Origin of the sequence: Actibacterium atlanticum (genome assembly GCF_000671395.1) — a bacterium.
GTDB classification, from domain to species: Bacteria; Pseudomonadota; Alphaproteobacteria; order Rhodobacterales; family Rhodobacteraceae; genus Actibacterium_D; species Actibacterium_D atlanticum.
In genome coordinates, this window is record NZ_AQQY01000011.1 from 1 (window position 1) to 54,379 (window position 54,379).

Annotated in this window: 63 protein-coding genes (1 of these 63 cut by a window edge); 21 read left to right on the top strand and 42 right to left on the bottom strand. The window is 57.9% G+C overall.

Going from position 1 to position 54,379, the window contains the following annotated elements:
• Nucleotides 1-104: 104 nt before the first annotated feature.
• From ATO10_RS13780 to ATO10_RS13845, 15 genes are all read right to left on the bottom strand, one after another.
• Nucleotides 105-1,181 carry a TrbL/VirB6 family protein gene (locus ATO10_RS13780; RefSeq protein WP_035252574.1) on the bottom strand — a complete coding sequence of 359 codons (1,077 nt, stop codon included), beginning with the start codon at nucleotides 1,179-1,181 and terminating at the stop codon, nucleotides 105-107.
• 12 nt (nucleotides 1,182-1,193) lie between these two features.
• A complete protein-coding gene (locus ATO10_RS13785) occupies nucleotides 1,194-1,526 on the bottom strand; it encodes a hypothetical protein (protein WP_223229249.1) in 333 nt (110 codons plus the stop codon).
• A gap of 77 nt (nucleotides 1,527-1,603) precedes the next feature.
• Nucleotides 1,604-1,798, bottom strand: coding sequence for a DUF4177 domain-containing protein (locus tag ATO10_RS13790; protein WP_035252579.1), 195 nt, complete (start codon nucleotides 1,796-1,798; stop codon nucleotides 1,604-1,606).
• Nucleotides 1,795-2,781, bottom strand: a complete 987-nt coding sequence (locus ATO10_RS13795) for an ATPase, T2SS/T4P/T4SS family (protein WP_035252582.1) — start codon at nucleotides 2,779-2,781, stop codon at nucleotides 1,795-1,797. The genes ATO10_RS13790 and ATO10_RS13795 overlap by 4 nt, the downstream gene beginning before the upstream one ends.
• A gap of 4 nt (nucleotides 2,782-2,785) precedes the next feature.
• Complete coding sequence (locus ATO10_RS13800; RefSeq protein WP_035252585.1) at nucleotides 2,786-4,165, bottom strand: TraB/TrbI/VirB10 family type IV secretion system protein; 1,380 nt, start codon at nucleotides 4,163-4,165, stop codon at nucleotides 2,786-2,788.
• Nucleotides 4,162-4,857: a TrbG/VirB9 family P-type conjugative transfer protein gene (locus ATO10_RS13805; RefSeq protein ID WP_035252587.1), complete on the bottom strand. Its 696-nt coding sequence runs from the start codon at nucleotides 4,855-4,857 to the stop codon at nucleotides 4,162-4,164. The genes ATO10_RS13800 and ATO10_RS13805 overlap by 4 nt, the downstream gene beginning before the upstream one ends.
• Before the next feature lies 1 nt (nucleotide 4,858).
• Nucleotides 4,859-5,512: a VirB8 family type IV secretion system protein gene (locus ATO10_RS13810; RefSeq protein ID WP_035252590.1), complete on the bottom strand. Its 654-nt coding sequence runs from the start codon at nucleotides 5,510-5,512 to the stop codon at nucleotides 4,859-4,861.
• A 16-nt stretch (nucleotides 5,513-5,528) separates the two neighbouring features.
• Nucleotides 5,529-6,338 (bottom strand): type IV secretion system protein, encoded by an 810-nt coding sequence (locus ATO10_RS13815; RefSeq protein ID WP_035252593.1) that lies wholly within the window; start codon nucleotides 6,336-6,338, stop codon nucleotides 5,529-5,531.
• On the bottom strand, nucleotides 6,335-7,426 hold the full coding sequence (locus ATO10_RS13820; protein WP_035252737.1) for a lytic transglycosylase domain-containing protein: 1,092 nt from the start codon (nucleotides 7,424-7,426) through the stop codon (nucleotides 6,335-6,337). The genes ATO10_RS13815 and ATO10_RS13820 overlap by 4 nt, the downstream gene beginning before the upstream one ends.
• A gap of 55 nt (nucleotides 7,427-7,481) precedes the next feature.
• Nucleotides 7,482-7,649, bottom strand: a complete 168-nt coding sequence (locus tag ATO10_RS16545) for a hypothetical protein (RefSeq protein WP_165589904.1) — start codon at nucleotides 7,647-7,649, stop codon at nucleotides 7,482-7,484.
• The gene (locus tag ATO10_RS13825) at nucleotides 7,646-10,021 is read right to left on the bottom strand and encodes a VirB4 family type IV secretion/conjugal transfer ATPase (protein ID WP_035252596.1); all 2,376 of its coding nucleotides are present in this window, start codon (nucleotides 10,019-10,021) and stop codon (nucleotides 7,646-7,648) included. Before ATO10_RS13825 ends, ATO10_RS16545 begins: the two co-directional genes overlap by 4 nt.
• The gene (locus tag ATO10_RS13830) at nucleotides 10,011-10,289 is read right to left on the bottom strand and encodes a VirB3 family type IV secretion system protein (RefSeq protein WP_035252740.1); all 279 of its coding nucleotides are present in this window, start codon (nucleotides 10,287-10,289) and stop codon (nucleotides 10,011-10,013) included. The genes ATO10_RS13825 and ATO10_RS13830 overlap by 11 nt, the downstream gene beginning before the upstream one ends.
• Entirely contained in the window at nucleotides 10,282-10,575 is a 294-nt protein-coding gene (locus tag ATO10_RS13835; protein WP_035252599.1) for a TrbC/VirB2 family protein, read from the bottom strand. The genes ATO10_RS13830 and ATO10_RS13835 overlap by 8 nt, the downstream gene beginning before the upstream one ends.
• Nucleotides 10,572-11,186, bottom strand: coding sequence for a lytic transglycosylase domain-containing protein (locus tag ATO10_RS13840; RefSeq protein ID WP_035252601.1), 615 nt, complete (start codon nucleotides 11,184-11,186; stop codon nucleotides 10,572-10,574). Before ATO10_RS13840 ends, ATO10_RS13835 begins: the two co-directional genes overlap by 4 nt.
• A 43-nt stretch (nucleotides 11,187-11,229) precedes the next feature.
• Nucleotides 11,230-11,583: a hypothetical protein gene (locus ATO10_RS13845; RefSeq protein ID WP_035252602.1), complete on the bottom strand. Its 354-nt coding sequence runs from the start codon at nucleotides 11,581-11,583 to the stop codon at nucleotides 11,230-11,232.
• 203 nt (nucleotides 11,584-11,786) lie between these two features.
• Between ATO10_RS13845 and ATO10_RS13850 the strand changes: the two genes are divergently transcribed.
• The 3 genes from ATO10_RS13850 to ATO10_RS13860 all read left to right on the top strand — a co-directional run bounded on the left by ATO10_RS13850 (nucleotide 11,787) and on the right by ATO10_RS13860 (nucleotide 12,821).
• Entirely contained in the window at nucleotides 11,787-12,047 is a 261-nt protein-coding gene (locus tag ATO10_RS13850) for a hypothetical protein (protein ID WP_035252604.1), read from the top strand.
• Between the two features lie 124 nt (nucleotides 12,048-12,171).
• Nucleotides 12,172-12,429, top strand: a complete 258-nt coding sequence (locus tag ATO10_RS13855; protein WP_035252608.1) for a helix-turn-helix domain-containing protein — start codon at nucleotides 12,172-12,174, stop codon at nucleotides 12,427-12,429.
• Nucleotides 12,430-12,596: 167 nt separating this feature from the next.
• Nucleotides 12,597-12,821 carry a hypothetical protein gene (locus tag ATO10_RS13860; protein WP_035252610.1) on the top strand — a complete coding sequence of 75 codons (225 nt, stop codon included), beginning with the start codon at nucleotides 12,597-12,599 and terminating at the stop codon, nucleotides 12,819-12,821.
• 137 nt (nucleotides 12,822-12,958) lie between these two features.
• Here ATO10_RS13860 and ATO10_RS13865 read toward each other — a convergent pair whose 3' ends face one another.
• From ATO10_RS13865 to ATO10_RS13875, 3 genes are read right to left on the bottom strand one after another with little or no spacing between them, the layout of a single operon-like run.
• Nucleotides 12,959-13,510, bottom strand: a complete 552-nt coding sequence (locus ATO10_RS13865; RefSeq protein ID WP_035252612.1) for a methyltransferase family protein — start codon at nucleotides 13,508-13,510, stop codon at nucleotides 12,959-12,961.
• On the bottom strand, nucleotides 13,507-14,142 hold the full coding sequence (locus ATO10_RS13870) for a cation efflux transmembrane domain-containing protein (RefSeq protein ID WP_035252613.1): 636 nt from the start codon (nucleotides 14,140-14,142) through the stop codon (nucleotides 13,507-13,509). Before ATO10_RS13870 ends, ATO10_RS13865 begins: the two co-directional genes overlap by 4 nt.
• Complete coding sequence (locus ATO10_RS13875; protein WP_051598155.1) at nucleotides 14,142-14,912, bottom strand: transglutaminase-like domain-containing protein; 771 nt, start codon at nucleotides 14,910-14,912, stop codon at nucleotides 14,142-14,144. The genes ATO10_RS13870 and ATO10_RS13875 overlap by 1 nt, the downstream gene beginning before the upstream one ends.
• A 70-nt stretch (nucleotides 14,913-14,982) precedes the next feature.
• Between ATO10_RS13875 and ATO10_RS13880 the strand changes: the two genes are divergently transcribed.
• A complete protein-coding gene (locus tag ATO10_RS13880) occupies nucleotides 14,983-15,399 on the top strand; it encodes a MerR family transcriptional regulator (RefSeq protein ID WP_035252616.1) in 417 nt (138 codons plus the stop codon).
• A gap of 139 nt (nucleotides 15,400-15,538) precedes the next feature.
• On the opposite strand, the gene ATO10_RS16730 is transcribed toward ATO10_RS13880, so the two are convergent.
• From ATO10_RS16730 to ATO10_RS13900, 3 genes are all read right to left on the bottom strand, one after another.
• Entirely contained in the window at nucleotides 15,539-16,285 is a 747-nt protein-coding gene (locus ATO10_RS16730; protein WP_155886775.1) for a hypothetical protein, read from the bottom strand.
• Nucleotides 16,286-16,440: 155 nt separating this feature from the next.
• Entirely contained in the window at nucleotides 16,441-16,836 is a 396-nt protein-coding gene (cueR, locus tag ATO10_RS13895; protein ID WP_035252745.1) for a Cu(I)-responsive transcriptional regulator, read from the bottom strand.
• A gap of 7 nt (nucleotides 16,837-16,843) precedes the next feature.
• On the bottom strand, nucleotides 16,844-19,363 hold the full coding sequence (locus ATO10_RS13900; protein WP_035252623.1) for a heavy metal translocating P-type ATPase: 2,520 nt from the start codon (nucleotides 19,361-19,363) through the stop codon (nucleotides 16,844-16,846).
• A gap of 149 nt (nucleotides 19,364-19,512) precedes the next feature.
• On the opposite strand from ATO10_RS13900, the gene ATO10_RS13905 reads away from it, so the two are divergent.
• A complete protein-coding gene (locus ATO10_RS13905) occupies nucleotides 19,513-19,713 on the top strand; it encodes a heavy-metal-associated domain-containing protein (RefSeq protein ID WP_035252626.1) in 201 nt (66 codons plus the stop codon).
• A 1-nt stretch (nucleotide 19,714) separates the two neighbouring features.
• On the opposite strand, the gene ATO10_RS13910 is transcribed toward ATO10_RS13905, so the two are convergent.
• Entirely contained in the window at nucleotides 19,715-20,245 is a 531-nt protein-coding gene (locus ATO10_RS13910; RefSeq protein WP_051598156.1) for a hypothetical protein, read from the bottom strand.
• Between the two features lie 129 nt (nucleotides 20,246-20,374).
• Between ATO10_RS13910 and ATO10_RS13915 the strand changes: the two genes are divergently transcribed.
• Nucleotides 20,375-20,926: a Crp/Fnr family transcriptional regulator gene (locus ATO10_RS13915; protein ID WP_051598157.1), complete on the top strand. Its 552-nt coding sequence runs from the start codon at nucleotides 20,375-20,377 to the stop codon at nucleotides 20,924-20,926.
• Here the strand turns inward: ATO10_RS13915 and ATO10_RS13920 are convergent.
• From ATO10_RS13920 to ATO10_RS13970, 11 genes are all read right to left on the bottom strand, one after another.
• Nucleotides 20,904-21,425: a DUF411 domain-containing protein gene (locus ATO10_RS13920; RefSeq protein WP_238323506.1), complete on the bottom strand. Its 522-nt coding sequence runs from the start codon at nucleotides 21,423-21,425 to the stop codon at nucleotides 20,904-20,906. The two genes, ATO10_RS13915 and ATO10_RS13920, sit on opposite strands and share 23 nt — an antisense overlap.
• Nucleotides 21,426-21,475: 50 nt before the next feature.
• Nucleotides 21,476-22,012 carry a c-type cytochrome gene (locus ATO10_RS13925; RefSeq protein ID WP_238323507.1) on the bottom strand — a complete coding sequence of 179 codons (537 nt, stop codon included), beginning with the start codon at nucleotides 22,010-22,012 and terminating at the stop codon, nucleotides 21,476-21,478.
• On the bottom strand, nucleotides 22,009-23,208 hold the full coding sequence (locus tag ATO10_RS13930; RefSeq protein ID WP_238323508.1) for a multicopper oxidase family protein: 1,200 nt from the start codon (nucleotides 23,206-23,208) through the stop codon (nucleotides 22,009-22,011). The genes ATO10_RS13925 and ATO10_RS13930 overlap by 4 nt, the downstream gene beginning before the upstream one ends.
• A 101-nt stretch (nucleotides 23,209-23,309) precedes the next feature.
• Entirely contained in the window at nucleotides 23,310-23,921 is a 612-nt protein-coding gene (locus ATO10_RS13935) for a DUF3047 domain-containing protein (protein WP_051598167.1), read from the bottom strand.
• Between the two features lie 44 nt (nucleotides 23,922-23,965).
• Nucleotides 23,966-24,697 carry a DsbA family protein gene (locus ATO10_RS13940; RefSeq protein WP_035252632.1) on the bottom strand — a complete coding sequence of 244 codons (732 nt, stop codon included), beginning with the start codon at nucleotides 24,695-24,697 and terminating at the stop codon, nucleotides 23,966-23,968.
• A gap of 27 nt (nucleotides 24,698-24,724) precedes the next feature.
• Nucleotides 24,725-26,122: a multicopper oxidase family protein gene (locus tag ATO10_RS13945; protein WP_035252635.1), complete on the bottom strand. Its 1,398-nt coding sequence runs from the start codon at nucleotides 26,120-26,122 to the stop codon at nucleotides 24,725-24,727.
• A 56-nt stretch (nucleotides 26,123-26,178) separates the two neighbouring features.
• Entirely contained in the window at nucleotides 26,179-27,078 is a 900-nt protein-coding gene (locus ATO10_RS13950) for a c-type cytochrome (protein ID WP_035252637.1), read from the bottom strand.
• Nucleotides 27,079-27,651: a c-type cytochrome gene (locus ATO10_RS13955; RefSeq protein ID WP_035252639.1), complete on the bottom strand. Its 573-nt coding sequence runs from the start codon at nucleotides 27,649-27,651 to the stop codon at nucleotides 27,079-27,081.
• Nucleotides 27,652-27,693: 42 nt separating this feature from the next.
• Nucleotides 27,694-28,047 (bottom strand): hypothetical protein, encoded by a 354-nt coding sequence (locus ATO10_RS13960; protein ID WP_035252641.1) that lies wholly within the window; start codon nucleotides 28,045-28,047, stop codon nucleotides 27,694-27,696.
• Complete coding sequence (locus ATO10_RS13965; protein WP_035252644.1) at nucleotides 28,047-28,505, bottom strand: c-type cytochrome; 459 nt, start codon at nucleotides 28,503-28,505, stop codon at nucleotides 28,047-28,049. Before ATO10_RS13965 ends, ATO10_RS13960 begins: the two co-directional genes overlap by 1 nt.
• Nucleotides 28,506-28,536: 31 nt before the next feature.
• A complete protein-coding gene (locus tag ATO10_RS13970) occupies nucleotides 28,537-29,118 on the bottom strand; it encodes a L,D-transpeptidase (protein ID WP_035252758.1) in 582 nt (193 codons plus the stop codon).
• Nucleotides 29,119-29,284: 166 nt separating this feature from the next.
• Between ATO10_RS13970 and ATO10_RS13975 the strand changes: the two genes are divergently transcribed.
• The 3 genes from ATO10_RS13975 (at nucleotide 29,285) to ATO10_RS16275 (ending at nucleotide 32,841) form a co-directional block, all read left to right on the top strand.
• Nucleotides 29,285-29,602 carry a DUF2933 domain-containing protein gene (locus tag ATO10_RS13975; RefSeq protein WP_081806539.1) on the top strand — a complete coding sequence of 106 codons (318 nt, stop codon included), beginning with the start codon at nucleotides 29,285-29,287 and terminating at the stop codon, nucleotides 29,600-29,602.
• A 285-nt stretch (nucleotides 29,603-29,887) separates the two neighbouring features.
• Nucleotides 29,888-32,029 carry a protein-disulfide reductase DsbD family protein gene (locus ATO10_RS13980; RefSeq protein WP_051598158.1) on the top strand — a complete coding sequence of 714 codons (2,142 nt, stop codon included), beginning with the start codon at nucleotides 29,888-29,890 and terminating at the stop codon, nucleotides 32,027-32,029.
• A 146-nt stretch (nucleotides 32,030-32,175) separates the two neighbouring features.
• Nucleotides 32,176-32,841: a L,D-transpeptidase gene (locus tag ATO10_RS16275; RefSeq protein WP_081806533.1), complete on the top strand. Its 666-nt coding sequence runs from the start codon at nucleotides 32,176-32,178 to the stop codon at nucleotides 32,839-32,841.
• A gap of 426 nt (nucleotides 32,842-33,267) precedes the next feature.
• Here ATO10_RS16275 and ccmI read toward each other — a convergent pair whose 3' ends face one another.
• From ccmI to ATO10_RS14015, 7 genes are all read right to left on the bottom strand, one after another.
• Nucleotides 33,268-34,443, bottom strand: a complete 1,176-nt coding sequence (gene ccmI, locus ATO10_RS13985; RefSeq protein ID WP_035252647.1) for a c-type cytochrome biogenesis protein CcmI — start codon at nucleotides 34,441-34,443, stop codon at nucleotides 33,268-33,270.
• Nucleotides 34,440-34,913, bottom strand: a complete 474-nt coding sequence (locus ATO10_RS13990; protein ID WP_035252650.1) for a cytochrome c-type biogenesis protein — start codon at nucleotides 34,911-34,913, stop codon at nucleotides 34,440-34,442. Before ATO10_RS13990 ends, ccmI begins: the two co-directional genes overlap by 4 nt.
• On the bottom strand, nucleotides 34,913-35,476 hold the full coding sequence (locus ATO10_RS13995; RefSeq protein ID WP_035252652.1) for a DsbE family thiol:disulfide interchange protein: 564 nt from the start codon (nucleotides 35,474-35,476) through the stop codon (nucleotides 34,913-34,915). Before ATO10_RS13995 ends, ATO10_RS13990 begins: the two co-directional genes overlap by 1 nt.
• Before the next feature lie 3 nt (nucleotides 35,477-35,479).
• Nucleotides 35,480-37,480, bottom strand: coding sequence for a heme lyase CcmF/NrfE family subunit (locus ATO10_RS14000; protein WP_035252655.1), 2,001 nt, complete (start codon nucleotides 37,478-37,480; stop codon nucleotides 35,480-35,482).
• Nucleotides 37,481-37,550: 70 nt separating this feature from the next.
• On the bottom strand, nucleotides 37,551-37,871 hold the full coding sequence (locus ATO10_RS16285) for an SHOCT domain-containing protein (RefSeq protein ID WP_081806535.1): 321 nt from the start codon (nucleotides 37,869-37,871) through the stop codon (nucleotides 37,551-37,553).
• A gap of 19 nt (nucleotides 37,872-37,890) precedes the next feature.
• The gene (locus tag ATO10_RS14010) at nucleotides 37,891-39,276 is read right to left on the bottom strand and encodes an ATP-binding protein (RefSeq protein WP_035252657.1); all 1,386 of its coding nucleotides are present in this window, start codon (nucleotides 39,274-39,276) and stop codon (nucleotides 37,891-37,893) included.
• Complete coding sequence (locus tag ATO10_RS14015) at nucleotides 39,273-39,995, bottom strand: response regulator (protein ID WP_035252659.1); 723 nt, start codon at nucleotides 39,993-39,995, stop codon at nucleotides 39,273-39,275. The genes ATO10_RS14010 and ATO10_RS14015 overlap by 4 nt, the downstream gene beginning before the upstream one ends.
• Here ATO10_RS14015 and ATO10_RS16645 point away from each other — a divergent pair.
• The 10 genes from ATO10_RS16645 (at nucleotide 39,957) to repC (ending at nucleotide 51,787) form a co-directional block, all read left to right on the top strand.
• Nucleotides 39,957-40,826 carry an EF-hand domain-containing protein gene (locus tag ATO10_RS16645; protein ID WP_238323509.1) on the top strand — a complete coding sequence of 290 codons (870 nt, stop codon included), beginning with the start codon at nucleotides 39,957-39,959 and terminating at the stop codon, nucleotides 40,824-40,826. The genes ATO10_RS14015 and ATO10_RS16645 overlap by 39 nt on opposite strands.
• A gap of 104 nt (nucleotides 40,827-40,930) precedes the next feature.
• Complete coding sequence (locus ATO10_RS14025) at nucleotides 40,931-41,317, top strand: DUF302 domain-containing protein (RefSeq protein WP_035252660.1); 387 nt, start codon at nucleotides 40,931-40,933, stop codon at nucleotides 41,315-41,317.
• A gap of 13 nt (nucleotides 41,318-41,330) precedes the next feature.
• On the top strand, nucleotides 41,331-41,801 hold the full coding sequence (locus ATO10_RS14030; protein WP_035252662.1) for a rhodanese-like domain-containing protein: 471 nt from the start codon (nucleotides 41,331-41,333) through the stop codon (nucleotides 41,799-41,801).
• A 17-nt stretch (nucleotides 41,802-41,818) separates the two neighbouring features.
• On the top strand, nucleotides 41,819-43,270 hold the full coding sequence (locus tag ATO10_RS14035; RefSeq protein ID WP_238323510.1) for a multicopper oxidase domain-containing protein: 1,452 nt from the start codon (nucleotides 41,819-41,821) through the stop codon (nucleotides 43,268-43,270).
• 49 nt (nucleotides 43,271-43,319) lie between these two features.
• Complete coding sequence (locus tag ATO10_RS14040; RefSeq protein WP_051598160.1) at nucleotides 43,320-44,018, top strand: TVP38/TMEM64 family protein; 699 nt, start codon at nucleotides 43,320-43,322, stop codon at nucleotides 44,016-44,018.
• On the top strand, nucleotides 44,015-44,938 hold the full coding sequence (gene lgt, locus ATO10_RS14045; protein WP_051598161.1) for a prolipoprotein diacylglyceryl transferase: 924 nt from the start codon (nucleotides 44,015-44,017) through the stop codon (nucleotides 44,936-44,938). Before ATO10_RS14040 ends, lgt begins: the two co-directional genes overlap by 4 nt.
• Before the next feature lie 51 nt (nucleotides 44,939-44,989).
• Nucleotides 44,990-47,371, top strand: coding sequence for a heavy metal translocating P-type ATPase (locus tag ATO10_RS14050; protein WP_081806536.1), 2,382 nt, complete (start codon nucleotides 44,990-44,992; stop codon nucleotides 47,369-47,371).
• 692 nt (nucleotides 47,372-48,063) lie between these two features.
• Complete coding sequence (gene repA, locus ATO10_RS14055) at nucleotides 48,064-49,245, top strand: plasmid partitioning protein RepA (RefSeq protein WP_051598162.1); 1,182 nt, start codon at nucleotides 48,064-48,066, stop codon at nucleotides 49,243-49,245.
• Nucleotides 49,246-49,247: 2 nt separating this feature from the next.
• Complete coding sequence (gene repB, locus ATO10_RS14060) at nucleotides 49,248-50,219, top strand: plasmid partitioning protein RepB (RefSeq protein ID WP_035252666.1); 972 nt, start codon at nucleotides 49,248-49,250, stop codon at nucleotides 50,217-50,219.
• Between the two features lie 272 nt (nucleotides 50,220-50,491).
• Nucleotides 50,492-51,787 carry a plasmid replication protein RepC gene (repC, locus tag ATO10_RS14065; protein WP_035252774.1) on the top strand — a complete coding sequence of 432 codons (1,296 nt, stop codon included), beginning with the start codon at nucleotides 50,492-50,494 and terminating at the stop codon, nucleotides 51,785-51,787.
• Nucleotides 51,788-51,910: 123 nt separating this feature from the next.
• Here the strand turns inward: repC and ATO10_RS14070 are convergent, their stop codons facing one another.
• Together ATO10_RS14070 and ATO10_RS14075 are read right to left on the bottom strand one after the other, a co-directional pair.
• A complete protein-coding gene (locus tag ATO10_RS14070) occupies nucleotides 51,911-52,423 on the bottom strand; it encodes an RES family NAD+ phosphorylase (protein WP_035252668.1) in 513 nt (170 codons plus the stop codon).
• Nucleotides 52,423-52,773, bottom strand: a complete 351-nt coding sequence (locus ATO10_RS14075) for an MbcA/ParS/Xre antitoxin family protein (protein WP_035252671.1) — start codon at nucleotides 52,771-52,773, stop codon at nucleotides 52,423-52,425. Before ATO10_RS14075 ends, ATO10_RS14070 begins: the two co-directional genes overlap by 1 nt.
• Nucleotides 52,774-53,090: 317 nt before the next feature.
• Between ATO10_RS14075 and ATO10_RS14080 the strand changes: the two genes are divergently transcribed.
• A complete protein-coding gene (locus ATO10_RS14080) occupies nucleotides 53,091-53,561 on the top strand; it encodes a nucleoside phosphorylase-I family protein (protein WP_035252673.1) in 471 nt (156 codons plus the stop codon).
• A 40-nt stretch (nucleotides 53,562-53,601) separates the two neighbouring features.
• On the top strand, nucleotides 53,602-54,379 hold the 5' portion of the coding sequence (locus ATO10_RS14085) for an ArdC family protein (RefSeq protein ID WP_035252675.1). Its footprint extends 155 nt past the window's final position; 778 of the gene's 933 nt are visible here — the first part of the coding sequence; it begins with the start codon at nucleotides 53,602-53,604; its stop codon lies off the right edge, out of view.

The following is a 54,379-nucleotide window of genomic DNA, read 5'->3' on the forward strand; positions in this document are numbered from 1 at the left end:
AAATTGAATCAGTGACTTCGGCCTCGATCAAGGGTGAGTTTTTCAACAGAATAGGCTCCCACCCGACGTTCGCTACGGGATGCCTGAAGGTCGGCTAAGGGCCGTCACCGTCGGCCAAGTCGACCCAGTCTCGCCAGCTGCGCCAGCATTTTTGACCCCGAGTCTGCGGATCCTGTGCCTCCTGCGGAACCCGTCTGCCCCATGCCTTGCCTCACGGGCATCTGCTGCACGCCGAAGAACTGCCGCGCCCTGAGGGCTGCGTATTCTGCGCCACTTGCCCCACCGATCAGGTAGCGATTGTAGGCCTGCTTGCTGCCCATTGCGGCGCGGGCAAAGCTGTAGCCGCCGCCGAGACCACCGGAGAGGGCGGGCATCATGATGTTGCCGGAGATCGCGCGAACGATGAAGGGCGTTGCGATGATGAAGCCCTTGGCCATGAGCACCATCATGAAGAAGGGAATGAGCGCGCCGATGTTTGAGGCTCCCTCCGGGTCGCCAAGCTCGCCGATGAGTGCGGAGGAGACGCCTGTGATCGTCGCGAACACGCCGGCGACGACGATGGGGTAGAGCGCAAAGGAAACCAGCGCCGACAGCCAGCGCGCGAAGTAGTCTTTGGTCACCTCGAAGAGTGTCAGGAATATCATGACCGGCGCGATCCCGATCAGAAGCGCGATCATCAGTCGGGAGGCCACGAGGATGAAGGCGGCGAGCCCGCCGAGGATGGAAAGCAGCAGGACACCGACGATGTCGAGCATGGCGCCGGCCATCCAGTTCAGCTCGGACCCGGCAGCGTTCAGATAGTCCCCCAACTCGGCGATCAACCGGTCGAATTCTTCGGCGAAAGTTCCAGAAGGACCGGGAGTTCCACCACCGACCGAAGCCACGAGCGCCCCCGCAATGCTGTCGATCCCTGCAAGGATAGCGGCGGAAAGCGCGTTGAACTGCACCCAATTGGTCGCAAATATTCCGATCAACCCGATCTTGACTGCGAGCCAAAAGGCCGTGCGCCCGTCCATCGCCTTATACTGGTAGATCATGTTCAGGAAGACGAGGATCACCACCAGAGTTGTTCCCAGCACCAGAAGCGTGCCGACTGTCGCCGCGACCGACCCGAACTGGGTTTCCGCCGCGGTGTCGAGGTAGCCCTGGGAGGTTTCAACGAAGTAGGTGACGACGCTCATCTGGGATCAGCCTCACCAGTTACCTGCGGCTTCGCAGATCGCTTTGGCCGCGAGGCGAACGTCGTTGGCACGACTGTTGTAGGCGTCCGAGGCTTCCAGCATTTCCCATCGTTCGTCGCTGGCGTATCTCTCCCGAAATACCGCTTCTGCAGCGTCCCAGGACGGGAACCGGGTCGCGCAGTCGCAGTTGCCGATCTCAACGACCCGCTCGAGATTCTGGGCGCGATAGATGTCCTGAACCAGAACCCGCTGATAGGCTTGGCGCAGGGGGATCTCATGCATCCAGGCAGGCTCGGTGGGCCGGTCTGCACAGACGTCGAAGCTGCGATCGAGGGTCGGCACCATATTGCGCTCTGCCAAGGCGGGGACAGCCAGTAGGCTCACGGCCAGCGCGATTAGCGCAAGAGTTAGCCGCGCCGAATTCATGCCTTTGCCTCGGCCGCAGTCGTTTCCCGCTTCAAAAATACCGTGTAGCCAACGTTAGCGTATTCCGATGAAGTGAACGACACGACTTCCCATCCCTCTGCGCCTCGGGCATTCAGAACGTTTTTCATCTCAAATTCACCTGTCTTGCGGCTCATCGGGAAGGTCAGGATGTCATATTCAAAGGTCTTCATTGGGAAGCTCCGATCTCGGTTGCGCCGGGGAGGTAGAATTCAGTGATGCCGCGTTTGCCGTCGTGGCGACCGGCCTGGATGATTACGTCGATGGAGTTCTCGATGTACTGGATCATGTCGGCATAGGTCATGGGGATCTCGGTCTTGAGCGCGGCGATGGCCAGACGCTGCACGGCAAGTTGCGGGGTTTCTGCGTGCAGCGTGGTCATTGAGCCGCCATGGCCAGTGTTGATCGCCTCGAGGAAGGTCATGGCCTCCTTGCCGCGCACCTCGCCCAGGATGATCCGGTCGGGGCGCATGCGCAACGTTGCGGTGAGCAGCACATCGGCGGTCTGGAACTCCGCATCGCGATTGGCGATGAGGGTCACGGCATTGGGCTGGGTCGGCAGAAGCTCGGCGGCTTCCTCGATGGTGACGATGCGTTCCTCGGATGGCACGTGCGAGAGGATCTTGCGCGCAGCCACGGTCTTGCCGGTGGAGGTGCCGCCAGAGACGATCATGTTAAGCTTGTTGTCGACGCAAAAGGCCAGCGCATCGTCGATCACGCCCGCGGCCACAACGTCGCGCAGTTCCCGCGTCTTCTCGAGACGCAGTTCTTCGAGCTTGCGTTCTTTGCCATACAGAAAGTCGAGCGCGATGCCATCGAGCGGCAGGCTTGAAAAAAACCGAAGGCTGATCGACATCGCCGAGAGCACGGCAGGCGGGGTGATGACCTGTGCCCGGATCGGGCGGCCCTTGTAGGTGATCGAGACCGAGACGATCGGGCGGTCTTTGCTCATTGTGGTGTTGGCGGAGGAGGCGATCTGGTTGCCGAGGTCCTTCACTTCCGTTGCGGTTAGCTGCCGTTCCAGTTCTCGCATGGAGTGATCGCCCTGGAACTCGCCCCAGCAGCTGCCATCGGGGTTGATGCAGATCTCGATGACATCGTCGCGAGCGGCGGCGTCGATCCTGTCGAGGGAGGTTTCGAGATAGCTCAGCGACATGGACTCAGAATATCTCCAGATCGCGGTCGACCATCACCGTGACGCGGGCCCCTTGGTCGACATAGATGACGGGGCCGATGGAGAGGTAGTCGCCTATGACGCTGTCCGTGGCATCGGCCAGATCATCGCCCACGTCTTCGAGCACGTCCGCGGCGGTCTCATCCTGGACGTTTGCAGCAGCAGCGCTTGGCGCGGCGGAGATCAGCGATATCAACGCCGCTGAGCCGAAACGCTCATCGAAGCGCGTGTCGACAAAGCCGGTCACGCCGGAGCGGCCCAATTCGTCACCCCCGAAAGAGCTGATCTGGATCGTCTGGTTGTCGGGTAGCATGATCCGGTCCCAGGCGATGGTGACCCGGCGCTGCGCGATATCGACCCCCGAACGATAGCGCCCGATGAGACGGGCCCCGCGCGGGATAAGGAGGCGCGCGCCATCGACGCTGTAGACATCCTCGGACACCACGGCACGGGTCTGGCCGGGCAGGGAGCTGTCAAGGGCAGTTTCCATGACGGCCTGAATCATTGTGCCCTGGATGATGGTGTTGGACGGGTTGGCGATGACTTCTGCCTGCGTCACGGACGTGGGCAGTGCGCCGTTCAGCACGAAATCCGTCACGTCCCCGAAGGTGCGTTTGGTCAGTGCCGTCTCATTCGCACCGGATGCACCTCCAAAAGCGATCGTCGGCGAGGTGATGCGGCGCTCCTGGAATGCGCGTTCCTCAGCCGCGCGGCGTTCGAGTTCCGCCAGCCGCCGTGCTTCCTCCTCGCGGCGGAGCCGTTCTTCTTCCCGCGCGCGCAGTTCGTCTTCGGTTGGGCCGATGGGTGCGGGCAGGGGGCGGTTGGCCTCAAGCTGCGCGAGTTCGAGATCCATCCGGAGTTGCTCCAGTTCGCGGTCGCGCGCCGTAAGCTCATCGCGAAACTGCTGTTGCGCGGCTTCCGACGCAGCTTGCAGGGCGGCTATCTGCGCTGTCAGCGCATCAATGGCTTCAGCGGCTGCGGTATCTTCCTCTACTACCGGTTCGGGCGCGCTGCGCAATTCTTCGATCTGGGCCTGAAGGGCGGCGAGTTGCGCTAAAAGCTCGGCGTTCGGTTCCACCGGTTCAGGTGCGACCAGAACGACTTCGGGCTCCGGTGGAGGGAGGGTTTCGATGGCACCGAACCCGTCGCCTTCGTTCTGGAACACGTCTGGCGTGGCCGTAGGCAGAGCTTCTTCTTCCTCGGGTTGGGACAGGAGATAGAGCAATGCACCGCCGGCACCGATCACGAGGACGACGACCAGTGCGAGCAGCGGTGGGCGCCGTGGGGCAGGGGGCGAACCTGCGCCTTTGCCTTGCTCGAGAGCAGCGAGGCGTTTCTCGAGGTCCGCGTTTCCGGTGTCGCTCATGATCCGACCCCCGCCGTTGGTGTGGCCTCGATACAGACCACCTCCTCCCCAATCCGCAGCACCCATTGCCTGTTCACCCCGGAGACCCGGATCACGCCGTCCTCGGTCGCTTGCGTGTTGGCCGTCCGTTCTCGGCCATTGGCGTAGCGAAAGATTGCGGGCACCGGCGCGTTCCGCGGGAACTCGAAATACGTGAAGGTCCCATCATCCCAGACGCGCGTCGGGGTGAACTCGGTGCGCGCACTGGCACCGTAATTGTGGTTAGGGGCTTGGGCCGCGATGGCACGTGTGGGCCGTGCATTGTCTTCGGGGTAGCGGAACTGGACCACGTAGAAGGTCGGGCTGCGGGTCTCCTGGACGTTGAAGTAGTAGCTGCGGCGGTTGGTATAGACGGTCACGTTGGTATGGACACCGCGCGCGACGGGCTTGATCGCGAAGGCTTGCCCGCCCGGAACGCCGTCGATCTCGAAGCCCTCCGTGTCCCCTGCGATGATTGAGCGGATGCTTTCTCCCTCGCCAAACTCGATCGTGGTCACATGGGTGAGCGAGACGTTGAGGCGATAGACCTGACCTTCCTGATAGGTAGCCAAGCGCACGCGGCTGTCATTGGGGCCACCGCGCGGGATGGCTTCCGCGAAGGCAAGGACTGGCAGCAGGGAAAATAGGCCAGCAACTAAGAACTTACTGATCAAACTAGTTCTCCAATCTGTCGGAGCGGATGGAATATTCGAGCACGGTGAAGCCGAAGGGGTTGGTCCAGACCTCATCGATGGAGCGGCTGGTCTCGGGGCGGAACTCGAAGAGCAGCGTGGCGGTGAAGAGGCCGGTCTGGACGCCGTTGATGGATGTCAGGCGCTTGCGCAGGCGGACCGTGGCGCGATTGGTGCCGATCCGGTTGATGCTGAGGATCTCGACGTCGAGCCGGGCATTCGGGCCATAGACCGTCGGCGGGTAACTCTCGTTGGCGCTGTTCCAGATCTGGCGCAACCCACTTTCGGCCGCACCGTCCGAGCGACGCAGCACACTGCGGATGCGCAGATCATTGTCGAGTTGGTTGTAGACCTCGCGGTCAGTTACGTAGCGGAAGACTTCCGCCTCGATGATGGCCTGGTTGGCTGTGACCGAAGTTGCACCTACAGAGGCTTCGGGCAGGGCAAAGCCTGTCTCGGGATCGTAAGGAACAACCACGGGCGGCGGATCGACATCGAGGATTGCGACAGCCGCCGCGCTCAGGCATCCGAGGATGCCGAAGATGAGCCCGATGAGCCCAAGGCGCTGCCAGAGCCGTTCGCGGCGCAGCGCACCATAGACCAGCTCCTCTTCGATGATTTCCTGTTCACTCGCCACGCGTCAAACCCCTGAATCAGTCTGCGCGCAGGTCTGGCAGCGTAAAGTCCATGAAGCGCTGCTCCTCTGCGATGGTGGCGGCATCGATCACGCCGCCGGTGCCGTCACCCACGGTTTGCACCGCTTCAAGCTGCCACATGGCGACGAGCGCGATCGCCAGTTCCGCGGTCACTCGCGTGTTGAGATCGATGCTTTCCTTGAGTTCATCCATGTCATCGATCAGCCCGACGAGCCGGTCGACACGCTCCAGCGCTTGCCCTGCGTCTTCATAGCTGTTCTGGGCCGCCGCCGAGACGAGCGCGCCGGTCGTGGCTTGCGTCGCCACGCGATTGGCCCCGGGATTGCCGCTTGTGGCCATTTCCGAAAGCGTATCGTCGTCAAAGCCGAGATCGGCCAGGACCCGGTCCATCTGGGTTTCGATCTCGCCCGCGCCGGAGCCGGACAGGCCGGAGAAGTCACCCGTCTTGATGGCTTCGATGGTGGCGAGGATGTCCCCGAACTCCTGGTCGAGCAGGCCGTTCAGCTCGTCTTCCATTTCGGTGCGGATGATTTCCGGCAGCTCGGCAAGGCGCGTTAGGGCTTCGTAGGTGCGTTGCAATTCGCCAAGTTGTTCCGTGAGTGTCGCAAGCTGTTCGCGGAGCTGCGTCAGCTGCTCGTTTTGCAGGATCTCGTCTTCGATCATCTGCCGCAGCTGCTGGATGTTTTGTGCGATGTTCTGGGTATCGACGACGGGCACGCCTTGCGCCAGGGCAGGGGACAGGGTGCCGAGATGCAGGCCAATTCCAAGCGTCGTGGCCAAGGCCGTCCTCACGAGTAAATCTCTCATCGGTCTATCTCCCTGATCGTGAATTCCATGAACGCGCCCTCGGCCAAGCGGGCGCTGGCCTGGGCCAGCTCTTCGGCAGAAAGCACGCGGGTGCGCGCGGCCTGTAGCCGGATGCGGGCCGCGACGAGACGCACGAGTTCGGCGCGGGCATAGGTGTTGAGCGCGATGCTTTCCTGCACGTCTTCGGTTTCAGAGATCTGCTCGACGATGTCCGTAATACGCAGCGTGGCCTGCCGGATCGCGGCTGGCGCGTTGTTGCCATAATAGGCCGCGCCATGCCCGGTGATCGAGAGGTTGGCATTGGCCAGTAACGCGGGATCAATCGTGCCGAGCGCTTCGATCCCGCCGATGCGGCTTAGGTAGAGATTGTAGCGTTCGGGGATGACCTGGACATAGTGCTGGGTCTCGGCAAAGGGCGGCACGCCCCCATATTCAAACACGCGGCCGGGTCCGGCGTTGTAGGCCGCGAGCGCGTTGATGATATTGCCGTCGAAGGTGTTGAGCTGGGCCGCGAGATAGCGCGCGCCGCCATGCACCTGCAGGTAGGGGCTGTCATAGTATTCCGGGTTGATGCCGAGGTCACTGGCGGTGCCTGGCATGATCTGGGTAAGGCCAAAGGCGCCGACCGGCGACCGCGCGCCGATGGTGAACCGGCTTTCCTGCCATATAAGCGCTTGCAACAGTGCCCGCCATTGAACCGGCGAGAGGCCCGCGCGGCCAACTCCCGCAAAGCCGCTGGTCTCCTGGGCGACGCGAATGATGAGCTGCTCGATGTTTTCCGAGGCATCCCCGAACATCTGCGCGCCGCCGGGATTGGGATCGATCTCACCCGTGCCATAGACCGCCTCGACGGACCGCGCCGGATCGCCGCTGCCACTTTCCAGCCCGGAGACCATGGCCGGCAGGCCTTGACCGCCAAAACTTGTCTGGGCATCGAGGATGCGTTGCAGGGTTTCCAGCTGCTCCCGTTCGATCTCGGCAATGAGTTCGCGTACAGCAAGCTTGTCCGCTTGAATGGCGAGGTCGGCCTCGCGATCGCCTGTTTCGACGATATCGCGCGCGGTCAGCCCGCTGTCATTGGTCGGCACACCTTGGGACAAGGCGAGACCGGGCAGCAAGCAAAGCGCGAGGATATGGGGCAGCTTAGACCTCAACGTCACCATCCGATGCGCCGAGGGGCGTGAAGGTGCAATCTGGCGCGACGGGGGCCGTCGAGGCCATGAAAGTGAAGCAATTGGCCTGCGGTTCCTGGTACTGGGCGCAGGAGGCCAAAGCGCCGAGCGCGGCCAAGGCGAAAAGAACACGGATCATGAAAGCCTCCAGAAGTCGGGGCGGTCGCGGTAATCGGCGCCGACCAGCGCCTCACCTTTCTCCATGCCGCCGAGGATGGTGAGATTGGGCCCGAGGGCGCTCAGATCGGCATCGACCACGATGGAGCCCTGGTCGTCTCGGATGAGCGCAAGGCGGCTGTCGCTGCCGGTGTTGAGAAGCACGTCGAGTTCCTTCTCATAGAGGTTCAGCATCGCGTAATCGGCCGCATGGGCGCGGATGTTAGGAAGCAGAATCTGCGTCGGTACGGCCTCGACAATCGTCTTGCCGGTCCGGGTGCGCTCGAGCTGACTGGCGTATTGCGTCATCATCACCGCGACGGTGTTTTGCTTCCGCGCGGTCACCAGCCAGTTCGAGAGCCGCTCCGCGAAATAGGCGTTGTCCAGCGCCTTCCAGGCCTCGTCGATCACGATGATCGTTGGGCGGCGATCTTCGATCTCACGCTCGACCCGGCGGAAGAGATAAGAGAGAACGGCCATGCGTTCCTTCTCGGCCTCGCTGTCGAGTATGCCGGTGAGATCGAAGCCCACCACATCGCCTTTGAGCGAGAAGGTGTCTTCCAGAGTCTGTCCGAATATCCAGCCGTAACGGCCCTCTTCGGTCCATTCGAGCAGGCGCTGATGCAGATCGCCACCATCATCGGTGGAGACGAATAGCGATGCGAAATCCCGCCAGTTCCGCAAGCCGGGATTCGTCGCCTGCGCGTTCTGGCGCACGACCTCTTGGATGCGGTTGGTCTGGGCAGGCGTGAGCGGCTTGTCTGCGCGATAGAGCAGGGTGGCGAGCCAGTCCGAGAGCCATGCCGTGCCGCGCGCATCGGTCTCGGTCCAGAGCGGGTTGAGGCCTGTGGGTTGCCCCGCTTTCAGGGACGCATAGCGTCCGCCATTGGCGCGGACCGCCATCTCCATACCGAGACGGTAATCGAAGACGAAGATCCGCGCCCCTGCTCGACGGGCCTGGGTCATGAGGAATGCCGAGAGGACCGACTTGCCAGACCCAGGCCGTCCCATGATCAGCGTATGCCCGCTGGTGGGTTCTTTGTCGGGGCTGCCTTGCTCGTGATATGAAAACCGATAGGCGCTCTGCTCGGGTGTGGGCAGATAGGTGATGATCTTGCCCCAAGGGGTTTTCTGAGCAGGCTTGCCAAGCTGCGTCCGATGAAACGCCGCGAAATCCGCAAAGTTGCGATTGGTGATCGCGCTGGCGCGCACGCGCTTAGGCTGGTTGCCAGGATGCTGGCTGAGGTAGTGGGCCTTGGCCGCAACCCGCTCGCCGATCATCTTCACGCCCTCGGCGGCGGCGGCGTTCACGATTTCGGCGCTGAGTGTCTGTAGCTCGTCGAGCGTGTCGCAGAAGATCGTTGCGATCATGTGGTGTTCACCGAAGCTTTGTCGCTTGGCCTCAAGATCATCGGCGGCGATGTCGAGGGCTTCCATCAGCGAGAGCGCCGCGTCCTGGCTCGCCTGCATCTGGCGCTTTTGCCGCTTGATCCGACCCGCCATGAGGTTCGAATTGATCGGCGTGAAGGAATGCGTGACGATCATGTCGACAGGCAGGTTCAGCATGTCGAACATGGTGCAGGAGGTTGCCTCGGAATATTCCCCGATGGTGAAACTCTTCCCAAAGCGGTGTCCCACGACGCCTTCGGAGAGTTCGAAGTGATCGCCTTGAAACGTCACTCGCGTGTTGGCGACGTTGAAGGACAGGAAACCATAGGTATTGGCCGGATAAAGCGGCAGTTCCTGGCCAGTGTTGAGGGCCCCCAGAAAGCCGATCAACTCGCCGGACTTGGCCGAAAGCACACGCGGATTCAGCTCCGTCAGGCCTGACACGAACACGCTCACGGCCTCGCCCAATCGGCGAAGGCGTTTCTCAGTTGCCTCCTTCAGCCGATCCGGTGCGCTGCGGTTCAGGAACGGCAGGACGCTTTTCGGGGGCGGGCGATGGATGACCGTGAGCGTCAGCGTCTTGTCGCGCAGCCCGCTGGTCTCGAGTTTCTTGCGCCAGAGCCGGTCAACTTCTCCAGCAAAACTGTCCTCGCGCACGGGCTCGAGGTCCGGCGTGATCGCCTTCGAGACCTTGTGGACGTAGTAGCTGAACTCCGGCCCCAGCTGCGCGATGATCCGGGCAAAAAGCGCGGTCACCTTGTCGAGATAGGCATCATCCGTGGTGTAGCTGTTGACCCCGTCGAGCCGAATGCACTGGAAAAGCTCGTTGACCCGCGTCCGCACGGTCCGGTCATCGACCTGGCTGACGTACGGCAGCATATGCGCAAGGCGGGTCTCGCGTGCATACCATTCGGGCGTCATCGTGCGGGGATCGAGCGCAGCATCACAGGCTTCATCACGGAGCATAGCTGTCCCCGCCATGGATGGAGCGGTTCCGCGTTGGTGGGGTTTCCTGCAGTGCCGTCATCATCACGTCGATGAAGCGCGGGTCCCAGTCCGCGGCCTTCCAAAGCACGGGATAGAGCAGGGCGGCCACGCCCAGCACCGCGATGTGCTGGATCCAGACGAACAAGAGCACCGAGCCAAAGAGCCAGACCATCGCATACATGATGGGCAGGCCCAAAAGCTTGGGCGGGCGCACGAGACCCAGAAAGAGGGGCGAGCGCTCAGCCACCGGCAAAGACCGCGGCAACAATGGTGGGGGCGGCAGCAACACCGGCGATCCCGACGAGGACCCAGAGGGCCTGGCGCAGATCGATGATGTTGAAGAACCAGCTCAAGAAAACGCCCAGCACGGCAAGCGTCGCGATCACCACACCGAGCGGGCCGGTCAGCGCATCAACGATGCCCTGCAACAGGCTCTGGATCGGCGAGAGATCGATGCTTTGCGCAAGCGCAGGCTCTGCAACGAGCAGGAAGAGCGCGAGCGACGCAATAAACAGGTTAGATATGTGCTTCATGAATCTGATCCTTCCAATCGGGCCACGACGGCCATGACACGGGCCACGTGGTTTTGGGTTTCTCGGTAAGGGGGAATGCCGCCGTACTGGCGCACAGCGTCTGGCCCGGCGTTGTACGCTGCGAGGGCAAGATGCGGATCGCCGAACGTCTCCAGCATCATCGCAAGATAGCGGGCGGACCCGTCGAGGTTCTGCAGCGGATCACGCGGATCGACGCCGAGATCGCGCGCCGTCGCAGGCATCAACTGCCCCAGACCGATGGCACCGGCGCTCGAGACCGCATTCTGCCGATAGGCGCTCTCGACTTCGATATTGGCACGGTAGAGGGTCAGCCAGTCTCGGACAGAGAGATCCGTGCGGCGCAGCCCGGGATGACCGGCGTAGCGAAGGGCGGTGGCCTCGATGGCCGAGAGAACTTCGGCGCGGGGCAGAGGAGCAGGCTGCGAGAGGGCTGCTATCTGGATTTCATCTGGCCCAAGGTCAGTCATACCGAGGATCGCCAGATCATCAGCAGCGGACCCCTGTCCAATGCCGTCATTGTAATTGCGGGCAAAGCTGTCCTGAGAACGCGACGGTGTCAGAGAGCCATCGCTCTCCATGACCAGTACCATCTGCGCAGTGGTGGGACCCGCGAGATACCAGACAAGGAGAAGGCTACTTGCTACCGCCCTTGTCGGTCGCAGCCAGCTTGTGCGTCGTCCGCTGGCCTTCCTCGAGCGGCACATCGGCATGAGAGAAACCGATGCCGATGAGGAAGGACACCACGCCGGTGATGGTTTTGAACTCGCGGATCTTGATGTCGTTATAAGTCGTCCGGGTACGGGCCGTGACCAGCAGCTTTTCCACGCCCTCGTCAGAGACGACGCGCATGATCCAGACCCCGTAATAGCTGGGGCCCTTCTTGTGTGCCGACTCCTGGCACAGGATTTCAGCGTTATAGCCGCTTTCCACGAGTTCGCGGAAACGTGCTTCCGTAACCACATTTGGTGCTTCGATGTCCCAGTTCATGGCCCGGCTCACGCTTTCTTCAAACACGCAACAACCGGGCATTCCCACTTGAAGCCCAGAGTTACGATAGTATATTATTAACCGCAAGATATAATGCGGAAGATACGGCTGTATCTCGGTTACTCAAACTCTAGGCACGGCCATTGGCGTCTATCAAGGAAAATAGGGGTTTCAGAAACCTGCGGTTGAGCCGATGGGTGGCGATGCAGGCTGTGGCCTTGCTGATGCTCGTTCCGGTCGCAAGCCAGGCCGGATCCTGTCTCGCCCCGGTCCGGCCGTTCGTTCCAAGTGATTCGCAGGCCGCCCGGGACTATGCCGATATCATCCGACGCGACTTTGAGGTCTACATCGCCGACATTCAGGACTACTTTCGCTGCCTCGAGCAGGAGCGTGCGCGTGCTTTTGAGGAAGCCCGCGAAGTCAGTCAGGACTACGGTCGGTTTCTCGAACTGGTGGGGGATTGATGGGCGATTGGGTGTGCATCAGGATTGCACCCGACGGAGACCAGACGCCGATAACACCCTCAAGTATCTACTTTTTAGATAACAGATTTCATCCGCTAGCGACGTCACAAAAGGTATGTGACGCGTGGCGAAAACAATCAGAAGCAAAGGTCAGGAGGCCCTGTGCCAGGCGTTGGTCGACGCCCGGAAAAAGGCAGGACTCAGCCAGAAAGAATTGGCAGTCAAACTCAGGCATCACCAATCGTTTGTGGCCCGTGTCGAAAGCGGAGAGCGCCGAATTGACGTCGTTGAGCTCATCCAATTGTCGCGTGCCGTCGGATTTGACCCCTTTGAGATATTGGCGATTGTCGAAGCCGCCACGGAGCCCGACCACAAGATTTGAAAGCAAAGAAGTTTTGGGACGCATCGCTTCGTGCGTCCTCAAGTGAAGTGAGCTCCTCCAGAAAGAGCAGTTATCCAACATCCCCCAAGCGCGGCATGCGATGCATGCGAGCACCGTAGTTCGTCACGCAGCAAAATCAGCGCTAAAGTGCAGGAAGTCCGTAAACAGTGAATGATGGTAAAGGTGAGGGCGTCGCGATCGCAAATCTGATCGGGGCCGATGGGTACAGCGTTGTCGGCTGGGTATATCGCTGGAGTACAGGCGAACATGCGGTAATGTGGGACGTCTACGGACCCAAGCCGGTGTCTGAAACCCGGCCAGATCTGAGTGCGGAACAGAAGCAAGAAATTGGTTTCGGTGCGCTGACGCGGATCGGAGGAAACAGCCGCTGATTGGTTCCGTCAGGAAGTGCCCATCTCGTTTTCAGTAGTAGATGTGTCTCCAGCATACCGGGTACTGGCCAACTGGCAGCCAATGACTGCGAAGCGTCCACGCCTCCCACATTGTCGTGTGAAGTAAAACGGCGGCTTCAGAAAAAGCGTCGGACTTGGGCGGTGTATTCATCGTACTTCCTTCCATACTGGGAACGAAGCCAAGGCTCCTCGGAAAAGGGGGCAGCTAGAAGAACGATAATTGCCGCAAATCCCACTACTGCTACCAACGGCGCGGCCGTAAGCACAACCCATCCAAGGATCATAGCTACGTCCGCCATGTATTGTGGGTTGCGCGAATGGCGATAGAGCCCGTCTGTCTGCAAGCCATCTGCGGCCCCCCCGGTCTTACGGACTCCAAAGCCTGCCACGGCGCCCCAAACCACGACATTACCGAGTAGGATCAACGGCACCCCAAGCCCGAACCGCAGTAACAGCGGGATATTCAAGTCGCCCCATCCCAGAACGCCAAGCGCGATCAAAACACCAAAGAGCGTGAAAGTCGGTACCCAAACAAAAATAGGCGTCAGAACTGTATATCGAATGGGTGGCCACAATCGTTTCGTGGGCCGAGCGATAGACCAAATGATCGCCGCAAATGTCGCAGCGGCGATCCCTAGGCCAAGAACAGTGAGCAAGATTTCCATCATGATGCTGCGTGTTTATGCATCGCGACTTCGCGGCGTTCCGCCAGGGCTTGGCGAACGATCTGGAAGGAAGACGACAGGAACAGGCCGGCTATGATGGACGCGACGATAAGGTCTGGCCAGCCGGTTGCCGTGCCCCAAACACCCAATGCCGCAAACATCACAGCCACATTTCCGATAGCGTCGTTGCGTGAACAGAGCCAGACCGAGCGGACATTGGCATCACCGTCCTTGTAACGCACCAGCAAAAGCACACTCGCAAGATTCGTAAGCAGCGCGAAGAAGCCGACGATCCCCATGATTTCCGCTTCAGGCACGCCGACATAGAAAACACGGTAGACTGTCGATCCGAAAACCCAGAGGCCCATCAGCAGCAGGCTTACTCCTTTTGCCAAAGCGGCATTGGTGCGCGCCCGGACCGAAGCGCCGATCACCGCAAGCGAGATGCCGTAGGTTAGTGCGTCCCCCAGAAAGTCGAGAGCATCGGCTTGAAGCGCCTGTGACTTCGCATAGTGACCCGCGGTCATCTCAACTGCGAACATCGTCGCGTTCAATGCAATGACAATCCAAAGCCGCCGCTTGTAGTCGTCTGACAACCCGTCAAACTTCGCGTCGTGTCCACAACATCCTGACATCACATGGCCTCTTTCAGATTGATCGGTGCGTGTTTTGGAAGAAGGTTTTCCCCGCCGCCGGGGATGGTTGGCACAAGACCTTGCCGGATCCGCGCCACGCGCCGGTTCATCCAGTGCCGAATAACATGGCGATAGAGTAGCCCGCGCAAACCGGTAAGCTGCCGATGCTCTTTGTAAAAAGCATCCGGGCTATCGAAGACACCGAAGTCGTGGTTGATCCCGGTTTTCTGGATGTAGGTGCTCTGACCAGACCACTCGATGCGTGGGGCCTGAAGACAGTCCGTCCCCGCGCCATAGGCACAAAGCGATGTGCGATCCGGGAAGCTCTTCTGAAGCGCCCCGAGAACGCTTTGGTCAAGGATAAAACCTTCAAGATTGATCCACTTGCCGTCGATCAGGACTTCAACCCAGGAATGGATGATGTTTCTCGGAGCGATCGGGTAGATCAGCTCGGGTACAACGCCGCGCTGCAAACTCTTGTCGATTGTGAAACCATGGAACCGGCAAGGGATGTCCAAGGCACGGAGCAGTGCCATCAGGAGCGTCCCCTTGGTGTTACACTGCCCGTATCCGTCCGCTAGCACGCGGGAGGCAGGCAGCGCATCATCACGGTTGTATCCGAACAGGATATCGTTTCGGACGAATTCATAGGCGGCACCGATGCGTGCGACGGAGTCAGAAGAGGCCCATCCGCGTTCGGCGATCAAGGCCTGAATAGTATCGGATCGAAAATCGAGGATTGGGGTTTCGGCGAGGTATCTCTGGAACATGGTTCACTCTAGTTTTAGCGTCCCAATTCATATACGATCTCTAGTGACTAGAGGTTCAAGAGGTATTTTCATGTTTTCGATTGGCGAGCTTTCTCGACGCACCAACGTCAAGGTTCCAACGATCCGTTACTACGAAGAGTCCGGGCTTTTGGACGCCCCAGAACGGACGGAGGGAAATCAACGCCGGTATGATGCGGCGGGACTGGAGCGTTTGAGCTTTATCAAGCACGCACGTGACCTCGGATTCTCGATTGAGGCGATTGCTGCCCTGACCGAATTACAGGGACACCCGGATCGGTCATGTGCAGAGGCTACCGATATCGCCTCTGCACAGCTTGCGGATGTCCGAGCGAAGATCAAACGTCTCTATGCTCTTGAGAAAGAGCTGGAGCGAATTTCCAAGGGCTGTGATGGCGAAGGAGTGACCGAAAACTGCTATGTGCTCGCTTCTTTGGCCGACCACGACCTTTGCGAGCGCGAGCACTGATGTAAGAAAGCTGACAATTATCCTTCTATGCTAATTGGTAGAGTTGGTGCACCGCTGACCGAGGTGCTTGGCAGGCGAATGGCTGTTCGAAACATCTTTCCGCAAATACCTCAGTTCCCTGGCGCAGCATCGCCATTGGTCAGTAGTTCACCTGCTCAAAGCCGTAGTTGCCCTCATAGTCACGCCAGTCGACGAAGACGGATCGATGATAGATACCGGGGCAATTCTGGCCCCATCGTTCAAGGCCCACATGAGCAGCGGGAAGGGCAGTGATAGAAGACCTCTGCCAGGTGAAGTCGCCTTGGGTCCCGTAGGTGCCGAGGACCACGGCGGCGCTGCGGTTGCAGTCTCCATCGCGCCCGGATTCGTGCTGCCGCGCATACCGGACATCATAGACTCGGATGGACCGGACGAAATTGAACTCAGGTCCGCTGATATCGATGTCTGCGCGGTCTTGAATGAGCCGGAGGGCCGGGTCGGCGGGAAAAAGGTAATCAGAGGCTTCTGGAACACGCCAAGCAACCTCAATCGGTCCAGCGTCATCGCGCGCTGGAAAAGTCTGTCGCGGTCCAGCGCTATTGCCTTGGAAGAACGCTTCGAAGATGCGGTCTGCTCTGTTTGATGCCGGAGAGGTCTCATAGGAAGCGCCCATGGGGCAGCGCCAGATCTGTAGCGGCGGTTCTACCGGCCAAGGTGTAATTCGCCGGATGAATTCAGCGCGGGCGCGGGCGCAAGGGACGGAAGCGGGCCAACCGCCAGAAAGACACAAGAGGATCGCGCAATCGATCGGGTATGTCTGCGCGCGGGCGGGCATCGGCAGCGAAGAACTTGTCACAGTCAAAGTGACTAAGACCGAAGGGAGGAGCTTCTTGAGTAGATGACGCATGCTGAGGACCCTCTGTAACAGAGTACAGCATATATACGATAATATACTATCGCAACACTAAGTATAAATTCGCATAATCTATGTTATGTTAATTTTAGGGCAACTTCTCTAAGTGTCCAAGGCGAACTGACCGATCATACTCCCATCCTTATCTGTTAGGTGTCGCGCTCGGCACTCAACCCTCTCAGGATTGGGCAATCCGGGCGATGATCTCCGGCACATTCTTCGGCTAGGTGTGTCAGTGTCTCATGCATGGCCTGGAGGTCGACGATCTTGGCCTCGATTTCTTCCAAGTGCTTGTTCGTGATCTCCTTCACCTCGGCGCTTGCACGCGAGTCGTCTTCGTACAAGGCGAGAAGCGCGCGACAGTCTCCGATCGTGAATCCAAGAGCACGCGCTCGGCCGAGGAACGTCAGCTTGTGAAAGTCAGATTCCCGAAAAACGCGGTAGTCGTTAGTGTCACGCAGAGGCGTAACCAGGCCGATGTCTTCATAGTAGCGAATGGTCTTAGCACGTAGACCAGTACGTTTGGAGACTTCTCCGATATTCAGATTCATGTCACTCTCCTGCGTATTCAGCCAATGCTGGTTTCAATCCGCTAAGGTCCTGCGCCAGCCCCTTGGATGTCGGCTTGATTACCGGTTTCACCCAACGAAGACGCAATGCGTTTGTCAGGACAAAAACACTGGAAAGCGCCATCGCACCGGCTGCCAGAACAGGCGAAAGCAGCAAGCCGAAAGACGGGTATAGGACGCCTGCAGCGACTGGAATCAGCATCGTATTATACCCGAATGCCCAAAACAGGTTCTGACGAATGTTGCGCATTGTGCGGCTTGAGATGTCGAAGGCGTTGACCACACCGGTCAGATCGCCTGACATCAACACCACGTCTGCGGCTTCAATCGCAACATCCGTCCCGGTGCCGATTGCGATGCCCACATCCGCTGTTGCCAAGGCAGGAGCGTCATTGATGCCATCACCAACAAAGGCCAGCTTCCCGTGGGTTCGCAAGTCTTCCAGCGCCGTGACCTTCCCCTCGGGCAGGACTTCGGCCACGACAATGTCGATGCCAAGGTCCTGTGCGATTGCGTCGGCGGTGCCCTGATTGTCCCCCGTAATCATGGCGACACGCAGCCCAAGGTCGTGCAGGGCTGCAATGGCGGCCGGTGTTGTGGGCTTGACAGGATCAGACACCCCGATGACGGCGGCTACCTTACCGTCGATGGCGGCGTACAGGGGGGTGCGTCCCTTGAGACCCAGGCTGTCGCCGCTTCCTTCAAGCGCACCAAGATCAATCCCTTCGCGGGTCATGAATCGGTCAGCACCAACTAGGATGTGCCTGCCTTCGACCTTGGCTTCGACACCGTATCCGGTGACCGAGGTGAACGCCTCGACCGCAGCGCCTGTCAGCCCTTTGCTCGCCGCTGCACGAGTAATGGCTTCGGCGATCGGGTGCTCGGATTGCGCCTCGACGGCCGCAACAAGACCCAGCACCTCATCTTCATCAAACCCGTCGGCGACGATCAGGTCTGTCAACTCGGGGCGTCCTTCCGTCAGGGTGCCGGTCTTGTCCAGGGCAACCACACGCGCTTCTTGCAACATCTGAAGCGCGTCCCCTTTGCGGAACAGAACTCCCATTTCGGCCGCGCGCCCGGTGCCGACCATGATGGATGTCGGGGTCGCCAAACCCATCGCACAGGGGCAAGCGATGATCAGCACGGCGACGCCCGCAATGAGCGCGAAGCTCAGGGCCGGATCGGGGCCGAACACCAACCAGCTCAGCACTGTCAGTGTGGCAATGGCCATGACGGCGGGTACAAACCAGCTGGTGATCCGGTCGACAAGCCCCTGAATTGGCAGCTTTGCCCCCTGGGCTTGTTCCACCATCTGGATGATTTGCGCCAACATCGTATCAGAACCAATCTTGGTCGCTTGGAAAACCAGTGCGCCAGTGCCGTTCACCGTTGCTCCAACCACGGCTGCCCCAGCGGATTTTTCGACCGGGACAGGTTCGCCGGTGATCATGCTTTCGTCGACAAAAGAGCTCCCACTTGTGACGTCACCGTCTACAGCAATCTTTTCCCCGGGGCGGACGTGGATAAGGTCGCCGACCGCGATCTCTTCGACCGCAAGTTCGACAATCTCACCGTTTCTCTCGACCCGTGCTGTCTTGGCCTGAAGCCCGACAAGTTTGCGGATCGCCTCGCCCGTGCGGCCCTTTGCACGTGCTTCAAGAAAGCGGCCGAGCAAGATAAGAACTACGATCACCGCCGCTGCTTCGTAATATACATTGGCCGTCCCCTCGGGTAGCACGCCCGGAGTGAACGTTGATACCAATGAAAATCCGTAGGCTGCCGAAGTGCCAAGCGCGACCAAGGAATTCATGTCCGGGGCCCCTTTGAAGAGCAATGGGAACCCCTTGGTGTAAAAGCGCAAGCCGGGGCCGAACAAGACAACCGTTGTCAGCACGAATTGGACGAGTCGGCTGTTTTGCAGGCCGATTGTGTCTTCGATCCACATGTGCATGGAGGGAAACACATGGCTTCCCATTTCAATGATAAAAACCGGAAAAGCCAGAAGTGCAGCAACCAGTGTAAGCCGAGCCAAACGCGTGATTTCGGCTGCTTTGCGGTCCTGCTTGTCAGGGTCTGCATCCGCCTTCACTTTTGCAGGATATCCAAGATCCGTGGAAATTCGCGCCAAGTCCGTCGGACTGACCGCTCCGATCGCATAGTGCACAATCGCCGTTTCGGTTGCGAGATTCACTTGCGCGTCGATCACACCGTGACTGGCCTTCAGTTTGCGCTCGACCCGGCCAACACAGCTGGCACAGGTCATGCTTTCGACGTCCAGTGTGACCTCTCCTGTGGCCGCCGGATAACCCGCCTTGCGCAACGTATCAATCAAGCTGGCTAAATCCGCAGGTGCCGTAAAACTGACCCGGGCGGTTTCATTGGCCAGATTGACGGCAACCTCCGACACACCGGGAACTGCGACCAAGGTCTTTTCGACACGTCCAACGCAGGACGCGCAGGTCATGCCCTCAACTGACAGGACAACCGAGTTTTCTTCCGACATGACATTCTCCACGATTCGGGTGTTCCCGCTTTGAGTTGGGGGTTCCAGTGTGGGTAAGGTCAAGCGTCGAATATCACGTTTTTATGATGCTTGACCTTACCCCATGGGAACCCCCACGTAGCACAGTGAAGCAACAAGCGGAGTGTAATATGAGCAAGTTTAACGTACCGGACATGAGCTGCGGTCATTGCGTGGCCGCCATCGAAAAGGCAGTGGCTACTGTGGATGCAGATGCAGTTCTTTCCTTTGATCTCGAGGCGCGGACAGTCGATGTGTCCAGCCGTTTGAGCGAACCTGAACTGGCCGAACTTCTGGACAAGGAGGGCTATCCCAATACGCTTGCTGGCTGACTCAATGCACCATTTGGCCGCTAGCCATGCCAAGATGGTGCTTCTGGTGATGTCCCCCTACGGCCATCAAACCAATAAAGCCCAAGGCACGAATGGCCCTTGGATTTTCGGGTGAGGTCACGGTCCAAGTGACCTCATCTCCTCCAATATCGACCTGACTGAACCATCCTGTTTCACCTGCCAGGACAGGTGCATGGGCGGGTACCATCCGCTGAACAGCGCCACCACCTGGTCCGGTTGTCTTGATCTTGAACCTTGCGCCATTCGGAATGTCCCAAGACGTCACTTCGGCGAGTTTGACCAGATCGTCCATATCGAGCAGATGCTGGTGCAACGCGCCGATATCCACTTGGTTCCAATCAGTATCGGGGTCGGCTCGCAAAATGGTCACGATTTCGGCGATAGCGGCAAATGCCCCCTGCCCCGGCTCGAGCGGAGCAATCAGGGTCTTCTCTTCTGCGGTATGGGTGTGGCTGTGCTGAGCTGATGCGGTAGAAGCAACGAGAAAAGCTAAAATGGCCAAGCGGATCATGTCGGGTTCCTGTCTTTCGTTATTTCCCCCAGTCTGGTCTTTCCATCCCTACAGGCATATGATTTCAATCATATGCAAGCCCCAGCTCCTCTTCCCACGCCGTTTGATCGCCTCCCAAAGCGGGATTTGATGCCGCGATACCTCTGTTCTGGGGACACCCTATTTCGTCAAGGTGATCCGGTTCGAGCAATGTTTTTCCTGGAATACGGTGCGGTCAATCTGATCCGGCATACGGACGCCGGGCAAAAAGTCTCAATGTTTCGAGCTGTCTCGGGCGACACGATGGCTGAGCCGGCACTCTTCTCGGAAACCTATCATTGCGACGCGGTTGCCGAAGACAGCAGTTCTGTGCTGTGTCTGGACAAGGGTTTGGTGCTTGATGTCATGGCGCAAGACCCAAGCTTTGCGACCTCGTTGGTTCAACGTCTCGCCATGCAAGTCCAGACCTATCGTCGCCGGTTGGAGCTATTGGCCATCCGTTCCGCTGAGGATCGTGTCATAGCAGGTTTGGCGGATGGAAGGCTGACAGGATCGGTCATGAATTTCGCAGCCGACCTGGGGCTGAGCCACGAGGCGGTATACCGAGCTCTTTCGAAACTGGTGCGTGACGGGCGGATCGTGCGGCCCGCCCGCGGTATCTACGAAATGAGTGAACCGGTTAGTGTGCCTCGTAGTGAGTGAACACTTCGGTCGTTCCGTCCTTCAAGATTAGAAAAACGGAATAGGTATCCCTTTCGCTGTCCGGTCCCATACCCGGTGAACCCCAAGGCATGCCCGGAACCGAAAGGCCGATCGCTTCCGGTTGCTCACTCAACAAACGTCGAACGTCATGCGGCGGCACATGGCCTTCAATCACGTATCCGCCCACCTGTGCCGTGTGACACGACGCCATGTCCTCGCTGATTCCACGCTGTTCTTTTAGGCGCACCAGTGCTTCATAGGGGGCTTCATGAACTTCCATCTGAAAACCGTCTGCTGACATGATGTTGATCCAGGCACCGCAGCATCCACAGTCAGGATCCTTGACCACTTGAACCAATGGCTGCGAGCTGGCGAAAGCGGGCAAGGCCGCGCTAAATCCAGCAACACCAAGACCGCACAAGAGCGCACGGCGATCGACGGAGACAGTCGTCATTTCATTTCCTTCCCGGTACGGGTTATTCGATTTGAGCTTGGTCATTACCCTATCAGAACTGAGGCCAAGCGACCTGATAAACATCAAGCCGAGTGTCACGAGCCGCCCTTCATCTGTTCTCCTTCAGTGCGGACAGCTTGTGTTTCGCGCATTCGCTCCGGCCAAGTGGATTTGATAAAAGCCAGAATATCCCAGATTTCCTGGTCACTGAGTTGATCACCAAATCCAGGCATGCCACTGGCGAACCCTTCCACGCCTGACGCCGCAAGCGCTGCCTGCCCGCCCAATTTTGTGTAGTTGAATAGCAAGGCATCCCCATGATGCCAAGTATGGCCGGTCCTGTCGTGTGGAGGTGCAGGAAGGGTGCCGTCCTCCTTCTGGCTGCGCCAGTTTGGCTCTCCTTCAAGATTGGCTCCGTGACACGAGGCACAATTTTCCGCGTACAATACGGCACCAGCTTCTGTGTCTGAGGATACCGGTTGTTTCGGCGGCCCGGCGTTTGCTTGGATTGTGCTGAGTACCGTCGCGACGCCAGCAGTGCTTATGAGGACCACCACAGCAGATAGGATCAGTTTGGATCGAGACATGAAATACTCCTCACCGTGTTTGTTCAAAGCAGGTTCTACAGTCATGTTACCTCAACCCAGGTCGCCATGCCGTCCGCACTGTGGCTGAGCATGTGACAATGCAAAAGCCACCGACCTGGATTATCGAAAACGCAGGCGATCTTTCGATCTTCACCTGCTTTAACCAGTAATGTGTCGCGCCAAGGACCAAAGGGGCCCGATCCCAGTACCTCGCGAAAGTGATGCCCATGCAGATGGATACCATGATCGAATGCGGTTGGGTTCGACAGTGTGATCTCAGCGGTGTCCCCCCAGCGAAACTGTCCCAACGGTTCCATGGGTAGCCCGGAGACGCCGTTGAAAGACCAGGTCCCGAAACCGCCGTGGTCCGGGTCGCCTTCCCCCCCGCGCATCACCAATTTCAGCGATTGGCCTGGGCGGATAGGTGTAGGCAACCCATGAGCTGGTAGAGGTTGGATCAACTCGGACCCTGGTGTCGGGTTCGTACCCTTCATGGATATGCGCCCAATTTGCCTAAGAGAGTCACCGTCACTCGTTGAAATTGAAACATCAGAGATCACGGTCCCTATGATGTCCACACGCTGCCCGGGTGCGATCGTCATAGGTTCCAGCGCTGTTGGTTGAGCAAGTGGCATACCATCCAGTGCAACCACAGATCCGTTGATCCCGTTTAGGTCCAGCGGGAACACGCGATCAATCGCGGCGTTGATCAGGCGCAATCGCACCCGATCGCCCAGACGAACAGAGCTCTGCGACAGGAAAACGCGAAGCGCGATGCCAAGACGTCCCCAACGCGCGAAGTCCTCCATGACACCAAAATCCGTGTCGAACTCTCCGGCCGGCGTCATCCTGAAATCCGCCAGTATGGCCGTGATGTCGTGGTCGACCTCCGGCGGATTTTTCTCTTCCACGATCAAAGGACCAAATAGGCCCCGGCCGACCTGTTCGTAAGACAGGTAGTGCGAGTGATACCAATAGGTGCCTGCATCCGGTGGGGAAAACTCATAATCGAATGCTTCCCCGGGAGGTACGACCTCTTGCGTTAGAATTGAGACCCCATCCATCCGATTTGGCACACGGATCCCATGCCAGTGGACCAAGGCGCCATCGTCCAGACCATTTTCTAGTCGCACCCGCAGGCGATCTCCCTGCTTTACCCTGATTTCAGGACCTGGAAGCGAACCGTTGAACCCGAGAAACCCGGCCAATGCTCCGGTTCGCCCAGGCCATTGAACCGACATCGGAGCGGGCCTCAGAGTTATCCCGGATGTTTTTGACACGGCAGGACGTGGCACCAACACACTGGCCATCGTACCAAGCAACATATCTCTGCGGTTGAGGATCATTCCGATGTAACCAGTTCGAGGTTTTTGATCGACGCCTGGATTAACCCATCGGTATCGTCGCTGTCCGCAGAAATGCCGATGCCAACAAGAGTGTTCTTCTCCTCGCCAAAGGCCGTCCGGAAATCTGCCTCCAGGTCGACATCCTCGTGATACTCTCCGGAACCGCTGGCGCGCAAAACACGTGTTACCAACCGAGGGTGATACGGGCTTGGAAGAAAGCTGTCGGGACTGTGTTGGCCCCCCCAGACATAGACTAGTGCACGCGTATTTGGGTTGCGAAGCAATCGGCGGGCCGACTTTTTTGTCAGCCCATTTGCCGTTTCGGCGTCCACGAAGATGAAGTAGATCGCCAAATTTCGATCGTCGCCGCCTTTTTGGGTCAGATCGGTCGCCACAACCCCGTTGCGCACTTTCCAGCCCCACCTAGCCTTGGAAGCCTCTCCAAGGGATGGCTCGACCGCGCGCCAAATCAGGGAAACGGTATCGTCTGACGTCACTTCAAGGTGTTGCCCCTGAAAACTGTATTGGTTTGACCACAGGCGTAGAAACCCCTGTTCTTTCCAACTACCGTCAAACGATATGGGCTCGCCGCTTGCGGGGCCGACCATCGCAACGATAAGGGAGGCGGCCGCCAGCAGGCGGCACTCTCGGATCACTCTAGCCCTTTCCGTGTCGAGTCAACGATTTCTTCCAGCTGGGGTTGCTCAACGAACCCCGGCACCAATTCATCCCCGATCACAAATGACGGAGTGCCGTTGAACCCCAAAGACTGTGCAAGGCTCATTGACGTTGTGAGGTGTTCGTCGATTTCGGGCGCTTCCATATCAAGGCGCAGTTGGTCGATATCCAGCCCGACTTCGGCGGCCACCCGCAAGACGCTTGCCTCTTCCGCGCGGCCATTCATGCTCATCATCGCCCAGTGGAATTCTTCATACTTGCCCTGTTTACGCGCAGCCAACGCGGCTTTGGCGGCGAAAACAGATCCTTCTCCAAGGATAGGCCATTCGCGATACACCAGACGCACATTTGCATCGGCATCCATTAGGCCTTGGACTTCATCCATAGCGCGGCGGCAATAGGGGCAGTTGTAGTCAAAAAACTCGACAACCGTCACGTCCCCATCCGGGTTGCCTAGTACTGGTGCGTTTGTGTCCTGCTCAAGAAGCGCACGTTGGTTGCTCAGGACATCTGCACGTGCCACTTCCGCCGCATCGGCCTGGCGTTGTTCCAAAATGGCAACGGCTTCCATGACGATGCCTGGGTTCTCTCTGATTGTCTCCAGCACAAGTTCCTTGATCCTGTCTTCATCCAGACCGTCTGCCCAAGCCGCCAAAGGCAGTGCCATAGCTGTTGCGAGGGTGAAAACCCCATGTCTAAATTTCATTGATGTGTTCTCCCTGTTCTTCTTTGTTCACGTCACATTGACCCATGTCGCCATGCCGGAAGCCGTATGCGCCAACATGTGGCAGTGAAAAATCCATTTCCCTGGATTCCCTGCGACAAATGCGATTTCACGGGTTTCGTCACCAAAAACCAACAGCGTATCCCTGAGAGGCCCCAGTTTTCCGTCGTCCAGGACCTCACGGAAATGCATACCGTGAAGATGCATCGCGTGCGGGAAGACCGTGTCGTTGTGGATACTTACCCGTGCGGTTTCCCCCGTTGATAGTTCGGCAAGAGGTGTCTCCGACATTCCGACAACACCGTTGAATGACCAGAACTGGTTTTCTGCGACCAGTTCGCGAAAGCTTTTGGTTTCACCGTTATAAGTCGCGCTTTGAAGTCTGCCCATGGCGCCGCCTTCCATGTTCAACTGGAACAGGCGGGCTTTGCCCACGTCCGGAACTTTCATATCGGGGTTGGGCGGCAGGGGGAGCGGCGCCTCTCGCGCCGCAATCGATGTGGGCGTTGCCTCGACTGGAAAGGACACTTGCGAGAAACCTTCCTCGTCATCGATACGCACAAGATGAGCGGTTTCGCCGGGTGCTGCAGTCACATCGACAAACAGATCAATGCGTTGACCCGGTGCCAGGAGAAATGTTCCGCTCACCTTTTCAGGCTCATCCAGCGGCATGCCGTCATAGGCCATGATCCACCCCTCAAATCCCGACAGGGCGAGCTGAAAAATGCGCGCGTTGGCGGCATTAATCAGGCGTAGTCTAAGCCGTTCATTCTGTTTCGCCGAAAGCTCGGTAAACGCAGCCCCATTTGTTGCGATGTAGTTTCCGCGGCGCCCTGCGTGACTTTTGTCATGAGGGGAATCGAACTCGGGGTCCAGCTGAGCTGTTTCCGGGTTCAACAACCAATCGTCCAGGATCAGGACTTCTTCGCGGTCAACGTCAACTGGCTCGGTCTCGTCGACAATCAAAGCGCCATAAAGGCCTCGGGCAACCTGTTCCATGGATCGGTTATGAGCGTGATACCAGAAAGTGCCAGCATCCTGTGCGGTGAAGTCATAGTCGAAGCTTTCACCTGATGGCACCGCCTTCTGTGTCAGGCCGGCGACGCCATCCATCGAGTTGTCGATGCGCACACCATGCCAATGAATGGAGCTGGCCTGGGGGAGGTCGTTCACAAAGCGGCGCGTTACCCGTTCGCCCTGTTTGACTCGTATCATCGTGCCGGGCATTTGCCCGTCATAACCCCAGATTTGCGTTTGCGGATACTCCGATGGCGCAAGCTGAACAGTCGCGGGTCGGGCAGTCAGCTTGATTGGATCTACTGTCGCTGCTCGTATTGGTCCCGGCAGTAGTGCACTGAGTCCGAGGGAAGCGCTCAAGCTTAAGAAATCTCGTCGTGTCTGTGTCATTTGGTTTCCTGTTGAGGCAGGGGGCCATAGCCCCCTGCCCTATCATGTTTCGCGGGTTATCCGCCTGTGTGATCATCCATAAGATAGGTCGCCATGGCGTTGCGATCTTCATCCGTGAGAAAGCCCGTTCCATACATGACGACCTCTCCCATTGAACCGCCAAAGGCGTCTCCGTCCGGTTTGATGCCCGTGCGCAAAGCATAGGCCAAGCTGTTCACTGTCCACCCGCGCATTTGCAGTGTTTCATAGTCGATGGCAGGTGCCTTGCCTCCGCCAGGAAGCGATGTGCTGCCCTTGAAGTGCTCGGTGTCGGACTGCCGGGCTCCTGCAAAGTTACGCGCTGTGTGGCACGCAGCGCAGTGGGCCGCTCCCTCGACAAGCTCCCGTCCCCGATTCCAGACGTCATCATTGCCCGCAATCGGTTCTGTTCGAGGTGGCTCGAGGAACGCCGCGCGCCACAGCTTCAGACCCCACCGCTGATTGAACGGAAAGGCCATCTCCTGGTCCTTGGACGGTTCATCTACCGCCGGCACCGTTTGGAATGCAGCCCAGAGATCGGCGATGTCCTGGTCGGTAAAGTTACCATAGAAGGGATAGGTAAAAGCCGGGTAGTAGGGCGCACCCTCGGGCGAAACACCTTGGCGCACAGCTCGGGCGAACTCGTCTATTGTCCAATCCCCGATTCCATGTTCCGGATCAGTCGTCAGATTGGGCGAATAGAGTGTGCCAAACGGCGTGTCCAACTTCACACCACCCGCAAGCGGGGCACCGCCCGCCTCGGTGTTCGTATGACAGGCAATACAGCCGCTTGCACGTGCAAGATAAGCGCCGCGGTTCACATCCCCGCTCAGCGTAATGGGCCCGTTTATCTGACCGATGGGCCAGGCGACGAGCGCCCCGGTTACGACGGCACCAAATGCCGCCCCGCCCAGGGCCAATCTCAAGACCCAACGCATTTACTGGCTTTCCGTGCGGAACTTCGTGTGGCAAGCCGAGCATACTTGTGTGACCATCGTAAACGCGCCGTCTGCGGGCATGCTGGCAATTTGCTCGGCAGTCATCATCCCGCCGTCCATCATTGCGCCGCCTCCCATCATGGCGCTATTGCCCATCATTGCGCCGTTCCCCATCATGCCTGCGCCACCGTTCGAAGACATGAGCCCATTGTCCGCGGCGCCGGCCAGCCCTTCGGCAATAACGCCCAGCCGTTCAGCCAACTCAGAGAACTCTTCCCATTGGGTCCAGACGGTCTCCTTGGCTTCCGACGGAGCGCCGCCAGTGCCTTCTGGGAACAATTGGGTCATGGCTTCACCAGCGTGTCGGGAGAATGTGGCAGCCGCCTGACGAAGGACATCCGCGTCGTAGGCTGCTTCGCCACGCATCATCGGCGTTACAGCCTTTACGGCTTTGCCCATCTCCGCCATCGCGTCCATGCGATCTTTGACAATGCCTGTCGCGCCACCATGAGCAAATGCGGTCAGAGCGGTAGAGCTTGCGACAATAGCCGCGAGAATAGTGGTCTTTTTCATAGTTTCTATCCTTGATCTGTCTGTTGTTCGTGGGTCGTGAGATCAAGAAAAGTGTCGCGGTGGAGGCTTGTCTGATGATGGGATCCAACGATCGGTTTCAAGCTTGGAGAACCAGACGGTTTCTTCGCTGGCCTCGGCGGGGGTGGGCAAGCTTGGATCCAAAAGAAACGCGGCTGCAGTGAAGCAATCCAGACCGGGGTGGCAATGTCCGAAAGTGGGCGCTGTGTCAGAGTGATGGTCGGCCGCTGGGCCTCTGTCATCATGGCTTACGTGCAGTTTGTCCGTTTCGGTCACATGCGCCTTCGCGGTATCGGGCAGCCCCGTATAAGCAACCAGAACGCCGATGAGGACGGCGAATACAGTTCTGAACAAATCGGAGCCGATCCCTGCTGACATCAATTGATACCATTTTCGCGCTGCAATTCTCGCACATAAACTGTGATGTATTGAACATCCGCACGAGTCAAACCAGGCACCGGGGGCATGTTCCCAAATTTCCAGTGATGGGCGCGCACCCCTCTTTGGGCAGCAATTTGGAACGATTCATCGGAATGATGGCTTGGCTCGTAGATCTTGTGTACCAGCGGAGGTGCAACACCGTTTTGACCGGCGGCGTTTTCTCCGTGGCAAGAGGCACATTTCGCGTCGAAGGCGCGTTTGCCAACGACTGCGTTTGAGGAAAGCTCTGCGGGTAGCCGAACATCTTCAATGGGATCTCCCATCGCGATATCGCTCGTATCGGGCGGCACCATGGAATGGCCCTGTTGCGCCGGCGCGGGTTGAAGAACCTGCCAACCAGCTGCCACGACACCAGCCAGCAGCACGCCACCGACAAATAGTCCCCAATTGCTCATAGTTTCATCCTTTGGGTTGATTGATCAGCGGTCAGATCAGCTTGACTTGCGTGCCGATGGGCACCCGGTCATAGACCTCTTCGATCTGCTCGTTGTAGAGGCCGATGCAACCGTTCGACGAGCGCCGACCAATTTTCCGCGTGTCCTGAGTTCCGTGAATACGATAGTACTGCCAGGAAAGATAAAGCGCCCGTGTCCCAAGTGGATTGGCTGGGTCGCCCCCCTTGATAATGGCTGGCCATTCCGGGTTACGTTCACGCATGGATGGCGTCGGAGCCCAGCTAGGGTTCTTTCGTTTCTCCACCACTTCGGTATAGCCGCGCCGCGTCAGCTCTTCGTTTAAGGGCACTGAGGTCGGGTAGATCCGCATCTCCCCATCGGCGGTCCAGTGCTGCAAGACACGTGTGATTGTGTCGGACAACAGGATGCCTTTGCCGAGAGTGTCGAAGTGGTCGCGCCATTCGTGTAAGGCGAAAGACGAAATATTGCGCCGGACAACAGGTTCCGGAATGTTCGTAGGCGTTTCCTGCGCCCTCAGGATTGACGGGGTTGCCAGAAACGCAGCGATGCCGGTCAGCGCCTTGCGTCTCCCTAGGTTGCGATTGCCTCTCATGTCGCCTCTCCACTCAAACCAATTGGGCGTCTTTGGAGACATTTTTTCGCCTGAACCGCTGCCGCCATCAACCTTTGGAGGGGTTGAGATTTGTATCGAAATGTATCCTTGACCTTTACTATGGAGAGGCCCGCATATGGAGTTATTCCATCTGAACGAGGTGCCAATGAAGAGCGAAACCGACACCAATTCCGCAGGTCAAACCCGACCAGGTTCAAAGCCCATGCATATCGCCATGATGGCCTGTTGTGTTGTCATGTTGCTTCCGATCGCAGGGTACTTTGTTGCCGGAGGGACCTTGAGCGGCGTCGGCGCAAACCTGGCAACTTTTGCGCCATTGCTTCTGTGCGTAGGGGCTCATTTTGTAATGCACAAAATGATGGGCAAGTCCTGTCATGGGAACGAAGAGCGGACAGATGTAGAACCCCCGCGCGAAGATGCTCGCGAAGGGGCAACCACCATTCCTCAGGTTCGGCGGGGATAGCAGGTGTTCAGGTCTTGGGCTTGGCGATCCGCCACATTGGCTTTCGTCCTTAGTGGTTGCGCTTCGTCCGCCAAGATTTGTGAGAAACCTGATCAGACAACGTATGTGTATGAGGGGAAGACAGTTTCTGCTCCTGAAGGGTGTAAGTTTTCGGGCAATGCCACCGGCCCGGTTCGAGCAATTGTCTGCGACGACGGGCGCGAAGGTCTGGCAATTGCCGATGTTTCGAATCTTACGGTGGGAATAGGTGGATGATCGTCATCTGCCCAAGGCCGGGAAATTGATATGCTTACTTTCGTGACATCGGCTGCCCGTTGCGTCGGACTTGCTTTGGTACTCGTCCTAAGTCCTCTCGCAACCGAGCATGTTGCTGCAGCAACCTCTGAGAGCTTTACGTCGACGTCGGTAACCGCGACTCTGATCTCGGTGCAAGACAGCGTTCCTCCCGGGGCAGAAACACTATCAGCTGGTCTCGACCTTGTTCTGGCCGAGGGGTGGAAAACCTATTGGCGATCCCCGGGAGAGGTCGGGATCCCACCGCAGGTTGACTGGGCCAGTTCTACCAATGTCGCCGAGGTCGAAATGCTCTGGCCCGCCCCGATGCGGTTTACAGCGTTTGGGATTGAAAACTTCGGTTATAGCGGCTCGGTGGTCCTTCCACTTCAGATCACGCTCGAAAGACCGGGCGAGCCAGTGACGTTGGCAGGCGCTGTAAATCTATTGGTCTGTTCGGAAGTCTGTGTGCCACAGACTTTCGAGTTAAGCATGTCGCTTCAACAAGGGACGGGAATCGATACCCTTTCGGCTTCCCGGATAGGCACCTACTTGGCACGTGTCCCTAATGAAGAGACACTGAACAGCATCACCGAAGCTATAGCGTCTGTCGACCCCGAGCAGACCGCGCTCACCCTGCAACTGCAGAGCACAACCGCCTTTGTTTCTCCTGATGTCTTTGCGGAATTGGGGGCAGGAACAGCCTTGGGAAAGCCAGATATCCGTCTGGGAGACAATGGTCGCAGGCTCTGGGCCCGCATTCCGATTTTGACAGTGTTTGACGACTTCTACCACGATCCAGTTTTGACGGTGACGGATGGTATTGAACGGGCTCTGACTCTGACGCCAACGCTGTCATCCGCCCCCCCTGCCCCACCGTTTCGGCTTGAAGCTTTGACGCCAGGTTTGGATCAAATGGCCTGGATTGTCCTCATTGCCTTCTTGGGTGGGTTGATCTTGAATGTCATGCCGTGCGTCCTGCCGGTCCTGTCCATCAAGCTGTCATCAGCGATCAAGACACACGGGCGTGGGCCTCAGTCTGTACGCGCCGGCTTTCTGGCCGCTGCTGGCGGTGTCATGGTCTTCATGTGGTCCCTGGCGGCCATCCTCTATCTATTGCAGCAACTCGGCTTTGCCGTTGGATGGGGGCTACAGTTTCAGAACCCGGCTTTTCTGGCGCTCATGTTCGTCGTATTGGCAGTGTTCTCGGCCAGCCTGTTTGGCCTGTTCGAGTTCTCACTTCCGCCAGCGCTACAATCACGCCTCTCCGGAGCGGGCGGTGTGTCCGGTTATGGCGCAGATTTCGCAACAGGTTTTTTTGGTGCGGTGTTGGCGACCCCTTGTTCCGCCCCGTTCCTCGGCACAGCGATAGCATTTGCCCTGGCCGGACGAGGGATAGATATCCTGATGGTCTTCACGGCCCTGGGATTAGGGCTCGCTTTGCCTTACCTCCTGGTCGCTGCAGTGCCCGGGTTGGTTGGTATATTGCCGAAGCCTGGCCGATGGATGCTCGGGTTGAAGCTTGTTTTGGGTCTCCTCCTTTTAGGTACAGCTCTTTGGCTTTTGTGGGTCTTGATGGGTGTCGCTGGACTGTTGGCTACGACAGTAGTTACGGTTCTGGCACTTGCGCTGCTTGTAGTTCTGTCCCGCCGACCGCTACCTCCATCGCCCCAAGCGCTCAGTGTTGTTCTGCTGATTGTCCTGCCGATGGTGGCAGCAGAGGGTCTTGTGCGACAGGCGCCTTCAGCAAAAGAAAACGGTGTTGGTGGGATCCATTGGGTATCATTCGATCGTAGCGACATTGCACGCCGTGTCTCACGTGGAGAAGTCGTTTTTGTAGATGTCACGGCGGATTGGTGTTTGACCTGTAAAGCCAACAAGGCACTGGTTCTGGAACGCGATCCTGTATTGTCTGCTTTGAACGCCGAAAACGTAACGGCGATGCAGGCGGATTGGACACGCCCGAATGAAATGATTGCGCGTTACCTGGAAGCAAACAACCGCTACGGGATTCCGTTCAATGCGGTCTACGGACCGGCAGCACCAACCGGAATTGTTCTGCCCGAGATCCTGTCGTCCGACGATGTCCTGTCTGCCGTGCAAGCCGCCGCGGCAATAGAAGGCCTCACCAGCAGTCTGGTGTTTGATCAATGAAACAGCACTCATTGCCGAGTTTGCAAAATTGCCACCATTGCACGTATTCAAAACACTACACGTGTATGTGACTGGCACGCTTACCGCTCACGCTTATTCTTTCAATCCAAGATCAATTGATCGACTACTAGCAAGGATCGTTTTCCATGTTGACGCGACGCCATTTCATAGGTTCGACAGCAGCGCTGTTTTCTGCCCCGATTGCCAGCACCGTTTCGGCCGCACCGACGTCTGACAGGTCAAGATGGGCGGCCTGGGATGCTCAAGTAACCCCAGTAAACTATGATCCGGCTACATCAAACCCTTGGGGATTTCACCGTCGTTTCCTGCCGCAACGTGTTGAGGCGAACGCTGGCCTGACACCCGGCGACATTCATGTCGATGCGGTGGCTAGGTATCTCTACCATATCCAGGATGACGGGACTGCGATGCGGTACGGCGTCGCAATTGCGCGCGGAAACCTGTACGAGCCCGGAACCTACACAATCAAGCGGAAGGCAAAGTGGCCTACCTGGACACCAACTGCGGCCATGATCAAAAGAGACCCCGGTCAATATGAGCGGCACGCAGATGGCATGAACGGTGGTCCGACCAATCCGCTCGGATCGCGTGCGCTATACCTATATGTCGGTAACCGCGACACATATTTGCGTATTCATGGCTCTCCCAGCCCACGCTCCATCGGGGGGCGAGCCAGTTCGGGCTGCGTGCGTATGGTTATGGCGCATATCATTGATCTTTACGATCACGTCTCTCCAGGCGCGTCCGCATATCTTTACCCGCCCGAAGATATAATTTCAGCGCAAAGCTAAGTGATCCAGGCTCCTAGGAATTCGTTGCTTCATCGTCTTCCGGCGCAGCGTCTGGACGTTGTGTGCAAATGGGTCTGCCCCTAACCGACCTCAACGGCAGGAACGTGGTCTCAACAGGACCAACGTGGCGATAAACATAGCATCCATCAGCCGGGTCAATCCGAACCGCTGACAGATCCTGATACGGAGCGGCGATTTCCAGAACTGCTTCGGGCAGCTCTCGGATGAACTGGTTGGTGGGAGTATTAGTGCCGCCCTCGAAATTCTCACAAGATGCCAAAAATAAAGTCGCAGCAGCCCCAAGCAAGACCGGATTCTTCATAAGTGTTTTCTCCCGTTCGTTCGGATGAGTTTGGCCCAAGCCAATTCTAAAAACCAGCGCAGTCTCTATTTTGAAAGGGTCGCTTAGGTCGGTGCAAGTTTTCGCTACTCTTCCACGCTTTGGTTCTGCAACTCAGTCAAGGCCTTTCGGACAATCTCGTGGCGTTGGTCGGCTGATCCAATCGTTTCCAGAAGAACTGTGGCCCGTTCATAGGCGGACAAGGCTTGCGTGTTATTGCCAAGAACTCTGTAGGCATTCGCCAAGCGGATCCATCCATCCAGGTTATTTGGATCTTCCTCGAGTCGTGACGCAAGCCGGTCAACCATTGAGAGGATGAATTCGCCCCGATCTTCGTCGCTCATGTCACCTGCCGCGGCAATATCTTCGGCCGATGGGCCTGGCTCGCTGCCAGAAATAGGTGCGTAGTCGGAGAGCGTGATCGGGTCTCGACCAAGCTTTTCCGCAATCTGGTTCGCCTGCTGGACGAAGGGTTCCATCCAAGATGCAAAGCCATCTGCCGCCTCCAGATGAGACAACAACATAGCGTGCGCCGCAGCTTCTTCGCCTCTTTGCGCGAGCGCTACTGATTTGTAGAAGACGCCAGCAGGATTTGCGGCGTCCAGCTCCATCGCCATGTTGATTGCAGTCTCAGCTTTTGGTGTCACGATGCCTTGCTCAGCGTTGATCAAAGCTTCGGCAAGCATCGAATAGGTCGCAGAAGTAGCATCATCGCGGTTTGCCACGATTTCGAAAGCCTCGACGGCGCGCTGGTACTCGCCCATTCGCGAAAAAGTCTGGCCCAGCAGCATCCACCCTTCTGAGGCACCACCACCCGGTTCAGAAACAAGCCGTGCGTAGAGCTTGTCGGTCAGATCGACGATTTTTTGTTGCTCAACCCGTTCGGCTTGGCGGTCGGCAAAAGAAAGGCTTGAGATTTCAGGCGAGCCCATCAGAGCATAGTAGCCACCAGCAAAGAGCGGGACGAAAACCGCGGCCAGAAAAAGGCCGTTCCGACCGCCTCGGTTGTCCGCGTCTGGCCCTTGAGCCGCCCTTCGTGCAACGGTTAGTATTCGCCGCTTGATTTCCAATTGCGCCGCGGTGGCTTCGCCTTCTGAAATCACGTTGCGATCGAGGTCGCGTTGAACCTCCTCCAATTGGTCCACCAGGACGGCCGAGGTTGAATCCGCGACAATCACTTGGTCGCGTGCTTTCCCGAGCAACGGGAAAACAACGAAACTGGCAGACAATACGGCCAAAAGCACCATCCACGCGAATATCATGTATCTTTCTCCGCTTTCTGTCTTTCGATGAACTGGTGGATCTCCCGTTCTTCGGCCGGGCTTAATTCGGTGGCGATCCCCCTTTTTCGCCTGCGCATCAAGGTCGCGGCGCCGAAGCCGAGTGCGATCACAAGCATCGCCGGGGGGGCGAGCCAAAGCACATAAGTCCGAGTATTCAAGGGTGGTTTCAGCAATACATAGTCGCCATAGCGTGCTTGGATGAATGCCAACGTCTCGCTGTTGCTATCTCCGGCAACAATGCGTTCGCGCACCAGTAGTCGTAAGTCTCGCGCAACTCCGGCATTTGAGCTGTCGATGTCCTGGTTCAGACAGACGACACAGCGCAGTCCCCTGGAAACCTCGCGTGCGCGAGCTTCCAGAACAGGATCTTCCAGCATTTCATCTGGTTCTACCGCCATTGCGGTCATGGGAAGTGTCAACGCCAGGAGCAAGATCATCAGTCGTGACATCACGGCTCCTCCCTTTCCAGGGCACCGGCCTGAACCAGTGCCTCTCGGAACTTGCTGATAGCGGCCTCCCCGACAACTGGGCCCACGTACCGGTAAAGCACGGTACCGTCCTCGCCGATGATGAAGGATTCAGGAACACCCGAAATGCCCCATTCGATGCCCGCACGGCCGGACAAATCCGAACCGATCCGGCTGTATGGGTTCCCCAATTCGGAAAGCCATCGGGCCGCGTCTGCTGGTTTGTCTTTGTAGTTTATACCAAAGAGCTGAATGCCGTCCCTCTCGACCAAGCTGGTCAGAACTGCATGTTCAGCTCGACATGGCACACACCAGGACGCGAACACATTCAGCACGACAGGTGTTCCGTTGCCCGCCAAATCAGATCGTGACAGGCCCGGCGTCTCCACACCTACAACAGGGTCAAGTTCGAACTCGGGCGCGGGTTGAGAGATCAAGACCGACGGTATCTCATTCGGGTCCCGATCCGGGTTCAGCCCCCACAGAAAGAACCCCCCAAAAACAACGGCGATAAAAAGTGGCAGGAAAGCCAGGGTGCGAGTCATCGTTTATTCCGCCGGAGTTGGTGTTGCCGAGGTTGTCCGAGCCCGTTTAGGGGCCCCTACTCTCAGACGCCGATCCGTCAGGGACAAACCGCCCCCCAACATCAGGAGTGCCGAGCCGATCCAGATGAAATTGACAAGCGGCTCGTAAAGTATGCGAAGCGTCCAGGCTCCGCTCAATTCAGCGTCCTCGGAGGCGGGTTCAGCAATTGACGCATACAGATCACCAGCCAACGTTGAACGGATGGCGCTTTCAGTTGTCGAGCTTTCGGCGATGGGGTAGTAGCGCCTTTCCGGGAAAAGTGTGGTAACAGCCTGCCCCTTGCGCGTGACCTTTAGGGTACCCCGGTCGGCAAAATAGTTGGGGCCTCGAACCCGCTCAACACCTTCAAACATGACATCAAAGCCAGCAATCTCGATGGTGGTCCCAGGCGCAACGAAAACGACTTCTTCCGTTTTCCAGGCGCTGGAGCCGATAAAACCGAACATTGCTAAAGCGAGGCCAGCATGGGCCATGGTCATACCGTGTGATGCCCGCGGCAAGTTGCGGGCACGACGCATCGCATCGGTAAACGAAACATCGAACAGACGAATGCGCATCGCCCATTCACGCAATGTGGCAAACAACAGCCAGACAGCCAGCAGGATCGAGATATAGGCAAGCAACGGCCCACCCTCTTGGATATACCAAATGACCAGGGTCACGACGATTGATGCCAAGGCGATAAATCGGACTCGTTGAAGAACACCGGCCAGATCCGCGCGCTTCCAGCTGAGGAATGGGCCCATCCCCATGAGCAGTACCAACGGTAACATCATCGGAACAAAGGTGGCGTTGAAGAACGGAGCGCCAACAGAGATCTTGTCACCGGTGACGGCCTCCAGGAAGAGCGGATACAAAGTGCCAAACAAGACCGTTCCAGTGGCCGTGCCAAGGATCAGATTGTTGACCAGTAACCCGGCTTCGCGGCTGATCGGTTTGAACAGCCCACCTGCTTCCATCATGGGTGCGCGCCAAGCATAGAGAGCCAGCGAACCACCGATTGACAGGGCAAGCAGAAAGAGAATGTAGAGCCCACGCTCAGGGTCGACCGCGAAGGCGTGAACCGATGTCAACAGCCCTGAGCGCACAACAAACGTTCCCAGGAGCGACAGAGAGAACGTTAGGATAGCCAATAGAATGGTCCAGCTTTTGAAGGCGTCCCGCTTCTCTGTGACAATCGCAGAGTGCAGCAATGCGGTGCCAAGAAGCCACGGCATGAAGCTGACATTTTCGACCGGATCCCAGAACCACCAGCCACCCCAGCCGAGCTCGTAATAGGCCCACCACGAGCCAAGCACGATACCCGCTGTTAGGAACACCCATGCTGCCAAAGTCCACGGGCGAACCCAACGTGCCCAAGCGGCATCGATCCGGCCTTCCAGCAAGGCGGCTACTGCGAAAGAAAAGACGATAGAGAAACCGACATATCCGAGGTAAAGGAATGGCGGATGAAGGGCGAGGCCAACATCCTGCAGGAGCGGGTTCAGGTCGTTTCCATCGGCAGGTGGAGGGAACACCCGATCGAACGGGTTTGAAGTCAGGAGCATGAACGACAGGAACCCGGTGCTGATCCATGCCTGTACCGCCAATGTGCGTGCCTTTAGGGTTTCGGGGATATTTGCTCCAAACAGGGACACACCCGCGCCAAATAGCGTCAGGATCAATACCCAGAGCAAGAGTGACCCTTCATGGCTGCCCCAGGTCCCGGCGATCTTGTAGAGCATGGGCTTAAGCGAATGCGAGTTCGACGCGACATTGATCACTGTGAAATCGCTGACGATGAAGCTTTTCATCAAGGCCCCGAAAGCGATCCCAACCAAGACAAGTTGCCCAATAGATGTCGCCCGCGCGGATTGCATCCATAGCAGCATGCCGCGATTGGCTCCCATGAGGGGCAGCACGCTTTGGATCAGCGCCAGCGCAAATGCCAGCGCTAGGGCAAAGTGACCAATTTCGGGTGTCATGTTGCAGTCCTGTCAATAAGGCGAGGTTGGGTCGCTCCCACCCCTAAGGGGTGGGAGCTTTCCGGCAGGTTCAGTCTTCGAGTGCAGCTTTGCGTTTGCGGAATTCGTCTTCGTCGATTTCCCCACTGGCAAAACGGGATTTGAGGATGTCCGTCGCATCCGTCGATTGGGTCCCACCGGGGCGACCACTGGTAAACCAGCGCACCGCCATCACGATAAGGGCGAGGATAACGCCCCAGAAAATCAGCATCATGAGCCCGCCAAACATTCCGAAACCTCCTCCCCAAGCCATATGGCCAAACCCTCGGTCCCAGCCGTCAACCGAGTCCGCGTAAGCAGCGCTTGAGGCAAGCGAAGTCGCAAGTGCCGTGGTCGTGAATTTCAGAGTCATGTCAGTCTCCTTTCGACAGCTATGTGCCCGCAAAAGGGATAGCGATCGTAGCACGCAGCCCCCCTTCATCGCGGTTGGATAGAGAGATATCACCACCATGAGCGCGAATGATGGTCCGGGCAATGGAAAGGCCCAGGCCATGCCCACCTGTCTCCAGCGATCGCGATTGCTCCAGGCGAAAAAATGGATCAAAGACGCGCTCAAGCTCCGGAGCGGGGATTCCGGGACCATTGTCCTCAACGGTGATGACGAATTCATCGTTGCGTGCTTGATAGCAAACCCGTGGATTATCCCCATACCGCTCGGCGTTTTCAATCACGTTCCGCAAAGCTCGACGCAGAGCATGAGGTCGGATGCGAACCTCCATGGAAGGACCGCTATCCAAGTGGAAGGGCGTCACCATGTCCGATCTAAGCGCATCAAGAAATGCGCCGACTTCCACGGTTTCCGGCTCTTCGGATCCCGCAAGTCCTCGCGCAAAAGTCAATGTGGCTTCGACCATGGATTGCATCTCTTCGGCAGACGCAACGAGGCTGTCTCGGGTTTCATCATCATCGACCATTTCAGCGCGCACGCGCAGTGCCGTAAGAGGAGATCGTAAATCATGTCCCAAGGCGGCTAGGAGCCGGGTTCTGTCCGCTACAAACCTGGTCAGACGATCCTGCATACGATTGAACGTAGAGGTCAGATCACGGACTTCAGCGGGGCCCACCATGGGCAAGTCCGCGACATCTTCACCTCGTCCCAACCGGTCGGCTGCGCCGACCAGACGCCTCAACGGCCCTGTTAAACGGGTCATCACGAACCAGAAAACACCGATCAAGATCGCGGCAGCCGATAGCGTGAACGTCAGCATCGAGTACACGGGCCATTGAATGGGAGGTCGTTCAAACCGGGTTCCAACGTTCAGCCAACTCCCGCCTGCGATCGCAATGGACAGGTTCATTTCGACAGCGGTCAATTCCCCCCGCATCATCGCCATGTGCATTTCAGCCATTTCCTGAGAGAGATGTGGCAGGGGCAGGATACGTCCCTCGATCTCATGCAGTTCGACGCGGATATCACGGGTATATGTATCGCCCAACAGGGCTCGGATGCGACTTTCAACCATGCCCCCGTCGGAATGATCCGTGTGATCTACGAATGGCTCCGAAGCAAGGTCGAACCGGACCAGAGGTGAGTTGGCGGCGCGTAGGATCGACATGCGCAAGTCTTCCGGAGCTTCTTCGATCAAGCGGGCCACATTGGCGGCGCGCCCGGCGGCTTCAAACCCAAGCGCGGCCCGCACCGCCAGACTGCGCTCATCTGCAAACAGCCAGAGGCTGATGAGCTGGGCGGCGGTCAAGGCGGCCACGATCAGCAGAACCAGTTGAACCCGGAGTGTATTGATTAGCCCAAAACTCATCCGGTCACCTCGACATCAACAGTGAGGGAGTATCCGCCGTTTCGGATGGTCTTGATAATTTTCGGACGTAGGATATCTGGCTCGATCTTGCGACGCAGCCGGCTGATTTGATTGTCTATTGTTCGGTCAAGTGGACCAGCGGCCCGCCCCGCTGCCAGATCAAGCAGTTCATCCCGGCTGAGGATCACCCTTGGCCTCTCGAGCAAAACCATAAGCAACTTGAAATCCGCATGGGTCAACGCTGTTTCTTCGCCGTCATCGCTCACAAGAACCTGTCGGTCGACATCCAATGACAAATGTGCAAATCGGACAGTCTTCCCGGCAAAGTCACCTGAAACTGTTTCAACCTGCGGGGTACGGCGCAATACTGCCTTGATCCGAGCCAGCAATTCGCGTGGGTTGAACGGTTTCGCGATATAGTCGTCTGCGCCGATCTCCAGCCCGACGATCCGATCCGTCTCCTCTCCCAACGCCGTCAGCATGATGATCGGCATGCTCTTCTCAGTGGCAAGCCGCTGGCAGACAGAAAGCCCGCTTTCACCAGGCATCATGACGTCAAGCACCATCAAGTCGAAATGCCCCTTGGCCAATTTCGCATCCATATCCTGTGCGTCCTTGGCAGAAGTGGCGCGCAGGCCGTTTTTCTCCAGAAAGCGGGTTACGCTGTCCCGGATCTGCTGGTGATCGTCGACGACGAGGATATGCGGTGGGTTCGTCATGGTTTCTTTCTAAGCCATCTATTTGGGGGCGGTCAGACCCATTTTTGTCACCGATTGTATCAAGCTCCGAGCTTTGCGACAGACGGTTACAATCCGGCTGATGCACAGCCTTCCTTTTCGATTTCTTATGCTGATGTGACTGACACCACGAAACACGGAGAGGCTATGATGTCCAAGTTTGTCAAAACCACGTGCGTACTTGCACTGATCACCACCACGGCTGGAATGGCCTATGCCGATGCAGGTCATCACGGCGCGGACAAGCCAGGTGCTGGCCAAGTCATGCCGCAGAACCCCGCTGCCAAAAGTGCGGACATGGGGCCGGCGGGGATGATGGGCCAGGCCGCGATGATGGGGGGTGACCACCACGAAATGATGCAGGGCATGATGAAGATGATGATGCAGATGCATGGTGGCATGATGGGTGGCGGCATGAACCAGATGGGTGCAGCGGGAACAATGGGCGGCACCGGCCCGATGGGCATGATGGATCAGGACATGATGGCCTTGATGCGCGGGCCGATGATGGGCCGCTTTGATGCCGACGCCGATGGTGACGGGCTCATTTCCGGCGAAGAAGCGCATGGGAAGTTGCAGTCAATGCATGCAGACGCTGACACGAACGGGGATGGTTCCCTGACGCTCGAAGAGTTTGAAGCGCTTCATGGTGAGATCATCCGCTCGATGATGGTCGACCGTTTTCAACATCTCGATACGGATGGTGACGGTTTGGTGACGTCCGGAGAAATGACAGCGCCTGCCGACCGCATGGGCATGCGTCCGCCCATTCAAGGAATGATGGGCGACAAGATGGGAACTCAGGATAACTGAGCCCCTCGATGGGGCGCGCAATCCCAAGAGTGCGCCCTGGCCTCCGACCGGCATTGAAACGTCCCCAGGGCCGGTCGGAGCGTAAACTCACAAGGAGACCCACAATGAGCTATACTTATGATCGCCTGCTTTCCGGAGTCGCAATCGATGACGCCGATATGCGGGTTCGCCATGCCCTGAGTGAAAAAGGGTTCGGTGTGCTGACCGAGATCGATGTCAAAGCCACCATGAAAAAGAAGATCGACGTCGATATGGACGCCTATCGGATCCTGGGCGCGTGCAATCCCAACATGGCGCATCAGGCGATCGGGCTGGAGCCGCGTATCGGTGCCATGCTGCCCTGCAATGTCATCCTGCGCCAAGTCGAGGGAGGCACGGAAGTCAGCGCCATCGACCCAGTGGCCTCGATGGCTGCGGTCGACAATGGCGCGTTGCACGACGTGGCCGGGCAGGTCCGCGAAATGCTGCGTACGGCGATTGACGCGGCCTGAGGAGGTGCAACCAATGAGAATTGACCGTCGACATGCGATGGTGCTTCTGGCGGCGTTTCCAACGCAAATGATGGCGACATCAGCACTGGGCCAAAGCCGGGATATCTGGACGGCGACCGATGCTTTCGATGCCCTGTTGCAGGACCGGATCAGGCTTCTTGATATCCGCTCCACCGAAGAGTGGCAGGAAACTGGTGTCGGCGAGATGGCCTGGCCGGTCAGCCTGCATGATGAAAGATTCCCGGAACGTTTGTTCAAGGCGCGTGATCTGGCGAATGGTCGACCCGTGGCGCTGATCTGCGCAACCGGAGGGCGGACCGGCTCGGTGATGAGCAGCCTCCGGAAATCTGGATACAAAAGCTTCATCGATGTTTCCGAAGGCATGCTTGGATCTCGGGTTGGGCCCGGCTGGATAAAGGCTGGTCTGCCGGTTGTCAGCGCCCGGGATGCCATCGCTGGCCTGCCCGAGGCACTCAAACTGTAGAGGGAAGGATGACCCTTATGAAACGCCGAACCTTCCTTGGTGGATTTGCGGCAAGCGCTTTGGTCTCTGGCACAGCGTCCTTGTCATGGTCTCAAACTGCTGCCAAGCGTCTTTCAATGCCACCACTCATCGACGCGACGAAGTCCCACCGGGTGCGACTTGAGGCGCAAAAGGGGCGGAGCACATTTTCAGGTCCGTCCCCTGCTGACACGTGGGGCTTCAACCAACCGTTTCTGGGCCCAACTCTTCGAATGAAGACTGGCCAAACCACCCAGACCGAGGTCAGAAACTCCCTTGATGAACCGATTTCGGTACATTGGCACGGCTTGCTTATCCCCGGCGAGGTCGACGGGGGGCCGCATCAGCCGATCGCACCGGGCGCGACATGGCAGCCGGAATTGCCCCTGAGCCAACGGTCGGCAACCGCTTGGTATCATTCTCATGTTCACGGCGCGACCGCGCGGCAAGTGCAAATGGGTTTGGCCGGTGTGCTTCAGATTGATGATGGCCAAGATGATGCGCGCGGGCTGCCATCGGACTATGGTGTTGATGACCTGACCTTAGTTTTGCAGGACCGCCGTTTTACCCGTCGAGGTCAAATTGACCTGTCGCTGTCCATGCCGGACCGCATGATGGGGTATCTTGGCGACACGATTCTGGTGAACGGTCAAGTCGGCGCTGCCGCTGTCGTGCCCAAAGGAATGGTGCGCCTGAGGCTGCTCAACGGATCAAATGCGCGCATCTACACGCTCGCGCTTTCGGACAAACGCCCGCTTCAACTTGTGGCCACAGACAGTGGTTTTTTGGATCAACCGATCAGCCTGAAGACACTGCGCCTATCGCCTGGCGAGCGCGCCGAAGTGCTTGTGGATTTCTCGAATGGGCGCGATGTAACCCTTACCTCCGATCACAATCCCAACACTGGCATGATGGGTGGTATGATGGGAGGCCGACGCCAGCAAACCGGGCGTTTTTCTGTTCTTCCGTTTGCCGTTGACCCGACCCTTCGGGCAAGGATCAAACGCTTGCCATCTGACCTGGGTGGCAGCCGTCCAAACGGAGATGCAACAAGCGCGACCTGGAGGCGCTTGTCTCTGGATATGCCTATGGGCATGGGGATGATGTTTGGTCGCGATGACAGGCGGTTTTCAATCAACGGCGATGCATATGACATGGGAAAAATCAACTTCCATGTAGCTAGGGGTGCCGTCGAGCGTTGGACGGTAAGTGCGGATATGATGATGCACCCCTTCCATGTGCATGGCGTCAAGTTTCAGGTCTTGTCCGAGAATGGCCGAGCGCCTCAACGGCACAATACGGGTTGGAAAGACACCGTGCTGATCGACGGGTCCGTCGATCTTTTGATCCGGTTCGACCAGCCGGCCCCACCCAATGCGCCCTTCATGTACCACTGCCACATCCTCGAACATGAGGATGGCGGCATGATGGGACAGTTCACAGTTGGCTGATCCGCCCAGACTTGAGGGGCTGGGTCGGCCCGAATGCAGGAAGCCCAAGATGCCGGAGAGGAGTAGGATCAGAACAGCTTTTGGCACCGCAGCACTGCTCAGCGCTCTGGCCCTCTTTTTCCTTTGGGCGTGGTTGTCGCCGGAGTGGGTGCAGTTCAGCGGAGAAGACGTTGCAAGCTGGGTTGAGACACTTGGCATCTTCGGCCCCTTCGCGATTGTCGCGATGATGTGCATTGCAGTGGTGGCAAGCCCTATCCCAAGTGCGCCGATTGCTTTGGCCGCCGGGGCCGCCTTCGGGCAAGTCGCAGGTACGCTCTATGTGGCGGTTGGGGCTGAACTTGGTGCACTCATTGCCTTTTTGATTGCGCGCCTTCTGGGCAGACAGGCCGTTGAAAGGATTCTCGGGCCAGGCGTTGATGCAGGTCTTCTTGGCTCGCAGAATGCTCTAACGCTTGTGGTTTTCACCAGCCGCCTTCTGCCTTTCGTGTCTTTTGACGTCATGAGCTATGCCGCTGGTCTGAGCCGCTTGCATTTGTGGCGGTTTCTTTTGGCAACACTGGCCGGAATTCTGCCGGCAAGCTTTGTCCTGGCCTACCTGGGGAGTGAGGCCATGTCGGGTCAACTGGATGCATCTGCTTGGGTAGCCATTAGCCTCGGACTAATGACCGCTGCCCCAATTCTTGTGTTGGCGCTGAGACACAAGCCGGGCGCCGTGTCCAAAACTCACAAATCGAAAGCAACAAAATGACCCTAGCCGCCCTGCCCTTTCCGGAGATTTCACCTGAAATCTTTTCGATTGAAATCGGGACGATGACCTTTGCCCTGCGGTGGTATGCGCTTGCATACATCGCAGGATTGCTTCTCGGGTGGCGACTTTGCCTGCGTTTGATCCGCCAAGTTGCGCATTGGCCGGATCAAACACCGCCGTTAACAGCGCAACAGCTGGAACAACTGCTGAACTGGATCGTGCTCGGCGTCATTTTAGGTGGCCGGCTTGGGTTTGTGCTGTTCTATCAGCCTGAGCACTACCTTACTCGGCCCTTGGATGTTCTCAAAATATGGCAAGGCGGTATGTCCTTCCATGGCGGGTTCTTGGGTGTGTCCGTTGCTGTTCTGGTTTTCGCGTGGCGCAATCGGTTGAGCGTGTTTGGCATAGCTGACCTCCTGGCAATCTCGGCCCCGATTGGCCTGTTTCTGGGTCGACTTGCAAATTTCATCAACGCTGAGCTGTGGGGGCGACCGACATCCCTTCCATGGGGCGTGGTCTTCCCAGGTGAAGCTGCCCAGTTCTGCCCAGGTGTTGTCGGGCTCTGCGCGCGCCACCCATCTCAGGTGTATGAAGCCGTACTGGAAGGGTTGGTGCTCGGTGCTCTGCTGCTGACCCTCGGCTTGCGGTACGCATGGCTGCGGAGCCCCGGAGCCCTGACCGGTGTCTTTCTTGCAGGTTATGGACTGGCTCGTTTTCTTGTCGAGTTTGTCCGGCAGCCCGACCTGCAATTCGTGACGGACGCCAACCCGATCGGTCATGTGCTGCATTTTGGCATTGGGGGTTTGACCATGGGTCAACTGCTTTCCGCACCCATGATTGTTGTCGGCATGGCCCTGATCTGGCGGACACGCAATGGGCGCCAAAGTCGAACCGCAGAAAAACATGCTGAAATGGGTTGAGCCTGTCCCCAGGGGAACCCTCACGCTTGGTGCAAAGATTGGAGAAAAAACATGTCTGAAAAGAACCATGATCACCACCCTGCCCCGGCTCACCATGATGGGGTACCCGATGTGAAAAGCATGGCTGTCGATCCAGTTTGCGGCATGAGTGTTGAGGTGACACGAGAGACACTCTCCATGAATTCTGAAGGAGAGACCTACCATTTCTGTTCGAAGCGCTGCCTGACCCAGTTCAAGACCGATCCTTTGCTTTACGCGTGGAGCGGTGGAGCGGATGGTGCGATGCATGAAGGGGCTCCCCTGCCCTCGCCCAAAGATGTTGCGCCGGGAACGCAATGGACGTGTCCTATGCATCCGGAAATCATTCAAAGTGAACCCGGAGCCTGTCCGATTTGCGGCATGGCGCTTGAACCCGTCATTCCACCCGACGAACAAGGCGCAGAGCTGACGGATTTCACCCGTCGCATGTGGGTCAGCTCGGTCGCGGCCGTGCCGTTGGTTGTGCTCACGATGGGAGAGCTTGTGGGGCTTCCGGTGCGCGATTGGATTGGCCACCGTGTGGCAACCTATGTCGAATTTCTACTTGCCACCCCGATCATCCTTTGGGCGGCACGGCCATTTTTCGAGCGTGGGTTGGACTCAATCCGTAACCGATCACCGAACATGTGGACCTTGATCGCGCTTGGCGTAGGAGCAGCCTATGCCTACTCGCTATTCGCGACATTTCTGCCTGGGGTTTTCCCGGAGCAATACCGATCGGGAGGTGGCGTCGGCACGTATTTCGAGGCTGCGGTCGTGATCGTGGCACTTGTGTTCGTTGGTCAGGTTTTGGAGTTGCGAGCGAGAGAGCGCACAGGGGACGCGATACGTGCTCTACTCGATCTAGCTCCCAAAATGGCTCGGCGGATCGGATCTGATGGTGTCGAACAGGATGTGCCGCTAGAGCACGTGGTGGTCGGGGATCTGCTTCGCGTGCGACCAGGAGACAGCGTTCCAGTGGATGCGATGGTGATCGAAGGTCTTTCTTCAATCGATGAGAGCATGATCACCGGCGAACCCGTTCCCGTGGAAAAATCCAATGGAGATCGTGTAACGGGCGGAACTATAAACAAAAATGGTTCACTGGTGGTGCGAGCTACCCAAGTCGGGGCGGATACCGTCTTGTCGCAAATCGTCGAGATGGTTGCAGGAGCTCGTCGTTCACGAGCACCAATCCAGGGGCTCGCGGATCGTGTCTCGTCGGTGTTTGTCCCGACCGTTGTGGTTGTCGCCGTTGTGGCGTTCATGACTTGGTTGCTTATTGGTCCCGATCCTGCTTTGGCCTTTGCAATCGCATCTGCAGTATCTGTGTTGATCATCGCCTGCCCCTGCGCTCTTGGCCTAGCAACGCCGATCTCGATTACCACGGCTGCGGGGCGTGGTGCTCAGGCTGGCGTTCTGATCAAGGACGCCGAGGCGCTGGAGCGAATGGCCCGGGTTGACACGATCATCGTGGATAAGACAGGCACTCTGACGCACGGGAAGCCTGAACTAACCAACGCTGTAGCGTTTTCAAGTTTTGTAAGTGATGATGTTCTAAGGTTTGCTGCAGCCCTTGAACTGGGATCCGAACACCCACTGGCAGAGGCAATCGTAGAAGGTGCGCGAGGGCGCAGACTCGAGCTGCCAAAAGCGGATCATTTTGAAGCCATGACTGGGAAAGGGGTCCAAGGGGCGGTCGAAGGCCGGCAGGTTGCGCTCGGCAACACCGCGATGATGGAGCTTCTGAACATCGACACAGCTGAGATTGAGGGTTCCATGGATGCTCTTCGGGTTGAGGGCAAAACGGCGATGTTCGTGGCTCTGGATGGCGCTCTTGCAGGAGTTGTCGCGGTCGCCGACCCAATCAAGCCGACAACGGCGGGAGCTATTCGCGATTTGCACGACCTTGGCCTCAGGGTAATCATGGCGACCGGCGATAACCAGCGTACGGCTGAAGCCGTCGCCAGGACACTTGGAATTGACGAAGTCCGTGCCGACGTGTTGCCAGAAGACAAGAAGGCGCTTGTTGAAGAATTGCAGGCCACAGGCCGTCGAGTGGCCATGGCTGGCGATGGCGTCAACGACGCCCCTGCCCTGGCGTCTGCTGATGTTGGGATCGCGATGGGCACAGGTGCGGATGTCGCCGTTGAAAGTGCTGGAATAACCCTTCTCGGGGGCGATCTGGTGGGGATTGTTCGGGCACGCAAGTTGGCCAAAGCAACCCTGCGCAATATCAAGCAAAATCTGTTCTTCGCATTTGCCTACAACGCCGCAGGCGTCCCGGTCGCCGCGGGTGTGCTCTATCCGATACTTGGGCTGTTGCTTTCGCCAATGATTGCAGCTGCCGCAATGAGCCTGTCGTCGGTTTCAGTGATCTCTAACGCGTTGCGTTTGCGACGCGTCAGACTCTAAACTTGGAAACGGGGGCAACAAGGCTTCACGCATTCGCTTAGCTGATGATCAGGTGTTGATCGTTTGCCGTTTCATTCTCTTGTGCGGGCCGGGTCTGGTGACTGCACAGATATAGACGATGTTTAGTGCCAATGCGCGTGGACTAATTGTCCTATCGTATTTTGCGCTCTTGCGCAAACGTCAAACAAGAATCGAATGCGCAACGGGTCGCATGGGAGCACTGCCGTTGTATTCTTTTGCTCGGCCAGGCCCCCTGCCCTCTCCGAAAATGTAGGACATACGCAAAGCAGAATAAGGTGTTGTGTCTTTAGCTGCAGAGCGGGCAAAAGCTGTGTTCGAGCAGTGCGTCTCGACATCGCTTCCCCTGGATTGTGACAAGCTCCTACCCGTTTTGCTTCGCACTTGTCCCTCTTTTAAGGCTGCGTGTCCGGGTTTTAATCCGGAACATGCCGTATGTATTTTGGGGATTGGGCAGAGTGGCCACGTTTGGATATGGTCCTGCCGAAGAAAAGAGTTGGGGCAATTGGACTTGCGCTGTTAACAGCTGTTAACTCGAAAGGTTGAGGCTTCCCTAGTGGCGCGGCCGCTCAGAAACACAATTTGTGGATAAAAACCTTGACTTAGCATGGTGAATCACTGCCTTTAGAGTCAAGTTGCGCAAATAAGCGCGTTCGAGCAGAGAAATTGCAACTATGTTCCAGACGGCACCCATCGAAGCAGCGTCTCAATCTGAGCTTACAAGCCAGATGGCCGCGCGTCTACACACCGCGCTTACCACGCATCTTCAGCAAGCTTATGCGCCCGACCAGCGTAAGAATTTGAGACTATTCAGCGCAACAGAGACCGCTGAACTTCTCGGCGTGACGGGTCAGTTCCTGCGAAAATGCCACAGCGAAGGGTCCCTGCCCGAGCCAGAGGTCATCAAGAACGGGCGTCGGTTCTATACCGGTGAGGAAATCCTGCAAGCCCGTCACCTGTTGGAGGCAAGCTCGCGCACACCCGGGAAGTATCTTCCAGGCCGCCGTGAGGGCGACAAGCTCCAAGTCATCCAGTTGATGAACTTCAAAGGTGGCTCGGCCAAGTCCACTTCTGCCATCCATCTTTGCCACTACCTCGCCTTAAGTGGGTATCGGGTCCTGGCGATTGACCTGGACCCGCAGGGAAGTCTCACCGGCTTTTGTGGAATCCAGACGGAATTGGAGTTCGAGGGCGCTTCGATTTACGACGCGCTCCGCTACGAAGACCCGGTGCCCTTGTCTGAGGCCATCGTGGAAACCTATTTCCCAGGTCTTCACCTTGCGCCCGCGCGCCTTGTGTTGAGCGAGTTCGAAACCGAGACCGCCGTCAACGCGGGTCGTGGCGTAGCCTTCTTCGAAAAGCTCAGCCAGGCGATCGGGTCGGTTGAGAGCGATTATGATGTGGTGGTTATCGACAGCCCACCGGCCCTCGGGTTTCTGACACTGACCGGCCTCTATGCGGCAACTTCGGTCATCGTGCCGATGACGCCGAGCATGCTCGACCTGGCCTCAACACAACAGTTCGTGGAGATGACCTCCGCCTATCTCGGAGTGATCGAGGATACGGGAGTCAAGCTGGATCATGACTTTTTCTCTTTCCTCATCACGCGTGATGATCCGAGCGATATTCCAAGCCAGCAGATCGTGAGCTTGATGCGGGCCCTGTTTCAGGACCGCGTCGTGGCGGCCACGAGCTTGCGAAGCACGGCGATTGGTGACGCGTCCATGCTGAAGATGTCGATCTACGAGGTTTCGCGATCTGAGATGACGCGGTCGACCTATGATCGCGCCAAGACCAGTATGGATGCGGTTGGTGCGGAAGTGGCGACAATGGTCCAGCAGGCTTGGGGGCGTTAATCATGGCAATGGGGAAAAACAAAACCGGGATCATGGCCGCCATTACAGCGGCGACAGAGGCACCGAAAGACGGTGGTTCTGATCGAGCGCATCGGACCTTGCCCAAAGGGACTATTGGGTCTGTTCGTGCGGGGCTTGGCGGCATCCAGGATATCGATACCAAACTCATCCTGGCCTGGGGCCCCAAGGACCGGCTAGATATCGAGTTAACAGCTGTTAACAGCGCCGAGCCGAATGAATCGATCCAGGATCTCGCCTCCAGTATTGCCGAGGCCGGTCAGCAAGTGCCCGTGCTCCTACGCCCATCCAAGGAGCGCGATGGGCATTTCGAGGTGATCTACGGCCAGCGACGGATACTTGCATGTCGGCATCTTGGCATCCCGGTGCGTGCTCTTATCCGTACGCTCGATGATACAGATGCCCTGTTAGCAAAGGGGCTTGAGAATGCCGGGCGTGCCGAACTGAGCTACTACGAGCGTGTTCGTTTTGCGCAAGCAATCCTAGAGCAAGGTTACTCCCGAGCGGAGGTTTGCCAGGCCCTGGCGATCAGCAAGAACACCCTGTCGCAGCTTGAGCGCATCAATCGCCTGGTTCCCATTGCCGTCGGTGAAGCGATCGGCGCCGCGCCGGGGGCAGGGCGCCCGAAATGGACGACCCTCGCGACGGCGTTTGAAAAAGAGCAGCTGACGGAAAGTGCCGCTCTTGGGGTTTTGGGTCGATCAGGTGAGTTGGAATCTGATGGTCGGTTGGAGCTCGTGCTCAAAGAGATCGGCAAGCGTGGCAAACAAGAGCGCTCTGTTGAGGAACGCTCGCCACTTCCTGGTGTGCAGATCAAGAGTGGAAAGTCCGGACTCTCGGTGACCGTCAGGAGGGCAGGGGACAACACAAAATTCGCAAACTGGCTGGACCAAAACCTGGACCAGCTCATTCAGGATTCCTTCGAGCGGTTTCAATCAGAAAACCACGAAGGATAGCGGCGGTTAACAACTGTTAACCGTCAGAGTGGAGGCAACGAGCAGAAAGGAGGACGGCACAAAAAGAAACCCTCGAAACCGAAGTCCCGAGGGCTGCTGCGCACAAGGCGCGATTTGTTTTGACACCACAATCTTAGCAGCCCGCGAATCGCTAAACAACGAAAAACGTCTTTGGGCGAACAGGTTTTCTGTGCCTGCTTAGCAAAATGAAGAAATTTAATGATGCTCCGCATGGAGCGACTGGGACAGTCATGCCTCAGAACGGTGGAGGTATGACCAAAATCAACCAACCTACGGGATGGCGTAAAGCGACAGCCGGACTCGCTGTCGCTGAGCAGCATGCGCAAGCCGGTGAACAGGCCGCCGTTCCCAAAACCCAAGCATTTGTAGCGGTGAAGCGCGTCGGCGCTCACATCGGACTCAAAGCCGGTGATGTACTGCTTCTCGATACGCTTGGGGCCTTCACACAGGCCCAGGACTGGGAGGAGGGGCAGCGTCCGATCGTTTGGGCGTCAAACGCCTACCTGATGGAGCAGACGGGCTTCTCGCTCTCCGCGCTTAAGCGCCATGCACGGCGCCTGGCTGAAATCGGCGTGATCTCCTTCAAGGATAGCCCCAATGGCAAGCGGTGGGGCCACAGGGACGCTGACGGGCGCATCATCGAGGCCTATGGCTTCGATCTGTCGCCGCTGTCAGCGCGTGTCGAGGAGTTCGAGCATCTTCAGGCCGAATTGCAGGCCGAGCGTGAGCTCTGCCAGCGCCTCAAGCGGCAAATCACCGTTGCGCGCCGAATGATCCGCGCCCGGATCGAAGCGGCGTCTCACGCGGCGCTGAGAGGCCCCTGGGAGCATCTTTCAGGGATGTTTGAGGACCTTCTGGACCGTCTTCCGCGCCGGAACACCGCCTCTGAGACGCTTGAGCGGCTCCTGACATGGTTCAGAGAGCTGCAGGCCCGCGTCGAGGCGACCTATCTCAAGGCGGTTCGGGCGGATGAGGTTGTGGAGAACACCGCCAAAACCACCGAACAAGTCAGTGAAAAGACTCAAGAAATGAACCCCAGGGAGGTCAATTCTGAACCTCATATACTAATTACAACCCAACTTAATCCTGTAACCTGTAATCGCTCAGAATCTGAGCAAGCGGCGGGCGTGGTGCCCAATGCGCCACCCGAAGAGCAAGTGGATAGGGAGTTGGAAGATTGGGTTGCGGAAACGCGCAAGAAACGCGGAGTAGCGCTTGATTTGCCGACTGTGATGCAGGCATGTCCTGAATTCGCGTCCTGGGCGCGCAATATGGGCGGGTATCTGAAGGATTGGGGCGATTTGCACCGGGTTGCCGGGCAGTTGAGGCCGATGATTGGTGTCTCGGAACACGCCTGGAACCTCGCACAGGACCGTCTTGGGCCTCAAATCGCGACAGCGGCGCTGGTTCTGACCTTCGACAAGCATTGCGCGGGAGAAGTGGCATCTCCTGGCGGCTATCTCCGCGGTATTGTCCAGAAAGCTGGGGCAGGGGAGTTGCATCTCGAGCGCAGCTTCTACGGCAGGCTCATTGGGCAGGCGGCGTGAAAAGGTTGATTGAACGCAGGTGCTGACAACATGTATACCCACTGCTCGTTCGCCTGTGATGTGTTGGACTGCAATTAACTTGCCGGCCTTTTGGTTGGTTTCGGGTTCGAAACGGCGTAGCATTCACATACGCGATAGCCGGTCTTCGTCATCCACGATGTCGAGAACGCATCCAGTGCCACGCCATCGCCACAGGACGATATTGAAGTCGGTTGTGGATGCGCCTTTCGCAAAGCTTCGGATCAGGAGGCCGGCAAAGCCGTCAGCGATGAGATCCCTTGCGAAGTCTTGCGTCGGAACCTGGCTCCCCTCGAGCAATTTTGTGCGCCAGCCCGGTTCTGCGAGCGTGTGTTCCGACATGCCGCGCTGTTGAAGCTCACGTGCAGCGCGGGTATCGAAAATCGGACCCAGCTCGGCATGGTAGGAAACCAGGATTGTAGGTTGCAGGCTGCCCACCTGGTTAGCTTCACGCAGGGCGCCGGCCGGGTCGAGGGCTGTGTATAGGGCAGGTGTGCCCTTTGCATTGAAGCGGCCGCCAAAAAGCTCCGCGCCATGGCCCGACAGTGGCGCGCGCGCATAGACCGGGTTCAAGGCACGGTAGAGAGGCCCTGCATAGCGACCATTGTTTAGCGGCATCAGGCAAAGACACCCGCGTCAACGGCGTCGATGTATTCGAGGACCTGTTGCGCCTTGCCTTCCTGCACGAGCTGCATCGCGGTCCGCCCATCAAAACCGGGCAGGGGTTCGGACCGATACCACGCATAGGCGATCAATTCCGAGCCAAAGCGCGGCTCCACCTTGTTGAGCACTTCGACCAGTTCACGCAAACGCCGCTGTGTCTTGTCCGAGTTGATCCGGGTGCGACGCTGCAGGGCGTCTTTGCCGAGGCCCACCGTCATGGCGATCTCTTCGGCTGACGTGCGAAGGGCAGCCGCAATCTTACGCGGTTCGAATTGCCCGTTTTCAGCGAAGCTCGTGATGTGCATGGTGTGGCCTTTATCGGTAATTATTACGGTATATGGTGTTAATTTCGCCGAATAGCAAGCTCCCTGAGGGTAAGCGCCCGGTGTTTCTAGGGCTGTTCCCGTGAAAGTGGTGACCGAACCCTTGAACAATCGGAAGCTTCGGGTTCGGCACTCTGGCCGGGCGTCAATACATGGTGGCCGCTGGCGATGCCTGCGCCGCTGTATGGAAAGTGAAAGTTCCCTTCGGGTTTTGTGACCAACGGATGAGGGGTCTTGAGGGTTCCTCTGTCGGGTCCGGGTCGGTTTCCGGTCTGTCTTTCCTGCATTGAGGTATTCCCATGCAAACAGGTGTCTTGCGCGTGCTGCGCGCGACCGCTGCCTCTTGGTGGCGGCACAAGGAGTTGCGCCGAACCGGCCAAGTGGTGCTGGCCCGGCAACTTGAACGAAAGTCCATTCTCCGCAATTTGGCTCATCTCAGGCTGGCGGCCAGCTTCCCGAACGCCCATGTTATCTGCGGCGAGGGTGGTACATTCATTCATCTTGGTTGGACCACCGTGTCGACCTTGGCCCCGATCGAGTGTTTTCCCCTGGCCGCACTCGCAGTCGCGCGCGGGACACCCTTCATCGATATTCGGGGCATCACCGACGTCGTCGAATTTGCGAACTTACCGCGCGTGACGCGGGATGGATCGGTCGATCCGAAGCCATTGGGGCCTGGCAGCTACGTTTCGCTGACCACTTATCTTGGTCTCGTCGAACAGCTCGGTGCGACGATCACCAACGATCCGTGTGAACACCACGCGTCCTGATCACCAATTCCCATCATCAACTTTCGAAAGGAGGCCAGCCATGGCCCGTTCCCGCACGTCCAAATTCGACGCCTCCGAGGCGATCACCAATGAAATCATCCGCATCATCGAGCGCGGTGTTCTGCCGTGGCGCAAGCCTTGGACCGCAGGTGGCAGCACACGGCCGCTGCGCGTGGGCGGCGAGGCCTACCAGGGCGTCAACAATTTCCTGCTGACCATGCGCACTGTGATGGCGGGCTACAGTTCGCCCTTCTGGATGACCATCCCGCAGGCCAATGCCCTGGACGCTAGAATCCGCAAAGGCGAGAAGTCCTCCGTGGTGGTCTTCTACGGTCAGAGCCGAAAACAGGGCGAGGTTTCGGAAGAGGGTGATGACGGCAAAAACGACAAGCCTCGTGTCTTCCGCTTCCAGAAATCCTATCGCGTGTTCAATGCGTGCCAGATCGAGGGACTGCCGGATCATTTCCATCCCGATCCGAATCCGGCGCCGGCGTATCCCGCCGTGGAGCCCATCCCGCATATGCAGGACTTTTTCGACGCCATCGACATCACCACGGTGTTCACGGGCGAAAAGGCCTACTACCTGCCTCCGGTTGACAAGGTCTATATGCCGCCAATTGCGCGGTTCCAGGACCCCAGGAATTTCTACGGGGTTTGGGCGCACGAGCTTGCCCATGCTTCAAAGGCTCCGCATCGGTTGAACCGCGACTATGGCCTCTCACGCTTCGGCAATACGGCCTATGCCCGCGAAGAGATCGTGGCCGAGCTTACATCGGTGTTTCTGGGGCAGGAGCTTGGCTTCACAGCGCATACGCTCG

Coding starts and splice junctions, on each gene's coding strand:
- ATO10_RS14015 (WP_035252659.1), bottom strand. CDS start 39,995: ATGACGAACCCACCGCATATCCTCGTCGTCGACGATCACCAGCAGATC.
- ATO10_RS14000 (WP_035252655.1), bottom strand. CDS start 37,480: ATGACACCCGAAATTGGTCACTTTGCCCTAGCGCTGGCATTTGCGCTG.
- ATO10_RS13965 (WP_035252644.1), bottom strand. CDS start 28,505: ATGAGCAATTGGGGACTATTTGTCGGTGGCGTGCTGCTGGCTGGTGTC.
- ATO10_RS14080 (WP_035252673.1), top strand. CDS start 53,091: ATGCAAACAGGTGTCTTGCGCGTGCTGCGCGCGACCGCTGCCTCTTGG.
- ATO10_RS13815 (WP_035252593.1), bottom strand. CDS start 6,338: ATGAGAGATTTACTCGTGAGGACGGCCTTGGCCACGACGCTTGGAATT.
- ATO10_RS13870 (WP_035252613.1), bottom strand. CDS start 14,142: ATGTCAGGATGTTGTGGACACGACGCGAAGTTTGACGGGTTGTCAGAC.
- ATO10_RS14050 (WP_081806536.1), top strand. CDS start 44,990: ATGTCTGAAAAGAACCATGATCACCACCCTGCCCCGGCTCACCATGAT.
- ATO10_RS13840 (WP_035252601.1), bottom strand. CDS start 11,186: ATGGTACTGGTCATGGAGAGCGATGGCTCTCTGACACCGTCGCGTTCT.
- ATO10_RS13865 (WP_035252612.1), bottom strand. CDS start 13,510: ATGATGGAAATCTTGCTCACTGTTCTTGGCCTAGGGATCGCCGCTGCG.
- ATO10_RS13880 (WP_035252616.1), top strand. CDS start 14,983: ATGTTTTCGATTGGCGAGCTTTCTCGACGCACCAACGTCAAGGTTCCA.
- ATO10_RS14025 (WP_035252660.1), top strand. CDS start 40,931: ATGAGCTATACTTATGATCGCCTGCTTTCCGGAGTCGCAATCGATGAC.
- repA (WP_051598162.1), top strand. CDS start 48,064: ATGTTCCAGACGGCACCCATCGAAGCAGCGTCTCAATCTGAGCTTACA.
- ATO10_RS13970 (WP_035252758.1), bottom strand. CDS start 29,118: ATGAGAGGCAATCGCAACCTAGGGAGACGCAAGGCGCTGACCGGCATC.
- ATO10_RS14030 (WP_035252662.1), top strand. CDS start 41,331: ATGAGAATTGACCGTCGACATGCGATGGTGCTTCTGGCGGCGTTTCCA.
- ATO10_RS13935 (WP_051598167.1), bottom strand. CDS start 23,921: ATGGTCGGCCCCGCAAGCGGCGAGCCCATATCGTTTGACGGTAGTTGG.
- ATO10_RS13825 (WP_035252596.1), bottom strand. CDS start 10,021: ATGCTCCGTGATGAAGCCTGTGATGCTGCGCTCGATCCCCGCACGATG.
- ATO10_RS13910 (WP_051598156.1), bottom strand. CDS start 20,245: ATGATCCGCTTGGCCATTTTAGCTTTTCTCGTTGCTTCTACCGCATCA.
- ATO10_RS13845 (WP_035252602.1), bottom strand. CDS start 11,583: ATGAACTGGGACATCGAAGCACCAAATGTGGTTACGGAAGCACGTTTC.
- ATO10_RS13925 (WP_238323507.1), bottom strand. CDS start 22,012: ATGACTGTAGAACCTGCTTTGAACAAACACGGTGAGGAGTATTTCATG.
- ATO10_RS14075 (WP_035252671.1), bottom strand. CDS start 52,773: ATGCACATCACGAGCTTCGCTGAAAACGGGCAATTCGAACCGCGTAAG.
- lgt (WP_051598161.1), top strand. CDS start 44,015: ATGACCCTAGCCGCCCTGCCCTTTCCGGAGATTTCACCTGAAATCTTT.
- ATO10_RS13850 (WP_035252604.1), top strand. CDS start 11,787: ATGCAGGCTGTGGCCTTGCTGATGCTCGTTCCGGTCGCAAGCCAGGCC.
- ATO10_RS13835 (WP_035252599.1), bottom strand. CDS start 10,575: ATGAAGCACATATCTAACCTGTTTATTGCGTCGCTCGCGCTCTTCCTG.
- ATO10_RS13990 (WP_035252650.1), bottom strand. CDS start 34,913: ATGTCACGACTGATGATCTTGCTCCTGGCGTTGACACTTCCCATGACC.
- ATO10_RS16545 (WP_165589904.1), bottom strand. CDS start 7,649: ATGATCCGTGTTCTTTTCGCCTTGGCCGCGCTCGGCGCTTTGGCCTCC.
- ATO10_RS13945 (WP_035252635.1), bottom strand. CDS start 26,122: ATGACACAGACACGACGAGATTTCTTAAGCTTGAGCGCTTCCCTCGGA.
- ATO10_RS13920 (WP_238323506.1), bottom strand. CDS start 21,425: ATGACCAAGCTCAAATCGAATAACCCGTACCGGGAAGGAAATGAAATG.
- ATO10_RS13900 (WP_035252623.1), bottom strand. CDS start 19,363: ATGTCGGAAGAAAACTCGGTTGTCCTGTCAGTTGAGGGCATGACCTGC.
- ATO10_RS14040 (WP_051598160.1), top strand. CDS start 43,320: ATGCCGGAGAGGAGTAGGATCAGAACAGCTTTTGGCACCGCAGCACTG.
- ATO10_RS13940 (WP_035252632.1), bottom strand. CDS start 24,697: ATGAAATTTAGACATGGGGTTTTCACCCTCGCAACAGCTATGGCACTG.
- ATO10_RS13785 (WP_223229249.1), bottom strand. CDS start 1,526: ATGGTGCCGACCCTCGATCGCAGCTTCGACGTCTGTGCAGACCGGCCC.
- ATO10_RS13905 (WP_035252626.1), top strand. CDS start 19,513: ATGAGCAAGTTTAACGTACCGGACATGAGCTGCGGTCATTGCGTGGCC.
- ATO10_RS14070 (WP_035252668.1), bottom strand. CDS start 52,423: ATGCCGCTAAACAATGGTCGCTATGCAGGGCCTCTCTACCGTGCCTTG.
- ATO10_RS16285 (WP_081806535.1), bottom strand. CDS start 37,871: ATGACTCTGAAATTCACGACCACGGCACTTGCGACTTCGCTTGCCTCA.
- ATO10_RS13980 (WP_051598158.1), top strand. CDS start 29,888: ATGCTTACTTTCGTGACATCGGCTGCCCGTTGCGTCGGACTTGCTTTG.
- ATO10_RS13930 (WP_238323508.1), bottom strand. CDS start 23,208: ATGTCGGTTCAATGGCCTGGGCGAACCGGAGCATTGGCCGGGTTTCTC.
- ATO10_RS13950 (WP_035252637.1), bottom strand. CDS start 27,078: ATGCGTTGGGTCTTGAGATTGGCCCTGGGCGGGGCGGCATTTGGTGCC.
- ATO10_RS13960 (WP_035252641.1), bottom strand. CDS start 28,047: ATGTCAGCAGGGATCGGCTCCGATTTGTTCAGAACTGTATTCGCCGTC.
- ATO10_RS13800 (WP_035252585.1), bottom strand. CDS start 4,165: ATGAGCGACACCGGAAACGCGGACCTCGAGAAACGCCTCGCTGCTCTC.
- ATO10_RS13780 (WP_035252574.1), bottom strand. CDS start 1,181: ATGAGCGTCGTCACCTACTTCGTTGAAACCTCCCAGGGCTACCTCGAC.
- ATO10_RS13995 (WP_035252652.1), bottom strand. CDS start 35,476: ATGACTCGCACCCTGGCTTTCCTGCCACTTTTTATCGCCGTTGTTTTT.
- ATO10_RS16275 (WP_081806533.1), top strand. CDS start 32,176: ATGTTGACGCGACGCCATTTCATAGGTTCGACAGCAGCGCTGTTTTCT.
- ATO10_RS13955 (WP_035252639.1), bottom strand. CDS start 27,651: ATGAAAAAGACCACTATTCTCGCGGCTATTGTCGCAAGCTCTACCGCT.
- ATO10_RS13795 (WP_035252582.1), bottom strand. CDS start 2,781: ATGTCGCTGAGCTATCTCGAAACCTCCCTCGACAGGATCGACGCCGCC.
- ATO10_RS13915 (WP_051598157.1), top strand. CDS start 20,375: ATGCCGCGATACCTCTGTTCTGGGGACACCCTATTTCGTCAAGGTGAT.
- repB (WP_035252666.1), top strand. CDS start 49,248: ATGGCAATGGGGAAAAACAAAACCGGGATCATGGCCGCCATTACAGCG.
- ATO10_RS13975 (WP_081806539.1), top strand. CDS start 29,285: ATGAAGAGCGAAACCGACACCAATTCCGCAGGTCAAACCCGACCAGGT.
- ATO10_RS13875 (WP_051598155.1), bottom strand. CDS start 14,912: ATGTTCCAGAGATACCTCGCCGAAACCCCAATCCTCGATTTTCGATCC.
- ATO10_RS16730 (WP_155886775.1), bottom strand. CDS start 16,285: ATGCGTCATCTACTCAAGAAGCTCCTCCCTTCGGTCTTAGTCACTTTG.
- ccmI (WP_035252647.1), bottom strand. CDS start 34,443: ATGATATTCGCGTGGATGGTGCTTTTGGCCGTATTGTCTGCCAGTTTC.
- ATO10_RS14035 (WP_238323510.1), top strand. CDS start 41,819: ATGAAACGCCGAACCTTCCTTGGTGGATTTGCGGCAAGCGCTTTGGTC.
- ATO10_RS14010 (WP_035252657.1), bottom strand. CDS start 39,276: ATGAGTTTTGGGCTAATCAATACACTCCGGGTTCAACTGGTTCTGCTG.
- ATO10_RS13790 (WP_035252579.1), bottom strand. CDS start 1,798: ATGAAGACCTTTGAATATGACATCCTGACCTTCCCGATGAGCCGCAAG.
- repC (WP_035252774.1), top strand. CDS start 50,492: ATGACCAAAATCAACCAACCTACGGGATGGCGTAAAGCGACAGCCGGA.